Source organism: Pseudomonas sp. FG29 (assembly GCF_057809355.1).
Map to the genome: position 1 here is coordinate 1 of NZ_JBMDJU010000024.1, position 57,671 is coordinate 57,671.

44 protein-coding genes and 1 pseudogene (1 of these 45 running past the window's edge) are annotated in these 57,671 nt (G+C 63.8%); 22 read left to right on the forward strand and 23 right to left on the reverse strand.

From position 1 onward, the window contains the following. Positions 1 to 238 precede the first annotated feature (238 nt). Positions 239 to 916 (forward strand): DUF4197 domain-containing protein, encoded by a 678-nt coding sequence (locus ACODS1_RS19875; RefSeq protein ID WP_489087019.1) that lies wholly within the window; start codon positions 239 to 241, stop codon positions 914 to 916. Between the two features lie 55 nt (positions 917 to 971). Here the strand turns inward: ACODS1_RS19875 and ACODS1_RS19880 are convergent, their stop codons facing one another. The 6 genes and pseudogenes from ACODS1_RS19880 to ACODS1_RS19905 form a co-directional block, all read right to left on the reverse strand. Further along, positions 972 to 1,751, reverse strand: a complete 780-nt coding sequence (locus ACODS1_RS19880; protein ID WP_322978473.1) for an EAL domain-containing protein — start codon at positions 1,749 to 1,751, stop codon at positions 972 to 974. 51 nt (positions 1,752 to 1,802) lie between these two features. After that, positions 1,803 to 2,666, reverse strand: a complete 864-nt coding sequence (locus ACODS1_RS19885; RefSeq protein WP_489087055.1) for a methyl-accepting chemotaxis protein — start codon at positions 2,664 to 2,666, stop codon at positions 1,803 to 1,805. Next, positions 2,658 to 3,434 (reverse strand): annotated as a pseudogene (locus ACODS1_RS19890) (CHASE3 domain-containing protein); the annotation flags it as partial. The gene ACODS1_RS19885 and the pseudogene ACODS1_RS19890, both read right to left, overlap by 9 nt. A 296-nt stretch (positions 3,435 to 3,730) precedes the next feature. Beyond that, positions 3,731 to 5,692 (reverse strand): acetate--CoA ligase, encoded by a 1,962-nt coding sequence (gene acs / locus ACODS1_RS19895; RefSeq protein WP_322978475.1) that lies wholly within the window; start codon positions 5,690 to 5,692, stop codon positions 3,731 to 3,733. 243 nt (positions 5,693 to 5,935) lie between these two features. Beyond that, positions 5,936 to 6,955: a TRAP transporter substrate-binding protein gene (locus ACODS1_RS19900; RefSeq protein WP_489087020.1), complete on the reverse strand. Its 1,020-nt coding sequence runs from the start codon at positions 6,953 to 6,955 to the stop codon at positions 5,936 to 5,938. A 118-nt stretch (positions 6,956 to 7,073) separates the two neighbouring features. Further along, a complete protein-coding gene (locus ACODS1_RS19905) occupies positions 7,074 to 7,994 on the reverse strand; it encodes a LysR family transcriptional regulator (RefSeq protein ID WP_489087021.1) in 921 nt (306 codons plus the stop codon). 167 nt (positions 7,995 to 8,161) lie between these two features. On the opposite strand from ACODS1_RS19905, the gene ACODS1_RS19910 reads away from it, so the two are divergent. Together ACODS1_RS19910 and ACODS1_RS19915 are read left to right on the forward strand one after the other, a co-directional pair. Continuing rightward, entirely contained in the window at positions 8,162 to 9,364 is a 1,203-nt protein-coding gene (locus tag ACODS1_RS19910; RefSeq protein WP_489087022.1) for a CaiB/BaiF CoA transferase family protein, read from the forward strand. A 145-nt stretch (positions 9,365 to 9,509) separates the two neighbouring features. Further along, a complete protein-coding gene (locus ACODS1_RS19915) occupies positions 9,510 to 10,445 on the forward strand; it encodes a hydroxymethylglutaryl-CoA lyase (protein ID WP_489087023.1) in 936 nt (311 codons plus the stop codon). Positions 10,446 to 10,559: 114 nt separating this feature from the next. On the opposite strand, the gene ACODS1_RS19920 is transcribed toward ACODS1_RS19915, so the two are convergent. The 9 genes from ACODS1_RS19920 to ACODS1_RS19960 all read right to left on the reverse strand — a co-directional run bounded on the left by ACODS1_RS19920 (position 10,560) and on the right by ACODS1_RS19960 (position 23,529). After that, positions 10,560 to 12,086, reverse strand: a complete 1,527-nt coding sequence (locus ACODS1_RS19920; RefSeq protein WP_322978480.1) for a DHA2 family efflux MFS transporter permease subunit — start codon at positions 12,084 to 12,086, stop codon at positions 10,560 to 10,562. Between the two features lies 1 nt (position 12,087). After that, positions 12,088 to 13,275 carry an EmrA/EmrK family multidrug efflux transporter periplasmic adaptor subunit gene (locus ACODS1_RS19925; protein ID WP_489087024.1) on the reverse strand — a complete coding sequence of 396 codons (1,188 nt, stop codon included), beginning with the start codon at positions 13,273 to 13,275 and terminating at the stop codon, positions 12,088 to 12,090. Positions 13,276 to 13,284: 9 nt separating this feature from the next. Next, positions 13,285 to 14,730 (reverse strand): efflux transporter outer membrane subunit, encoded by a 1,446-nt coding sequence (locus tag ACODS1_RS19930; protein WP_489087025.1) that lies wholly within the window; start codon positions 14,728 to 14,730, stop codon positions 13,285 to 13,287. Continuing rightward, positions 14,730 to 15,197: a MarR family winged helix-turn-helix transcriptional regulator gene (locus ACODS1_RS19935; RefSeq protein WP_322978483.1), complete on the reverse strand. Its 468-nt coding sequence runs from the start codon at positions 15,195 to 15,197 to the stop codon at positions 14,730 to 14,732. Before ACODS1_RS19935 ends, ACODS1_RS19930 begins: the two co-directional genes overlap by 1 nt. Positions 15,198 to 15,665: 468 nt before the next feature. Further along, a complete protein-coding gene (locus tag ACODS1_RS19940; protein WP_489087026.1) occupies positions 15,666 to 17,219 on the reverse strand; it encodes a sigma-54-dependent transcriptional regulator in 1,554 nt (517 codons plus the stop codon). 152 nt (positions 17,220 to 17,371) lie between these two features. Continuing rightward, positions 17,372 to 20,446 carry an efflux RND transporter permease subunit gene (locus ACODS1_RS19945; RefSeq protein ID WP_489087027.1) on the reverse strand — a complete coding sequence of 1,025 codons (3,075 nt, stop codon included), beginning with the start codon at positions 20,444 to 20,446 and terminating at the stop codon, positions 17,372 to 17,374. Beyond that, entirely contained in the window at positions 20,443 to 21,504 is a 1,062-nt protein-coding gene (locus ACODS1_RS19950) for an efflux RND transporter periplasmic adaptor subunit (protein ID WP_489087028.1), read from the reverse strand. The genes ACODS1_RS19945 and ACODS1_RS19950 overlap by 4 nt, the downstream gene beginning before the upstream one ends. A gap of 17 nt (positions 21,505 to 21,521) precedes the next feature. Then, a complete protein-coding gene (locus ACODS1_RS19955) occupies positions 21,522 to 22,523 on the reverse strand; it encodes an efflux RND transporter periplasmic adaptor subunit (RefSeq protein ID WP_489087029.1) in 1,002 nt (333 codons plus the stop codon). 145 nt (positions 22,524 to 22,668) lie between these two features. Beyond that, positions 22,669 to 23,529: an alpha/beta fold hydrolase gene (locus ACODS1_RS19960; protein WP_489087030.1), complete on the reverse strand. Its 861-nt coding sequence runs from the start codon at positions 23,527 to 23,529 to the stop codon at positions 22,669 to 22,671. Between the two features lie 1,128 nt (positions 23,530 to 24,657). Here ACODS1_RS19960 and phhA point away from each other — a divergent pair. The 4 genes from phhA to ACODS1_RS19980 all read left to right on the forward strand — a co-directional run bounded on the left by phhA (position 24,658) and on the right by ACODS1_RS19980 (position 29,129). Next, positions 24,658 to 25,443 (forward strand): phenylalanine 4-monooxygenase, encoded by a 786-nt coding sequence (phhA, locus tag ACODS1_RS19965; RefSeq protein ID WP_489087031.1) that lies wholly within the window; start codon positions 24,658 to 24,660, stop codon positions 25,441 to 25,443. A 242-nt stretch (positions 25,444 to 25,685) separates the two neighbouring features. Further along, on the forward strand, positions 25,686 to 26,039 hold the full coding sequence (locus ACODS1_RS19970; protein ID WP_017674872.1) for a 4a-hydroxytetrahydrobiopterin dehydratase: 354 nt from the start codon (positions 25,686 to 25,688) through the stop codon (positions 26,037 to 26,039). After that, the gene (locus ACODS1_RS19975) at positions 26,036 to 27,232 is read left to right on the forward strand and encodes an amino acid aminotransferase (protein WP_489087032.1); all 1,197 of its coding nucleotides are present in this window, start codon (positions 26,036 to 26,038) and stop codon (positions 27,230 to 27,232) included. Before ACODS1_RS19970 ends, ACODS1_RS19975 begins: the two co-directional genes overlap by 4 nt. Before the next feature lie 637 nt (positions 27,233 to 27,869). Beyond that, positions 27,870 to 29,129 (forward strand): OprD family porin, encoded by a 1,260-nt coding sequence (locus ACODS1_RS19980; RefSeq protein ID WP_489087033.1) that lies wholly within the window; start codon positions 27,870 to 27,872, stop codon positions 29,127 to 29,129. A gap of 210 nt (positions 29,130 to 29,339) precedes the next feature. Here ACODS1_RS19980 and ACODS1_RS19985 read toward each other — a convergent pair whose 3' ends face one another. Next, complete coding sequence (locus ACODS1_RS19985; protein ID WP_489087034.1) at positions 29,340 to 30,716, reverse strand: GntP family permease; 1,377 nt, start codon at positions 30,714 to 30,716, stop codon at positions 29,340 to 29,342. 51 nt (positions 30,717 to 30,767) lie between these two features. Continuing rightward, entirely contained in the window at positions 30,768 to 31,301 is a 534-nt protein-coding gene (locus ACODS1_RS19990) for a gluconokinase (RefSeq protein WP_489087035.1), read from the reverse strand. A gap of 338 nt (positions 31,302 to 31,639) precedes the next feature. On the opposite strand from ACODS1_RS19990, the gene gntR reads away from it, so the two are divergent. The 4 genes from gntR to ACODS1_RS20010 all read left to right on the forward strand — a co-directional run bounded on the left by gntR (position 31,640) and on the right by ACODS1_RS20010 (position 37,080). Next, the gene (gntR, locus tag ACODS1_RS19995; protein ID WP_489087036.1) at positions 31,640 to 32,671 is read left to right on the forward strand and encodes an HTH-type transcriptional regulator GntR; all 1,032 of its coding nucleotides are present in this window, start codon (positions 31,640 to 31,642) and stop codon (positions 32,669 to 32,671) included. Between the two features lie 86 nt (positions 32,672 to 32,757). After that, entirely contained in the window at positions 32,758 to 34,584 is a 1,827-nt protein-coding gene (edd, locus tag ACODS1_RS20000; protein WP_489087037.1) for a phosphogluconate dehydratase, read from the forward strand. A gap of 102 nt (positions 34,585 to 34,686) precedes the next feature. After that, the gene (locus tag ACODS1_RS20005) at positions 34,687 to 35,373 is read left to right on the forward strand and encodes a bifunctional 4-hydroxy-2-oxoglutarate aldolase/2-dehydro-3-deoxy-phosphogluconate aldolase (RefSeq protein ID WP_489087038.1); all 687 of its coding nucleotides are present in this window, start codon (positions 34,687 to 34,689) and stop codon (positions 35,371 to 35,373) included. Between the two features lie 78 nt (positions 35,374 to 35,451). Next, positions 35,452 to 37,080, forward strand: coding sequence for an NADP-dependent glyceraldehyde-3-phosphate dehydrogenase (locus ACODS1_RS20010; RefSeq protein WP_489087039.1), 1,629 nt, complete (start codon positions 35,452 to 35,454; stop codon positions 37,078 to 37,080). A 24-nt stretch (positions 37,081 to 37,104) separates the two neighbouring features. On the opposite strand, the gene ACODS1_RS20015 is transcribed toward ACODS1_RS20010, so the two are convergent. Continuing rightward, a complete protein-coding gene (locus ACODS1_RS20015; RefSeq protein ID WP_489087040.1) occupies positions 37,105 to 38,229 on the reverse strand; it encodes a M14 family metallopeptidase in 1,125 nt (374 codons plus the stop codon). Positions 38,230 to 38,575: 346 nt separating this feature from the next. Here ACODS1_RS20015 and ACODS1_RS20020 point away from each other — a divergent pair, with 346 nt between their 5' ends. Beyond that, entirely contained in the window at positions 38,576 to 39,106 is a 531-nt protein-coding gene (locus ACODS1_RS20020) for a tetratricopeptide repeat protein (RefSeq protein WP_322978500.1), read from the forward strand. A gap of 91 nt (positions 39,107 to 39,197) precedes the next feature. Further along, positions 39,198 to 40,061: a DUF6279 family lipoprotein gene (locus ACODS1_RS20025; RefSeq protein WP_489087041.1), complete on the forward strand. Its 864-nt coding sequence runs from the start codon at positions 39,198 to 39,200 to the stop codon at positions 40,059 to 40,061. Positions 40,062 to 40,064: 3 nt separating this feature from the next. Here ACODS1_RS20025 and ung read toward each other — a convergent pair whose 3' ends face one another. Further along, positions 40,065 to 40,754: a uracil-DNA glycosylase gene (gene ung, locus ACODS1_RS20030; protein WP_489087042.1), complete on the reverse strand. Its 690-nt coding sequence runs from the start codon at positions 40,752 to 40,754 to the stop codon at positions 40,065 to 40,067. Positions 40,755 to 40,901: 147 nt separating this feature from the next. On the opposite strand from ung, the gene ACODS1_RS20035 reads away from it, so the two are divergent. Beyond that, on the forward strand, positions 40,902 to 41,717 hold the full coding sequence (locus tag ACODS1_RS20035) for an HDOD domain-containing protein (RefSeq protein WP_489087043.1): 816 nt from the start codon (positions 40,902 to 40,904) through the stop codon (positions 41,715 to 41,717). 66 nt (positions 41,718 to 41,783) lie between these two features. Here ACODS1_RS20035 and ACODS1_RS20040 read toward each other — a convergent pair whose 3' ends face one another. Continuing rightward, the gene (locus ACODS1_RS20040) at positions 41,784 to 42,665 is read right to left on the reverse strand and encodes an AraC family transcriptional regulator (RefSeq protein ID WP_489087044.1); all 882 of its coding nucleotides are present in this window, start codon (positions 42,663 to 42,665) and stop codon (positions 41,784 to 41,786) included. Positions 42,666 to 42,786: 121 nt separating this feature from the next. Between ACODS1_RS20040 and ACODS1_RS20045 the strand changes: the two genes are divergently transcribed. The 7 genes from ACODS1_RS20045 to mmsB all read left to right on the forward strand — a co-directional run bounded on the left by ACODS1_RS20045 (position 42,787) and on the right by mmsB (position 50,916). Further along, positions 42,787 to 44,283 (forward strand): CoA-acylating methylmalonate-semialdehyde dehydrogenase, encoded by a 1,497-nt coding sequence (locus ACODS1_RS20045; RefSeq protein WP_489087045.1) that lies wholly within the window; start codon positions 42,787 to 42,789, stop codon positions 44,281 to 44,283. A gap of 92 nt (positions 44,284 to 44,375) precedes the next feature. Next, the gene (locus ACODS1_RS20050) at positions 44,376 to 45,623 is read left to right on the forward strand and encodes a substrate-binding protein (RefSeq protein ID WP_489087046.1); all 1,248 of its coding nucleotides are present in this window, start codon (positions 44,376 to 44,378) and stop codon (positions 45,621 to 45,623) included. Between the two features lie 6 nt (positions 45,624 to 45,629). Beyond that, a complete protein-coding gene (locus ACODS1_RS20055; RefSeq protein WP_489087047.1) occupies positions 45,630 to 46,793 on the forward strand; it encodes an isobutyryl-CoA dehydrogenase in 1,164 nt (387 codons plus the stop codon). Positions 46,794 to 46,871: 78 nt separating this feature from the next. Continuing rightward, positions 46,872 to 47,690, forward strand: coding sequence for an enoyl-CoA hydratase (locus ACODS1_RS20060; protein WP_489087048.1), 819 nt, complete (start codon positions 46,872 to 46,874; stop codon positions 47,688 to 47,690). Positions 47,691 to 47,925: 235 nt separating this feature from the next. After that, complete coding sequence (locus ACODS1_RS20065) at positions 47,926 to 49,029, forward strand: enoyl-CoA hydratase/isomerase family protein (protein ID WP_489087049.1); 1,104 nt, start codon at positions 47,926 to 47,928, stop codon at positions 49,027 to 49,029. A gap of 153 nt (positions 49,030 to 49,182) precedes the next feature. Next, entirely contained in the window at positions 49,183 to 50,013 is an 831-nt protein-coding gene (locus ACODS1_RS20070; RefSeq protein ID WP_489087050.1) for an isocitrate lyase/PEP mutase family protein, read from the forward strand. A gap of 21 nt (positions 50,014 to 50,034) precedes the next feature. Further along, the gene (gene mmsB / locus ACODS1_RS20075; RefSeq protein ID WP_489087051.1) at positions 50,035 to 50,916 is read left to right on the forward strand and encodes a 3-hydroxyisobutyrate dehydrogenase; all 882 of its coding nucleotides are present in this window, start codon (positions 50,035 to 50,037) and stop codon (positions 50,914 to 50,916) included. A gap of 36 nt (positions 50,917 to 50,952) precedes the next feature. Here mmsB and ACODS1_RS20080 read toward each other — a convergent pair whose 3' ends face one another. From ACODS1_RS20080 to ACODS1_RS20090, 3 genes are all read right to left on the reverse strand, one after another. After that, positions 50,953 to 52,311, reverse strand: coding sequence for an HlyD family type I secretion periplasmic adaptor subunit (locus ACODS1_RS20080; protein ID WP_489087052.1), 1,359 nt, complete (start codon positions 52,309 to 52,311; stop codon positions 50,953 to 50,955). Continuing rightward, entirely contained in the window at positions 52,301 to 54,457 is a 2,157-nt protein-coding gene (locus tag ACODS1_RS20085) for a type I secretion system permease/ATPase (protein ID WP_322978513.1), read from the reverse strand. Before ACODS1_RS20085 ends, ACODS1_RS20080 begins: the two co-directional genes overlap by 11 nt. Positions 54,458 to 54,556: 99 nt before the next feature. Next, positions 54,557 to 55,909 carry a TolC family outer membrane protein gene (locus ACODS1_RS20090; protein WP_489087053.1) on the reverse strand — a complete coding sequence of 451 codons (1,353 nt, stop codon included), beginning with the start codon at positions 55,907 to 55,909 and terminating at the stop codon, positions 54,557 to 54,559. A 333-nt stretch (positions 55,910 to 56,242) separates the two neighbouring features. On the opposite strand from ACODS1_RS20090, the gene ACODS1_RS20095 reads away from it, so the two are divergent. Then, on the forward strand, positions 56,243 to 57,671 hold part of the coding region annotated (locus tag ACODS1_RS20095) for a retention module-containing protein (protein ID WP_489087054.1) (this coding region is incomplete at its 3' end). Its footprint extends 10,320 nt past the window's final position; 1,429 of 11,749 annotated nt are visible.

The following is a 57,671-nucleotide window of genomic DNA, read 5'->3' on the forward strand; positions in this document are numbered from 1 at the left end:
CTTACTTTTCTTTGCGCACTTCAAAGAAAAGTGAGTCGCCCGAGGGGGCGAAACCCGGAATTTCTGAACACACCGAAGCGGCGTCCAGAACACCAAAAACATAAACCTGCCAGTCCAATATCCCCCCAACTTCCCCACCCGTTCAAAAAGAACCCTGCAAGCCTGCCGCACCAACGCAGCCGATTTCCCACCAGCCTGTTAAGCTCGAAACATTCCCCCCGATGCAAGGAACACCACCATGCTGCGCCTCACCACCCTAGCCGCCGGTCTGCTGCTCTCGGCCAACGTCTTCGCCCTGTCCCTCTCCGACCTGAGCCAACAGGACGCCAGCGGCGGCCTCAAGGATGCGCTGATCCAGGGCGCGCAGGTGGCGGTCAAGCAACTGGGCACGCCAGGCGGCTTCAGCAACAACCCCGACGTGCGCATCGAACTACCCGGCAAGCTCGGCAAAGCCGCCAAGACCATGAAGATGATGGGCATGGGCGCACAGGTCGATCAGCTCGAAGAGAGCATGAACAAGGCCGCCGAAGCCGCCGTACCGCAGGCCCAGGCACTGCTGGTCGATGCAGTGAAGAAGATGACCGTGGCCGATGCCAAGGCCATCCTCAGCGGGGGTAACAACTCGGCCACGCAGTACCTGAACAAGAGCAGCCGCGAGCAGATCCGCGCCAAGTTCCTGCCCATCGTCAAGCAGGCCACCGACAAGGTCGGTCTGGCCCAGCAGTACAACGCCTTCGCCAGCCAGGCGGCCAGTTTCGGCGTGGTCGATGCGAAGAACGCCACGGCCGAAGGCTACGTCACCGAGCAGGCACTCAACGGCCTGTTCGAGATGATCGCCAAGCAGGAAACCAGCATCCGTGAAAACCCGGCCGCAGCCGCCACCAGCCTGGCGAAGAAGGTCTTCGGCGCGCTCTAAGTCCTCACGCGCACACTAAAACGCCCTGATGATCAGGGCGTTTTTCATTGCAGCATCAGGGCAAGCAGAGCCTGTCGGTCTGCGGTCTGGCGAAAAGGAAACCCTGCATGTAGCGGATGCCCAATTCGAGCAAGGCATCGCGCTCGCCAGCGGTTTCGATGCCTTCGGCGATGATGCGAATGCCCAGGCGCTGCGCCACCAGGACGATGCCGGCAACGATGGCCTGACGCACGTCGTCCTGGTCGATGCCCCGGGTCAGGGCCATGTCCAGCTTGAGGATGTGCGGCTGGAACTCAGCCAGCAGGTTGAGCCCGGAATAGCCGGCGCCGAAGTCGTCGATGGCCGTGGTAAAGCCCTGGCGGCCATACTCGGTGAAGATTTGCTTGAGGTGCTCGGCATCGTGGATACGCTCGCCCTCGGTGACCTCGAACATCAACCGCTCCTGCGGAAAGGCGAAGCGTCTGGCTGCCTCCAACGTCGCGCGAATACAGGTTTCGGCGCGATAGACCGCATTGGGCAGGAAGTTGATGCTCAGCAGGCAATCCGGGATATCGAGCAAGCCCAGCGTGGCGGCTTGCTCGATGGCCTTGACCCGGCAGGCCTGGTCGAAACGATAGCGATTGCTGTCATTGACCCAGCCCAACACCTCACCGGCAGACTCTCCGTTGCAGCCTCGCACCAGAGCCTCATAGGCGAACGGCCGCCGCTCCTCGATATCGACGATCAACTGAAACGCCATGGTGAAGTCGAAACCCAGGGCCTCAGCGTTTCGACACTCGGCGCATCCCACAGCCCGGAATGGCTGAGGAAAGATGCTCTGGCTGGCAATACCCATCTGCACTTCCTTATCGGGATCAAACTTGATGACTGGCTATTGTGAGCCTAGTCAAAAGCGGAAGAACGCGACATTTTTCTCCAGAGACACCGCCAACTGCTGCAGGTCGTGCGCCGTTCGCGAGGTATCGCTCACCGCTTCGCTGTTTTCCTGCGACATCTGCGCGATGCGCTCGACGTTGCGTGCCACGTCCTGGCTGGCGACGGTCTGTTCGCGCAGCGCCAGGGAGATCTGATCGACCACACCGACGACCCGCCCGGAGGCATTACGGATGCTGACGATCGCATCGCCTGCCCGGCCGGCCTGCACCAGGCCACCGTTGACCTGTTGCACGCCAACCTCCATGTTGCTCACGGCGTTGCGTGTGCCGGTCTGGATCTTCTTGATCATCTCGGTGATCTCCTGGGTGGAGTTGGCCGTGCGCTGCGCCAGCAGGCGCACCTCGTCGGCGACCACGGCGAAGCCGCGCCCCTGCTCGCCAGCCCGAGCCGCCTCGATGGCCGCGTTGAGGGCCAGCAGGTTGGTCTGGTCGGCGATCTCCTTGATCACGTTGACGATGGAAGAAATCTGATCCGAATGCTGACCCAGTTCGGCGATCTGCGTGGCCGCGCCCTGCACGGTATCGGCGATGCGCTGCATGCTGCCCAGCGTCTCCTGGATCACCGCACCGCCATCGGCTGACTGGCGCCCCGACTCGCTGGATAACTCATGCGCCTCGTTGGCGTTGTCGGCGACGTGGTTGATGCTCACGGTCAGTTCCTCGACCGTCGCCGCCATGCTCGATGCCGCGTGTGACTGCTCCTGGGCGGAAACCGACAGTTGGCTCGACGCACTGGAAATGTTCTGCGCCGAAGCCACCAATTGCCCCGCTCCCGCGCGAATCTGCCCGATCATCTCGCGCAGGCGCTCCTGCATGGTGGCGAAGGCATCGAGCAGCACACCGATCTCGTCGCGGCCAGCCCGCTCGATAGTGGAATCGAGCCGGCCTTCGGCGATTTTGCGCGCGATCTCGACCGCCTGCTGCAGACGCCCGGAAATGCTGCGCCACATCAGGAAGGCCACGCTCATGGCCAGCAACGTGGCGATCAGACCACCCACCAGCAGGACGGTCAGCGACAGCGACTTGGCCGCGTTCATGGAGGCAGTGCGTTGTTCCAGCAAGGCACGCTCCTCAGACTCCATCTCTTCGATGAGACGCCGCATACCGTCTACCTTGGCCTTGGCGCCGCCCGCCGCGATACGTTCGATCAACGCATCGAAACTCTGCTGACCGGTCACCACCTGACGACGCATTTCCAGGCTGCTGTTGACGTCCTCGCGCAGCCATTGGTCGTGCAACGCCTGAATTTCAGAGAGGCGACGCTGCTGCGCGGCATTGTCACGGGTCAGTTGGCGCAACTGGGCGAAATGGGCCTGAAAATCCTTCTCACCGCTCTCTAACGGGCCGAGAAACTGATCGCGCCCGGTGATGATGAAGCCCCGCGCGCCGGTCTCGATATTGATCAGGCTGGCCAGCAGGTCAGCCGACTCGTTGATCACGTTATAAGTGTGGATGTTGTGCTTGACCGCGCCATCGACCTGATCGAAGCCACGCCAGGTGCTGAGCACCAGCAGCAGAATGACCAGCAATACGACGCCGAATCCGCTGTACAACTTCTGCGACATGCTGAGATTGGCAAACATGGGCACCCCTGAGTCGAAAGTGAGTTGCAGGCGCACACCATCGCGCCCTGAGCCATTTCAGTGCCCAGAGGGGTAAGACGGGATGCGAACGGAATGAATACGGTGGATCGGCCAGGAATCTGGCACCCGGCCATTATGCACATCGATACAACAGTTGTACAAAATTTTATTTACGTATAACTAATTTTCGCCGAGAACGGATCAGGCGCTTGCTCGGTATCCGGGATACGGGTACCCGAGAATGAAAAACCCCGCCGGGCTTTTGGCCGGGCGGGGTTTTCGGGTGCCGTTGCCGATCAGGCGCAGGCGGTTTGCATCTGCTTATGCGTGTCGATGAGGTGCTGCACCACGCCAGGATCGGCCAGCGTGGAAATGTCGCCGAGTGCATCGTATTCGGCGGTGGCGATCTTGCGCAGGATACGGCGCATGATCTTGCCAGAGCGGGTCTTGGGCAGGCCGGGTGCCCACTGGATGACGTCAGGCGTGGCGATCGGGCCGATTTCCTTGCGTACCCAGTTGCGCAATTCCTGACGCAGTTGCTCGGAGGACTCCTCGCCAGCGTTCAGGGTGACGTAGACGTAGATGCCCTGTCCCTTGATGTCATGCGGCACACCGACCACCGCCGCCTCGGCGACTTTCGGGTGGGCGACCATGGCGCTCTCGATCTCGGCGGTACCCATGCGGTGGCCGGAAACGTTGAGCACATCGTCGACGCGCCCGGTGATCCACCAGTAGCCGTCTTCGTCGCGACGCGCGCCGTCACCGGTGAAGTACATGCCCTTGAAGGTCTTGAAGTAGGTATCGACGAAGCGGTCGTGGTCGCCGAACAGGGTGCGCGCCTGGCCCGGCCAGGAATCGATGATCACCAGGTTGCCTTCGGCCGGCCCATCGATGATGTTGCCCAGGTTGTCCACCAGCGCCGGCTGTACGCCGAAGAACGGCCGTGCGGCAGAGCCCGGCTTGAGGCCATGTGCGCCCGGCAGCGGGGTCATCAGGCAGGCACCGGTTTCGGTCTGCCACCAGGTGTCGACGATCGGGCAACGGCTCTGACCGACGTTCTCGTAGTACCACTGCCAGGCTTCCGGGTTGATCGGCTCACCGACCGAACCGAGCAGGCGCAAGCTGGAGCCGTCGGCGCCTTCGACCGCGGCCTTGCCCTCGGCCATCATGGCGCGAATGGCGGTCGGTGCGGTGTAAAGGATGTTGACCTTGTGCTTGTCGACGATCTTGGCAACGCGGGAAACGTTCGGATAGTTCGGCACGCCTTCGAACATCACGGTGGTCGCGCCGTTGGCCAGCGGGCCGTAGACCAGATAGGTATGGCCGGTGACCCAGCCGATGTCGGCGGTGCACCAGAAAACCTCGCCCGGGCGGTAGTCGAACACACGCTCATGGGTCAGCGAGGCGTATACCAGGTAGCCGCCGGTGGTGTGCAGCACGCCTTTCGGCTTACCGGTAGAGCCGGAGGTGTAGAGGATGAACAGGGCTTCTTCGGCGCCCATTTCCTTCGGCGCACAGACGCTGCCGGCAACCTTCATCAGGTCTTCGTACCAGATGTCGCGATGCTGGTTCCACTTGATCTGGCCACCGGTGCGGTTGACCACGATGATCTTCTGCACGCTGTTGGTTTCGGGGTTGGTCAGCGCGTCGTCGACGTTGGCTTTCAGCGGCACCTTCTTGCCACCGCGTACGCCTTCGTCGGCGGTGATCACCACCTTGGATTTGCAGTCGATGATGCGCCCGGCCAGGGCCTCGGGCGAGAAGCCGCCGAACACCACCGAGTGGATGGCACCGATACGCGCGCAGGCCAGCATGGCCACCACGGCTTCCGGAATCATCGGCATGTAGATGGTCACCACGTCGCCGCGGTGAATGTCCTGGCCGCGCAGGGCGTTGGCGAACTTGCACACTTGCTCGTGCAGCTCGCGGTAAGTGATTTCCCGGTGCTCGGAAGGATCGTCGCCTTCCCAGATGATCGCGACCTGGTCGCCACGCGTTTCCAGGTGACGGTCGAGGCAGTTGTAGGAGACGTTCAGGGTGCCGTCGGCGTACCACTTGATGTCGACGTGGTGGTCGTCGAAGGAGGTCTGCTTGACCTTGTCGTAGGGCTTGACCCAATCGATGCGCTTGCCCTGCTCACGCCAGAAACCCTCGGGGTTGACTACCGACTGTTGGTACATGGCCTTGTAGGTGGCCTCGTCGGTCAGTGTCCGCGCGGCCACTTCGGGACGCACAGGGTAAAGGGACGCAGCACTCATGGAATCACCTCGACGGGGAAGTTGTTTTTGTATGGTGCCTTTTGTATCCCCCGACCCTCCGTGAGGCCATTCGACCATGGTCTTACCAGGCTAAGACCATGGTCGTGAGGCTCTGCCGGGCGCATGCCGAGCCAACTCGGCAGCGCCATGAACACGTCGAAAATGCAGAGCGCACCGGGGCGTCGCTCAGCCAACGAGCAAAACGGCGCGATGTGCGCCGTCCTGATCTGCCCCCCCGCAGGCTTAGTGCTGGTTCGCGGCCTGGGCGGCCTCGATCACATCAGCGCCGATCTCGGCCTCGAACTTCTTCCAGGCCGGGCGCACGGCGTCACGCCACTTCGCGCGCTGCTCCGGTGTCAGAGTAATGATCTCGCTCTTGCCGGTGTCGAGGATCGCCTGACGGGCTTCGGCGTTCAGCGCCTCGGCCTGCTTGTTCACCTCGACGGTCACCTCGTCGACGATCTGTTCCAGCTCGCTGCGGATATCCCCCGGCAGGCCGTTCCAGAACTGGGTGTTGGTGATCAGCAGGTAGTTGCCGATGGCATGGTTGGACTCGGTCATGTACTTCTGCACCTCGAAGTACTTCTGCGAGTAGATGTTCGACCAGGGGTTGTCCTGGGCGTTGACCACCCCGGTCTGCAGGCCCTGATAGATCTCGGCGAAACTCATCTTGCGCGGTACGGCGCGCAAGGCGCTGTACTGCGCGGCCTGCAGATCGGACGGCTGCACGCGGAACTTCAGACCTCGGGCATCGGCCGGCTCACGCAGCGGCTTGTTGGCAGTGAACTGGCGCATGCCATTGAGCCAGTAGGCCAGGCCGGTGATGCCCTTGCTCTCCATCGACTTGAGCAGCGCCTTGCCTTTGTCTGAGGCCTGGAAGCGCTGCGCGGCGGCCACGTCATCGAACAGGAACATCATGTCGAACAGCTGCAGTTGCTTGGTGTATTGCTCCAGCTTGGACGGTGCCGGCGCCAGCATCTGCACTTCATTGAGCAGCAGCGCTTCCATTTCCTTGCCATCGCCATACAGCGAGGAGTTGGAGTAGACATCGACCTTGACCTTGCCGGCCAGGCGCTCCTCCACCAGCTTCTTGAACAGCAGTGCGCCCTGGCCCTTGGGCGTGCTGTCGGCGGTGATATGGGAAAACTTGATCAAGATCGGGGCGGTCGGCTGCGACTCGGCTGCGTATGCCGACACTGCACCAAGCAGCGCACAACCGGCGAGCACGCCGGCCAGGCCACGACGGACGAATGAGAACTTCATGGAGAGCTCCTGTTGTTTTTGTCTGAGCGTCGAGGGCGGATCGCCGTCGATTGCCCCGGACTCTACTGCGGTGCCCTCCATGCTGAAATTCACATTTGAACAACCGAGCCTTCGGCATTCACGAAGGCAGCGCTGAAATAGCCTCTGTCGACGAGCTACTGCGCAGGTGATCGAGCATCTGCTTCGCGGTCAGCGAAAGGTTGTCCTGATTGCGCACCGCCACCTTGAGTTCGCGCCGCGCCCAGGGGTCGTGCAGCGGGATCACCCGCACATCGAGCGCCGGCAAATAGGTACGCACCGCCAGATCCGGCAACACACCAACGCCCATACCGGTGTGGATCATCCGGCAGATGGCCTCGAAGCTGCGTACCTGGATGCGCAGGCGCAAGGCCACGCCCTGGCTGTGCGCCGAGTGCTGCAGCAGGCTGTGCAGGGAAGCGTCCTGCTGCAGGCCGATGAAATCGAAACCCACCGCCTCACGCAGGAACAGGCCGTCGCGTTCGGCCAGGGGATGTTCGCGCGGAGTGACCAGCACCAGTTGGTCGTGGCGGTAGGTGAACACCTGCAGATCCTCGGCCGGCACATGCCCGGCGAAGATGCCGATATCGGTCAGCCCCTCGCGCACGGCGCGGATGGTCTCGCTGCTGACCCGCTCCTCCAGATCGATCTTCACCTGCGGGTGCAGGCGACTGAAGCTGGCCAGATCCTCGGGCAGAAACTCGATCACCGCCGAGGTGTTGGCGTGGATGCGCACATGGCCTTTCACCCCTTCGCTGAACTCGCTGAGGTCGGCGTTGAGCTGCTCGAGGTTGTCCATCATGTTGCGCGCGTGGTGCAGCAGCGCGTGGCCGGCCGGAGTCAGTTCTACGCCCTTGGGCTGGCGATAGAGCAACGCGATACCCAGCTGGTTTTCCAGATCACTGACGCGCTTGCTCACCGCCGCCAGCGCCAGGTGCTCGCGCTCGGCGGCGCGGGTCAGGCTGCGCTCGTCGGCGATAGCCACGAACAACTTGAGGGTGACGAAATCGATACGGCGCATGGGGTCTCCATTTCGTGCCTGGCGAAGCGATGCTGCCAGGAAGCTGATTTACAGCATGCCACTTCGCGATACGCGAAGCCTAGCTTGGCCATTGGGCAATTGTCGGCACCGCGCCGCTGCGCCATCCTGCGCACCACGAGAAACGCACAGGCAAATCAGGTGCAGCCATGACTCAAAACAACACCAGCAACATGGCCCTGCAGGGGCTCAAGGTGATCGAGATGGGCCAGCTCATCGCCGGCCCCTTCGCCAGCAAGCTGCTTGGCGAATTCGGCGCCGACGTGATCAAGATCGAGCCGCCGGGCGTCGGCGACCCACTGCGCAAATGGCGCAAGATCAAGGACGGCACCTCGCTCTGGTGGCACGTGCAGTCGCGCAACAAGCGCTCGCTGACCCTCGACCTGAAACAGGCCGAAGCCCAGGACATCGTACGCAAGCTGGTGAGTGAAGCCGACGTGCTGGTGGAGAACTTCCGCCCCGGCACGCTGGAAGGCTGGGGCCTGGGGTATGACGCGCTGAAGGCGATCAACCCGCGGCTGATCATGCTGCGCATCTCCGGCTACGGGCAGACCGGCCCCTACCGCGACCTGCCTGGTTTCGGCGTGATCGGCGAAGCCATGGGCGGCCTGCGCCACCTTTCCGGCTACCCTGGCCAGGCGCCGGTGCGCGTGGGCATCAGCATCGGCGACTCGCTGTCCTCTCTATACGGCGTGATCGGCGTGCTGCTGGCCCTGCAGGAACGGGCGCGCAGCGGCGAAGGCCAGGAAATCGATGTGGCGCTGTACGAGTCGGTGTTCGCCATGATGGAAAGCCTGATCCCCGAATACGATGCCTTTGGCTATATCCGCGAGCCGGCCGGCAGCGCCCTGCCCGGCATCACGCCGTCCAACTCCTACCCGTGCAAGGACGGCAGCTATGTGCTGATCGCCGGTAATGGCGACAGCATCTACAAACGCCTGATGAGCCTGATCGGCCGCGACGACCTGGGCAACGACCCGCGCCTGGCGCAGAACGACGGGCGCAGCCAGCATGCCGAACTGATCGACGGTGCCATTGCCGAATGGAGCGTCCAGCGCAGCCGCGATGAAGTGATCGAAGCGCTCAAGGGCGCCCGCGTGCCGGCCGGCTACCCCTACACCGCCGCCGACATCGTGCAGGATCCGCACTACCTGGCGCGGCAGATGATCGAGCAGGTGCAGACCAGCGTCGGCCCGCTCAAGGTGCCGGGCGTACTGCCCAAACTCAGCCGCACACCGGGCCGCATCGGCACCGGCGGCCCGCAGCTGGGCGAGCACAACGACGACATTCTCGCCGGGCTTGGCCTGAGTGCTGAGCAGGTCACCGGCTTGCGCGAGCGCGGAATCATCTGAGCCGTGGCAAGCGGTGGATGGATAAAGCGTCATCCACCCTACGCAAATGAAACACATAGACCCGTGTAGGGTGGACCGGGGCGCGTAGCCAACGCGAAGCTTGTCCACCGCTCTTAGGGCCCGCAAGAACAACAGGACTCCCCTCATGAGCAAAAGCCTTTATATCCAGGACGTCGCCACCCGCGACGGCTTCCAGATCGAAGCCGCCTTCGTACCCACTGAAGACAAGATCGCCCTGATCGACCGCCTGTCCCAAACCGGCCTGGCGAAGATCGAGGTCACCTCCTTCACCTCGCCCAAGGCCATCCCCAACCTGCGCGATGCCGAAGAAGTGATGCGCGGCATCCAGCGTGTGCCGGGCGTGGAGTACACCGTGCTGGTGCCCAACGTGAAGGGCTGCGAACGCGCACTATCGTGCGAAGTGGACGAGATCAACCTGGTGATGTCCGCCAGCGACACCCACGGTCTGGCCAACCTGCGCATGACGCCAGAGCAATCGTTGGCGCAGTTCGCCGAGATCATCGAAGTGACACGCGGCAGCGGCGTATTTATCAACGCCTCGCTGTCGACCACCTTCGGCTGCCCCTTCGAGGGGGAGGTGCCCGAGGCCCGCGTATATGAGCTGACCGAGCGCCTGTTGGCCATCGGCGTGCAGGGCGTGACCCTATGCGACACCACCGGCATGGCCGACCCGGCGCAAGTCGAGCGCATCTGCCGCGAGTCACTGCAGCGCTGGCCGGAAGCGGTGTTCACCGCGCACTTTCACAACACCCGTGGCATGGGCCTGGCCAATGCCCTGGCGGCGCTGAATGCCGGCATCGACCGCTTTGACGCCTCGCTCGGTGGTCTTGGCGGCTGCCCCTATGCACCGGGGGCCAGCGGCAATATCTGCACCGAAGATCTGGTGCATATGTTCCAGCGCATGGGCCTGGACACCGGCGTGAACCTCGATGCCCTGCTCGAAGCAGCCGCCACCCTACCCGAGCTGATCGGCCATGACGTACCCGGCGCCATCCTCAAGGCCGGCAAGGCGGATCGTCGTTATCCCAAGCCCAAGTGGATGAGCGAAGGCGAAACCTGATTTTCGCGCCGGGGCGGCGCTCCTATACGGACGCCAGGCAGCTCGCGGTCGTGTAGGAGCCGCGACCTCGCGGCGAATCGTGAGTGCGGCGCCGTAATCGCAGGCAAGCCGCGATCAATGCCCGCCCCCCGCCTCCGCGCCCTTGGCCGAGAACGGCGGTTTGGCCAGGCAGATGATCAGGATCAGGCCGAAGAACAGCCAGCCCAGCAGGGTGAAGTAGTCCACCGTGGAGAGCATGTAGGCCTGGCTTTCCACCACCCGGTCGATCTGTGCATAAGCCGACTGCGAGGCACCGCCAAGCTGCTCCAGATAATGCTGGGTGGCCGGGTCATAGGCGGTGACGTGCTCGGTCAGTTGCGCGTGGTGATAGATCTCCCGGCGATGCCAGATCCAGGTGGTCAGCGACGAGGCGAAGCTGCCCCCCAGCACACGCAGGAAGGTAGCCAGGCCCGAGCCGTCGGCGATGTCCTTGGGCGGCAGGCTGGAGAGCAGGATGCTGGTAGTGGGCATGAAGAACAGCGCCACGCCCAGCCCCATGAACACCTGCACCTCGGCGATATGCCGGTAGTCCACCTCGGTGTTGAACGAGGCGCGCATGAAGCACGAGGCGCCGATCACCAGGAACGAAGCACCGGACAACAGGCGCAGGTCGACCTTGTGCGCGAACTTGCCCACCAGCGGCGACAGGAACAGCGGCAGGATGCCGATGGGCGCCGCCGCGAGCCCGGCCCAGATCGGCGTGTAGCCCAGTTGGGTCTGCAACCACTGCGGCAATAACAGGTTGATGCCGAAGAAGCCGGAGTAGCCCAGCACCAGCGCCAAGGTGCCGAAGGTGAAGTTGCGGTACATGAACAGGCGCAGGTTGATGATCGGGTGCTTGTCGGTCAGCTCCCAGATCACCAGCGCCACCAGCGACACCACCGAGATGGCGGTGCCGATCTGGATGAAGGTGGACTCGAACCAGTCCAGGTCGTTGCCCTTGTCGAGTACCACCTGCAGCACGCCGACGCCGAGCACCAGCAGCATCAGCCCGACGTAATCGATGGGCTGGTGCTGGGTGACTTCCGGGCGGCTGCGTAACTGCGCCCAGACCACCAGGGTGGCGAGAATGCCGATGGGCACGTTGATGAAGAAAATCCACGGCCAGCTATAGCTGTCGGTGATCCAGCCGCCGGCAATCGGCCCGATGATCGGCGCCACCACCGTGACCATCGCCAGCAGCGCCAGGGCCATGCCGCGCTTGGCACTGGGGAAGATAGCCAGCAGCAGCGTCTGCGCCATCGGATACAGCGGCCCGGCCACCAGCCCCTGCAGCGCGCGGAACGCCACCAGTTCGGGCATGGAACGGGCGATGCCGCACAAAAACGAGGTGATCACGAACAGCACCACCGCAGCGAGGAACAGCTTCACCTCACCGAAACGCCGCGCCAGCCAGCCGGTCAGCGGCAAGGCGATGGCGTTGCACACGGCAAACGAGGTGATCACCCAGGTGCCCTGCTCCGAGCTGACGCCCAGGTTGCCGGAAATGGTCGGCAGCGCGACGTTGGCAATGGTGGTGTCGAGCACCTGCATGAAGGTCGCCAGGGAGATGCCGATGGTGGCCAGCAGCATGCTGGCCGGGCGGAAATTGGCGTCGCTCATCTCAGCCCTGCTTCGTCGCAACGGCGTTCTGCGGGCCGTTGTCGTGAATGATGCGCTCGATCAGCGCGTCGGCCTCGCCCAGCGAGGCGTCGTACACCGCGGTGCTGAAGCGCGCCTGCTTGGGCATCTGGCTGGTCAGTTGGGCGCCGCTCTGGTCATGCAGGTCGACGGTCACCGTGGTCGACAGGCCGATACGCAGCGGATGCTTCTCCAGCGCCTCGTCGTCCAGGCGGATGCGTACCGGCAGGCGCTGGACGATCTTGATCCAGTTGCCGCTGGCGTTCTGCGCTGGCAGCAGCGAAAAGGCGCTACCGGTGCCCACACCGAGGCTTTCGACGTGGCCCTGGTAGGTCACGTCATCGCCGTACAGGTCGGCTTCGACGGTCACTGGCTGGCCAATGCGCATCTCGCGCAGCTGGGTTTCCTTGAAGTTGGCGTCGATCCACACCTCATGCAACGGCACCACGGCCATCAGCGCGGCGCCGGGCTGGATGCGGCTGCCGACCTGCACCGAACGCTGTGCCACGTAGCCGCTGACCGGCGCCACCAGCGTGCTACGGGCGTTGTTGAGGAAGGCCTGGCGCAACTGCGCGGCAGCACTCTTCACGTCCGGGTGCGAGGCGATCACGGTGTCGTCGACCAGCGCCTGGTTGGTGTCCAGTTGCTGCTGGGCAGACGTCAGGGCGCTCTGCGCGCTGTTCAGGGTATCGCGGGCATGCGCCAGCTCCTCGCGGGAAATCGCCCCCTTGCTGGCCAGCGCCACCCGGCGCTGGTAGTCGGCCTGCGCGCGTTGCACATCGATCTTGCGCGATGCCACCTGGGCCTTGTAGCTGTCGACGTTGCTGTACAGCCCGCGCACCTGGCGCACGGTGCGCGCCAGGTTGGCCTCGGCACTCTGCTGGGCCACCAGGGTGTCGGCCGGGTCGAGCCAGACCAGCGGCTGGCCAGCTTCGACGTAATCGCCGTCGTCCACGGCGATGCGGGTGACGGTGCCGGTGATCTGCGGGGTGATCTGCACCAGGTTACCGCCGACATAGGCATCGTCGGTTTCTTCGTAGAAACGCCCGTATAGCTCCTGATAGGCGAAGATCGCCGCGCTACACAGCACGACAAAGGCGCCCAGGCCCAGCAGCAGACGTTTGCGCGAGCCTGAGTTCTCGGTGGTGGGAGTAGTTTGAGAGTCGGTCATGGCGAGTGCTCAGCGTGCGAAAGTGGATGACGGGGTGGCGGCCTCGAAGCCGCCACCGAGGGCCTGCATCAGCAGCACCGAAGCGTCGATACGCTCGGCTTGCAGGCTGGCCAGTTGGCGTTCGCTCTGCAGCAGTTGCTGCTCGACGCTCAGGGCATCGAGGTAGTTGCCGATGCCATCGGCATAGCGCTGCATGGCGATGTCGTAGGAGCTGCGGGCGATGTCGCGGGCCCGTTGCTGTTGCTCGATCTGCCGCTGCAGGGAGTGGATACGCTGGATCACGTCACCGATATCCCCCAGCGCATTCACCAGCGTCTGGTTGTACTGCGCCACGGCCAGGTCATAGTCGGCATCGCGCCCGGCCAGCGCCGCACGGCGCGCGCCACCGTCGAAGATCGGCAGGCTCAGCGCCGGCGCGATACTGAAGAAGCGGCTGGCCCCGCCGAACATGGCATCGCCGAGCAGCGACTTGCTGCCAGCGGCCACGCTCAGGTTGAGATTGGGATAGAAGTCGGCCTTGCTGGCATCGATGTCACGGCTGGCTGCCTCGACGCGCCAGCGTGCCGCCACCAGGTCGGGACGCCGGCCGATGAGCTCGGCCGGCACGTTGGCCGGCAGGCTCACGGCGCTGGGCGCGATCAGTTGCGGGCGTGGCAAGCTGGCGCCACGATCCGGGCCCTGACCGAGCAATACTGCCAGACGAATGCGTGCACTCTGCACCTGCTGGGTGGCGGCGGTCAGGCTGGCTTCGGCGGCGGCCTCCAGGCTCTGGGTCTGCTGCAACTGGTATTCGCTGTCGAGGCCGGCTTCGACCCGGCTGCGGCCCAGTTGGAGCATGTCACGGCTGCGCTTGAGATCCTGCTCGGCCAGATCCTGGGTGGCATAGGCCAGGCCGAGATCGTTGTAGGCACGGGCAACCTCGGCGGCCAGGGTCAGGCGTGCGCCCTGGCGATCCACCTCGCTGGCACGGGCACGGCCGAGCGCCGCTTCCCAGGCAGCGCGCTCGCCGCCCCACAGATCGAAGTGGTAGCTCCCGTCCAGGGACAGACTGCGCAAGGTGCTGTAGCGATCGCCCTGCCCGGTGGGGTCGTCGACCCGCGCCAAGCGGGAACGGGTCACCCCGGCATTGCCAGTCAGGGTCGGCTGGCGCTGGGCATCGGCCGCCAGCACGGCGGCATTGGCCTGGCGGGCACGGGCATCGGCAACCTGCAGATCCGGGTTGCTGCGCAGAGCCTCATCGATCAGTGCATCGAGCTGTGGATCGCCCAGGCGATTCCACCAGTCACTGGCCGGCCAGGCCGCTGGCGACAGCTTGCCACTGAAGGTCGGCCCCTGAAGGCTCGCAGCATCCAGGGCCTGCCCCTGAGTGTGCAGACCATGAGGGGAAGCACAGGCGGCCAGCAACAGCGCGCTGAAAAGCAGGGACAAGGGGGTACGCAACGGCATGGTGTTCATCATTCTCCTGGCTGCTGCGGCAAGGCATCGGCAGCCATCAGCATCTTTTTCATCAGGCGTTGGAATTCATCGAGTTCGGCGCGTGTCAGGCAGCCGGTCAGCTCATTGGTGGCGTCCGCCGCGATCTGCGGCACCTGTACGCCGAGTGCCTCGCCGGCCTCGGTCAGGCGCAGGTACACCTGGCGGCGGTCTGCCTGGCTGCGCTCACGGGTCAGCAGGCCCTTCTGCTCCAGGCGATCGAGCATGCGGGTCATGGCCCCACTGTCGAGATTGAGCAGGCGCACCAGCTCGGCCGGGGTGCTGGCGCGCTGCTGGCTGACCAGCAGCACCACCTTGAATTGCGCGGCGGTGACCTGGTGATCCACCAGGTGACGCTCGATCATTCGATCCTTGAGCTGGTTGATCAGGGCGATCAGGTGCCCGGGAGAATGCTGCAGCGAGAAACGTTCACGATCGAAATGTGGCATTGGCTATTACCTGCCCAGGCAGTGATTGCCAGGCACAATACTGCCTAGGCAGAGATATGCCCAATCACAGTTGGTAATATTCGACATCGATGCCTGACATATTTAGAAATATCCAGGGGACAAGAGACTGACTCTCGGAAGCTGGACGAGTTCAGTGCGCGCCCTCTGGATGCACAGGTGTGACGGGCTTTACCTGGCGCCCCTCCTGGCTGCCCAGAGACTCCAAAGCAGTCAGGCATGCGTGAGCACAACGGGCAGGGCGCAACGCAGATTAAGCGGCCTGAGCGAGATGCCCAGGCAAACCAAAGGGCAAAAAAAAGGGCGACCAACTGGTCGCCCGCCCATTCAAGGCATTCCTCAAGAGGAATGCGGAAACGCTTGCACCCAAATCACGCAGGATCATTGGGACGGCCTCAGTGTCGCTGCAGGTGCCTACCCTGCCTATTGCACCAAGGTCGTAGGTCGCGACTATTCCTTGCCCAGGCCGTGCTGGCGCAGCTTGTTGGCGATGGTGGTGTGGGAAACCCCGAGTCGCTTGCCCAGTTGGCGGCTGCTTGGATGCTCATGATACAGGCGCTCCAGCACCGCCTTCTCGAAGCGACCGAGAATATCGTCGAGGCTGCCGTCGACCGAGAACTCGCCCAGCGGCTGCGGCGCGCCGTAATCCGGCAGACGGATGTGCTCGGCCTTCACCGTACCGCCGTCGCACAGCGATACCGCCTGGAACAGCACGTTCTCCAGTTGCCGCACGTTGCCTGGCCAGTGGTAATGGGCCATGCGCTCGAACGCCTGCGGCGCCAGCTTGGGTAAGGCGCAACCAATCTGTCGGCTGGCCGAATCGAGAAAGTGCTCGACCAGCGGCGCCAGCCCGTCGAGGCATTCGCGCAGTGGCGGAATGTGCAGGCTGAGCACGTTGAGGCGATGGTAGAGATCCTGGCGGAACTCGCCACGGGCGCACAGCTCGGACAGATCCACCTGGGTGGCGCAGAACACCCGTACGTCCAGATAGACCTCCTCGTCGCTGCCCACGCGACGGAAGCAGCCATCCTGCAGAAAGCGCAGCAGCTTGGCCTGCAGCCGTGGGCTCATCTCGCCGACGCCATCGAGGAACAGCGTGCCGCCGGCGGTCAGCTCCAGCAGGCCGAGCTTGCCTTCCGGACGCGCGCCCTCGAAAGCCCCAGGGCCATAACCGAACAGCTCGGTCTCGGCCATGGATTCGGGCAAGCCGGCGCAGTTGAGCGCCATGAACGGTGACTGCCCACGCGGGCTGGCCAGGTGGCAGGCACGCGCCAGCAGTTCCTTGCCGGTACCGGTTTCGCCCTCGATCAGCAAGGGCGCATCCAGCGGCGCCATGCGCCGCGCCTCGCGCACCACAGCCGCCATGACCTTGGAGCTTTGAAAGATCGAGTCGAAGCCACGCAGCTCCTGCTTGCGCACGTGGTAGATGCGCTCACCGACCCGGTCGGCGCGGTGCAGGGTCAGCACCGCGCCGGCCAGCGCCTCGCTGTCGTCATGCTCGTTCTGCAGCGGTGCAATATCGGCGAGGTACACATCGCCCTTGATCTTCACCCGCAGACCGTTGATCCGCGCCTTGTTGGCACGCACCAGTTCGGGCAGGTCGAAATCCTCGGCATAACGCGACAGCGCCATGCCCGGCACCTCGTCCACACGCACGCCGAGCAACTGCGCGGCGCTGCGGTTGGCCGCGACGATGGAGCCGCCCATGTCGATCGACAGCACCGGAAAGTCCAACGCACCGAGCAAGGCATTGAGTTCCAGATGACGGCGCTCGCTGGGCATCAGGCCGACCCGTTTGACGCCGAACACACCGGGAATGGCTTCGAATTTCGGCCGCAGCGACTGGAACTGCAGATTGATCAGGTTCGGGCAATGCAGGTAGATGGCATTGCCCTGCTCGCCCCCCACTTCGCCACGGGCCACGTTGATGCCGTAGTCGACCAGCAGGTTGAGCATGTCGCGCAGGATGCCGACCCGGTTCTGGCAGTGAACCTTAATGCGCATGGCAATCCTCCGGGCGATGCCCCACCGACATTGGGCGGGAAGAAACTTGGAAATCAACAACGATCAATGGTCTTTATCCTTGTGTGAGAGGACGTCACGCCCGAAGGCGCAACGCCCGTGACCATCTTGTGCACGCTCATGCATTACTTGGCTCAGAGCACCTCTTGTATCGCACTCGCCTCCTGCGTCTCGGCAGCCTGCGCATGGCAGAGCAGGTACAACGCCGGCAGGAAGAACAGGGTGAGCACCGTCGCCACTGCAATGCCACCGATCATGGCATAGGCCATCGGCCCCCAGAATGCCTCACGGGCGATGGGAATCATCGCCAGGCCGGAGGCTGCTGCCGTCAGCAGAATCGGCCGGCAGCGGTGTTCGGTGGCGCTGACCACGGCTTGCTGCAGGGCCAGCCCCTGCTGGCGGAAGAGTTCGACCTGAGTGACCAGAATCACCGAGTTGCGCACGATGATGCCGATCAGCGCCAGCACGCCGAGGATGGCGACAAAACCCAGGGGCGAGCCCGTTATCAGCAAGGCCCCGACCACACCGATCAGCCCCAGCGGCGCCACGCTCAGTACCAGCAAGACCTGTTTCACGTTCTGCAACTGGATCATCAGCAAGGTCACCATCAGAAACAGCATCCAGGGGACGACACGCAGGATCGGCGCCTGTGACCGCGCACTGGCTTCTACCGCGCCGCCGACCGTCACCTTGTAGCGCCCTGGCAACTGCGCGGCAAAGTCCTCAACCGCCGGGCGCAGTTGTTCTACCAGCGCATCGGGCTGCAACTTCCCGACGATGTTCGCTTTCAGGGTGATGGTCGGCTGGCGGTCACGTCGCCACACCAGTGGCTGCGCCTGCTCGTAACGGATACTAGCGAATGCCAGTAGCGGAATCGATTCACCTGTACGAGCCGAAGGGATCTGCAAGCTGCCGAGCAGCTCCGGCGACTGCCGCTCATCGGCCTGCGCCCGAGCCACCACGTCGACCAGATGGATGCCGTCACGAATCTGCGTGACACTCGACCCGGACACCACGCTGTTGAGAATCTGCGCAGTGTCCTGCGAGGACAGGCCGAACTGCCGCGCCTTGTCCTGATCGATGTCGATGCGCAGCACCTTGGCCGGCTCGTTCCAGTCGTACACCACCTGACCGATGTTCGGATTGCTGTCGATGACAGCCGCCAGGCGCATGGCCTCACGCCGTACCTGCTCGATATCCGGGCCACTGACCCGGTACTGGATCGGCCAGCCCACCGGCGGCCCCATGTTCAAGGGTTGCACGTTGAAACCGATCCCCACGAAATCCTGACGCAAGCGCTCGCGCAAGCGGGCGAGCAAGCGATCACGCGCCTCGCCGCCCTGGCTGACGATCACCACCTGACCATAGAACGGATTGCTCAGTTGCTGATCCAGCGGCAGGTAGAAACGCACGGCGCCCTTGCCGACGTAGGAACTCCAGCGCAGCACGTCCGGATCATCGGCCAGGGCTTGCTCGAAGCGATCCATCGTGGCGTGCGTGGCATTGATCGAGCCCTGCTGGGGCAGATGAAAGTCCACCAGAATCTCCGGTCGATCCGAGTCGGGGAAAAACTGCCGCTGTAGCAGCGGCGTCGCCGCCAACGAGAGGACGAAGGCCAGCAAGGTCAGGCCCACCGTCCAGTTGCGATGACGCAACGCCAACGCCAGCCAGCCGGAGAACCATTGCTCCCAACGACGCTGGCCATGCACCTCGGGCCGCTCCGGACGACGCAGCAAGTACACGCCAAGCAGGGGCGCAAAGACCACTGCCACCAGCCAGGACAGCAGCAGCGCAATCGCGATCACTGCGAACATGGTGAACACGTACTCCCCGGCGGAGCTGGCATTGAGGCCGATAGGCACGAAACCGGCGACCGTCACCAGGGTGCCCGTGAGCATGGGAAAAGCCGTCGAGGTGTAGGCATGGGTGGCGGCCTGCGGCAGCGAATCGCCGGCTTCGATGCGCTTGATCATCATCTCCACGGTGATCATGGCGTCATCCACCAGCAGCCCGAGGGCGATGATCAGCGCCCCCAGGGAAATACGCTGCAGGGTGATGCCGCTGTAGGACATGAACAGAAAGACCATGGCCAACACCAGCGGGATGGAGCACGCCACCACCAGCCCGGCGCGCAGGCCGAGGCTGATGAAACTGACCACCAGCACGATCAGCACGGCCTCAAACAGCGCCTTGGTGAAAGTACCGATGGCCTTGTCCACCACCTGCGCCTGACTGGAGACCAGATGGACATCCAGCCCGAGCGGCAGATCGCTGATCAGCTCATCGATGCGCTGCTGCAGGGCCGCACCGAAATCCTGAATATTGCCGCCGGCCTGCATGGCCACGGCCAGGCCGATGGCCGCCTGGCCGTTGTAGCGGAACAGCGAAGACGGAGGTTGTGCGTAACCACGCTCGATACGGGCCAGATCACTCAGGCGCAGCAAGCGGTCACCGAAACGCAGGCTGATGGCTTCGAGATCCGCCTCGCTGGCGAAGGCACCGCTGGCCTGCACGGCGATACGCTCCTGCTCGCCATCGATGAGCCCCGCCGGAGTCACCGCGTTCTGCGCCTGCAGGCTCTGGATCACCTGGCGCAGGTCGATACCCAGAGCCGCCAGGCGGCGAATGGAAAAGTCCAGGTAGATGACCTCGGGCTGATTGCCGAGCAGCTCGACCTTGCCCAACCCCGGTACACCCTTGAGGCCCAGGCGCAGTTGCTCGGCGTAATCGCGCAACTGACGCAGAGAAAACCCTTCCCCGCTCAAGGCATAGATGTTGCCGAAGACATCGCCGAATTCATCATTGAAAGCCGGCCCCTGCACGCCGCTCGGCAACTCGCCACGCAGATCCTGCATTTTCTTGCGCACCGCGTACCAGGCATCGGGAATCGCATGGGCGGGCGTCTCACTTTTGAGAAAGACGAACAGGGTGGCTTCACCGGCCAGGGTGTAACTGCGCACGTAATCCAGCGCGTCGATTTCCTCGAGCTTCTTCTCCAGGCGATCGGTGACCTGTTGCAGGGTTTCGTCCAGCGTCGCGCCGGGCCAGCGTGCCTGGATGACCATGGTCTTGATGGCGAACGCGGGATCCTCCTCGCGCCCCAGTTGCAGATAGGCGAAGCTGCCCATGAGCAACGTCACCAGCATGGCGTACCAGACCAGTGTGCGATGACGCAGCGCCCAGCCGGACAGATTGAATCCTTCCCTCATGACCCACCACGCTCCTCGAGCCTGACCCGCTGCCCCTCCTGCAGCCTTGCGACACCGGCACTGACCACCCGGTCGCCGGGCTGCAGAACACTGCGTACACGCGCCTGCGCACCGTCGCGCTCGAGCACCTCGACTTCGATGGCCTGCACCTGCGAATGTTGCCTGTCGATCCGCCAGACGTACTGCTGCCCGGCGTGCGCCCACACGGCCGAAACCGGCACGAAGGGTTCAGCACTGGCGGGCGCCGGAACCAGTTCCACACTGACCAATGAGCCCAGATGAATGCCCGCTGGCAGTTGCTCCACGGCCAGCCTGACGCGTTGCACGCGAGTCCCGGCATCCAGTTGCGGATCGATCTGCCGCACCTGCGCCCAACTGCCCATGACCGGCTCGCTCATCGAGGCGACCCAGATACGCGGCGCCTTGTCCTGAGCCAGCTCGTTCACGCGCTGAGCGGGCAGATCGAACCAAACCTCCAGGTTGTCCAGCCGCGCCAGACTGACCACCGGCGCACCACTGGCCAGCACCTGGCCAACCTCGGCATGCCAGGTCGTGACCACGCCATCGAAATCAGCCCTGACCTGGGTCTGCTGCAGATGCTCTTCGGCGCGATGCAAGGCGATGCGCGCCTGACGCAAAGTAGCCGCACGCACCTCGACCTCACTATTCAGTTGTTCGAGCCTGGCGACGCTACCGACACCCTGTTGGTGCAGCCCTTGATAACGCACCTGCTCATCACGGGCATTGCGCCACAGCACCTCGGCGCGGGCGACCTCCCCCTGCGCGCTGCGCACTTCGCTCCGCTGGTCGCTGCTTTCCAGCGTCGCCAGCAGTTGTCCACTGCGCACTCGCTCACCGACTTCGACCCGCCTGCTGAGCAGATGGCCACTCTGACGGAAGGCTGCGACCAAGTGATGACGCGGCTGCACGGTGCCAGTGAAACGCGCACTCAGCGGACGCGCAGCAGCGACCACTTCATGGAACAGAACCGGGCGCGCACCCTGCGTCGAAGGCGCCTGCTCACGGCAGGCCGCCAGCAAGACACACAGAAGCGCCAAGCAACCGCACGCCTGCTTCATGGCCCAGACACCTGGTCAGACGCAGCGAGCACGCTGGCGATCTCGACACGCTGCCCGGGATAGAGCAGTTGCCCGCCGCGAGCCACGACCAGATCACCCTCCTGCAGACCGGCTGCGACCAGCACCTGCCCGGCGTCGTAGCGCGCAACCTGCACCGGAACCAGGCTGACGCGTTGCTGAGCATCTATCAGCCAGACCGCTGGCTGGCCCCGGTCACGACTCAAGGCAGCCCACGGCAACGCGACAACCCTGCCCAAGGGTTCGCCCAGACTCGCCGACACCACGGAGCCCAGCGGCCAGGCTCTGGCCTGCGCAGGCAGGCTGACACGCAGACGCACGGTGCCCGAGCGGCTGGATACGCTGGGGGCAATTTCCCGCAGGTGACCGACGACCGTTCCGGCCGGATCGCCCAACGCATGCACGGAGAGCGGTGCTCCGATCTGCAGCCCCGCAGGCAGGGCTTCGTACCAGTCGAATACCGCCTCAGGTGCATCGTCATGCGCCAACGACAGCACCACCTGACCAGCCTGCACCACCTCGCCAGCCGATACCGCACGCGCAACCACCACAGCATCGGCCACCGCCAGCAGTTCGGCATCCGCCACGGCATCCGTGGCGACCTGACGCCGCGCCATGGCCGTCATCAACTCGGCCTCAGCGCCTTTCAAGGCGGCCTGGGATCGCTCGTACTCGCTGCGATTGGTGTAGCCCTTGGGCAACAGCCGTGCCTGCCGCGCATGATCGGCACGGGCCAGTGCGAGCTGTGCCTGCAGGGCCTGCACCTGCGCCTCGCTGGTCTCCAGAGTGGTGCGCAGCTCCAGAGGATCCAGCCGCCCCAAGAGCTGCCCAGCGACCACCCTATCGCCGACATCGACCGGCAACAGCGTCACCTTCCCCGCGCTGGGGAAGGCAAGTTCACTGACGAAGCGGGCCTGAACGTCACCCGTCAAGACGGTTTGCACCACGGCGGGCAGCATCTCGACCCGTTGCGCCGTCACCCGCAGCACATTCTTTTGCGGCGGCGAATCTGCGGAACACCCTGCCAGCAGAGCGCCCCACATGCAGAGCAACGAAAAAGAGCACAGCCTCAAGCGCGTTACAGCTTCCAATCCACCCATCATTCCCTATCGCGCCCTCTGCGAATCACACCAGCGAAGGCGACAGTTCCAGGTGTCTGGGCGCCGCAACCTCGGCCCCGAAAAAAGACAGCGCAGTCTTTCGCGAAGCCAACCAGGCCGCCTTGCTTTCCAAATCGAGAAAATGTCCCGCCTCCGGCACCACGACGAAATGGCTGTTGGCCACGTAGTTGGCGAATTGCCGCGCGTCCGCTGCCGTCGTGTAATCGTCCCGCTCACCGTTGACGAACAATACCGGGATTTTTATCTGGGCAAAGCGCTCCACATAGTTTTTGGCACTGAGTTCACGAACCTGAGCGATATGAAACTCGATCTGCTGGTATTCGTGTTCCGCCAGGCTGATCAAATGCTTGAAGTTGTACAACTTGAACAACCTCGGCAAATATTTGCCCACCGTATCATTGAGCAGGCTGCCGATCTTCTTCTTGTCGCGTGTGGCCAGGTAGGCCTGACCCTTGTCGAGATAATCGCGCATCGCGTCATTGATCACTGGCGAAAACGAACTGATGATCGCGCGCTCGACACTGGGCGGTGATTCGGCCAGCGCCAACATGGCCGATACGCCACCCCAAGACACCGAGAGCAGGCAATTAACCTGAAAACGCTCGATCAGATCGAGAATGATCCTGACTTCATCCTCCTTGCTAACTACATATCCAGGTGTGTTGTGTTCACGAGACTTACCCGCAAAGGGAAGATCGAAAAGAACCAAGTTGAAGTAAGGCTGCAAGTATTTAACCGTCTGCCCAAACGATCCTGTCGTCGATAAAGCACCATTGATCAGCAAGACCGTCTTGGCCTCTTCGCCCCGCCAATACAGCTCGGTGTAAACATTGAAACCCGCCGCCTGCAGTACCTTCGTTTCCATGCCCTAGACTCCATAAACACAAACAATAAGCACGACTATTCTCATCCATGAACGCAGCGAATACGTCAAAAAAACGTCACAATCCAGAATGAAAGCTTCGTGAAAGGATTCATCTCCTGCCCCACCCCAACAGGAACGGAAATTTTTATAGCCCAGAGCAATCATGACCGACAAGTCACTGACGCCATGTTTTAGACGACCACCCAGACAGGTACAGCCCGCAAAGACAACCTTTCACCCCCTCTCTTCACCCACCTGCTGCCACCCTGACCAGCAGCCATCGGATGTTGTCTGACGGTGTAGCAATTTACTTACAGCTTGATGCCCGACATCTCAGAAATATTTTGTTACACACACTCGATATCACAAAGCCATTTTCAAGAGCTCGAGAACTCACATATATCCACACAGGCAGGCTGTAAAATTTTCATGACGTAAAAATAAACTTACAAAAAGCGCCGTTCTTTCCTGAGAGCCCGAGCCAGTCTTTAACAGGTTTCATATATAAAAATATGAATGCATAACTCTCATGAGCCATTGCTGAGATATGAAAAACAAATGATCCCAATCGGCAAAACCACGCAATACACAACCACCCCGCTTTTTTAACTCTCGCCTCGGATTCTGAAATCTGATTGGCGCTTACCCCATCATCTAACAGTAACGACAAGACAATCGACGCAGATTTCTCATGCAACCCGATGAGGACAGCCTTGCTGCGCGCTATTCGAAGATATGAAGTTCAAGCGCTTGCAAATTGCAGAGTATCCAGCACATGAGAAAGATATCGGATCAATCTGCACGCATCGTTTGCCGGGTATGAACCCTATCGCCCTCTCGATACTCCGCATCGTTGCACACCGTTACCACCGCCAACCCAAGGCAGACGCAAGGCACCGACCAGAACGGTGTGGCTATTTTCGATGCTCACGCAAAAATCGTAACGATTAATTTACACACTGCACCTTAAAACGCCTTGATCGGCGCGAACCACCCAAAAAAGTAAATAAAACGTTACGAAAAGAGCGCCTTAGCTGCCCATACCAGCATTGCCCTGACCTGGCCGCAGGGCCTCCCCCACGCCATGCTCGGCCATGACAAGAACAACAGCCTCAGAAGGAGGCCGCGATGAAGAGTACGCAGTACCTGGCCCGCGAACCGGACGCGAGTGGCTTTATCCATTACCCGGATTGTGAGCATCAGGTGTGGAATACCTTGATCACCCGCCAATTGGAGGTGATCCAAAATCGCGCCTGCCAGGAATACCTGGACGGTATCGAGCAGCTTGACCTGTCTCTGGAGCGCATCCCACAGCTCGGCGAGATCAACCGTGTACTCGAATCCACCACTGGCTGGCGCGTGGCACGAGTACCGGCACTGATTCCCTTCCAGACCTTCTTCGAGCTGCTGGCCAGCAAGCAGTTTCCTGTTGCCACCTTCATCCGTACGCCCGAGGAGCTGGACTATCTGCAGGAGCCGGACATCTTTCACGAAATCTTCGGCCACTGCCCGTTGCTGACCAATCCCTGGTTCGCCGAATTCACTCACACCTACGGCAAGCTCGGTCTCCAGGCCAGCAAAGAGCAGCGTGTCTACCTGGCGCGGCTGTATTGGCTGACCATCGAGTTCGGCCTGCTCGACACGCCGGCCGGCCGGCGTATCTATGGTGGCGGCATTCTGTCCTCGCCGAAGGAAACCCTCTACGCGCTGTCCGATCCCCCCGAGCACCAAGCCTTCGATGCGCTGGAAGCGATGCGCACGCCCTACCGCATCGATATCCTACAGCCGGTGTACTTCGTCCTGCCCGAACTCAAGCGGCTTTTCGAGCTGGCCCAAGAAGACATCATGGCGCTGGTGCATCAGGCCATGGCGCTGGGCCTGCACGCGCCGAAGTTTCCGCCGAAAGCGGCGTAGACCGTGATGTCCCCTTACGCACGAATGGTGCTGCCCTCTCGATTCGCCGCGAGGGCGCGGCTCCTACACGATGGTGCAATCCGCCGACCTGCAGGAGCGCCGCCCCGGCGCGAAACGATTGCAGCCTTACGCCATCATCGACCCCGCCCTCTCGATTCGCTGGGGGCGCGACTCCTACACTCGATGGTTAACTGATAGGCAGCAGCCTGATTCACCCAAGTTTCTTACCCAGGAGAACCCCCATGAGCCTTGCCCAAGCCCAATGCGAAGCCTGCCGCGCCGATGCGCCCAAAGTAACCGATGAAGAGCTGGCCGAGCTGATCCGCGAGATCCCCGACTGGAACATCGAGGTACGCGGCGACCACATGGAGCTGGAGCGCGTGTACCTGTTCAAGAACTTCCGTCACGCCCTGGCCTTCACCAACGCCGTGGGCGCCATCGCCGAGGAGGTCGGCCACCACCCCGCCCTGCTCACCGAGTGGGGCAAGGTCACCGTCACCTGGTGGAGCCACGAAATGCGCGGCCTGCACCGCAACGACTTCATCATGGCCGCACGCACCGATGTACTGGCAGCCAGCGCCGAGGGTCGCAAGTGAGCCACTTCGCCCAGGTCGCCCGCGTACCGGGTGATCCCATCCTCAGCCTGATGGAAGCCTATCGCCTCGACAGCAACCCGGCGCGCCTGGATCTGGGCGTGGGTGTCTACAAGGACGCCCACGGCCTGACGCCGATCCTCCGTGCGGTGAAGCTGGCCGAGCAGCGCCTGATCGACGCCGAACAAACCAAGACCTATATCGGCGGCCATGGCGACATGGCGTTTGGCACGCTGCTCAGCCAACTGGTACTGGGGGCTGACTCCGCACTGCTCGCCGAGCAGCGCGCCGGCGCAACGCAAACACCAGGCGGCACCGGCGCCCTGCGCCTGGCGGGTGATTTCATCCGTCACTGCCTGCCAGGGCGCGGTATCTGGCTGAGCGACCCGACCTGGCCGATCCATGAGACGCTGTTCGCCGAGGCGGGGCTCAAAGTTGGTCATTATCCCTATGTCGGTACTGATAACCGTCTCGACGTGGAAGCCATGATCGCCGCCCTGACCCACCTGCCCAAGGGCGACGTGGTACTGCTGCACGCCTGCTGCCACAACCCCACGGGTTTCGACCTCACCCCGCGCGACTGGAAACGCGTGCTGGAGGTGGTCAGGGCGCGCGAACTGTTGCCGCTGATCGACTTTGCCTACCAGGGCTTCGGTGATGGCCTGGAGCAAGACGCCTGGGCCGTGCGCCTGTTCGCAGCCGAACTGCCGGAACTGCTGATCACCAGCTCGTGCTCGAAGAACTTCGGCCTCTACCGCGAACGCACGGGCGCGCTGATCGTCTGCGCTGGCGACACCGAAAAGCTCCTCGATATCCGCAGCCAGCTGGCATCCATCGCGCGCAACCTGTGGTCGACACCGCCCGCGCATGGCGCTGCCGTGGTGGCACAAATCCTCGGTGACGCGGCACTAAAAGCGCAGTGGCTGGATGAACTGGACGGCATGCGCCTGCGCGTTGCCAGCCTGCGCCGTGGCATGGTCGAAGCGCTGGCACCCCACGGCCTGAGCGAACGCTTCGCGCACATTGCCGAACAACGCGGCATGTTTTCCTATACCGGTCTGTCGCCACTGCAGGTGCAACGCCTGCGCGAGGACTTCAGCGTGTACATGGTCGGCAGCGGCCGCGCCAACGTCGCCGGCCTGGACGCGAATCAGCTGGAATACCTGGCGGCTGCCATCGCGCGCGTCTGCAACTGACGCCCCAGGCCTGACGGCATAACGGATCAGGGGCTCGAAGAGCCCCGGCCCGACGACCACCGGGACGTGCCTGCGTGGCGCCCCGCCGCACCTTGATTTCCGCACTGACGGCACCTAGCCCTGCCCCACGCGCAACAGCGCCTCCTGATAGATGAACTCGACTGTGGCCTTGTTCATAGGGTCAGGCATGCCTCGCTCCGCTCAGCCAAACCCGCAAGTCATCACACAACAAAATCATAAATTTTAAGTCACCGAACGCCGTCAACGGCGCTGACTTCGCGCGAAACATCGCAAAAACCGCGATTATTCGGGCACACGCCATTGAACTTTGGTCTAAACGGCGATTGACAAAAAGAAAAGGTGCTGCCGATAATCCATCAAGTTGTATGACAACGTATAACAAAAAGAACAGGATCACAGCATGAACATCCCCACCTCACGCATCGCATCTCGGCGCCCAGCCTCGCGCCATTACACGCCATTCAACGGATTCGCCGGAGGCTGAACTCAGCCGCCGGCAATGCTGGCATCGCCAGCCTGTCACCCCCACCGGGGTCATCCTGACCTCTCCGCCATGCAGAGCCGTTCCTGGCATCGGCAGGGGATGGTTCGTTCTGAAACTGGGAGCACAACAACAATGACTGCACGCACTACCCTACCTCTGGCCCTGCTGGGCAGCACTGCCCTGGCACTGATCATGCCGATGAGCGTCCAGGCCGGCGGCTTCGTCGACGATGCCAAGGTCTCGCTGAACCTGCGCAACTACTACTTCAACCGCAACTACATCAACCACTCCGGGCCGCGCCTGAACGGTGACGACCAGTCCCAGGCCGAAGGCTGGACACAGAGCTTCATCCTCGATGCCCGCTCCGGCTTCACCGAAGGCACCGTCGGCTTCGGCCTCGATGTGCTGGGTCTGTACAGCATCAAACTGGACGGTAGCGACACCGTCGCCAACAGCCAGTTGCTGCCGATCCATGACGATGGCAAGCCGGCGGATCAGTTTGGCCGCACCGCCGTCGCCGCCAAGGCGAAGATCTCCAAGACCGAGCTGAAGGTTGGCGAGTGGTTCGCCGTGCTGCCGATCCTGCGCGCCGACGATGGCCGCTCGCTGCCACAGACCTTCCAGGGCGCCCAGATCACCTCCAACGAGATTGCCGGCCTGAGCCTGTATGGCGGCCAGTTCTGGAAGAACAGCCAGCGTAACGATGCCAGCCGCGAAGACATGAGCTTCAATGGCTTCGATGGCGACGACTTCAACTTCGGCGGCGCCGAGTATCGCTTCAATGGCAACGCCACCATGGTCGGCGCCTGGCATGCTCGCCTGGAAGACGTCTACCAGCAGAGCTTCGTGCAACTGACTCACAGCCAGCCGGTCGGTGACTGGGTGCTCGGCGCCAACCTCGGCTATTTCACCGGCAAGGAAGAAGGCGCGGCCAAGGCCGGTGACCTCGACAACAAGGTGTACCAGGCCAGCTTCTCGGCCAAGACCGGCAACAACACCTTCACCGCCTCCTACCAGCGCCTGACAGGTGACACCAAGTTCCTGCGCATCGATGGCGCCAGCGGCGGCAGCCTGGTCAACGACGGCTTCACCGCCAGCTTCGACAACCCCGAAGAGCGCTCCTGGCAGTTGCGTCACGACTACAACTTCGCCGGCCTCGGCATCCCTGGCCTGACCCTGATGAACCGCTATACCAGCGGCGACAACATCGAAACGACCAGCCGCAGCAACGCCGAAGAGTGGGCCCGCGAATCCGAGCTGGCCTACACCATCCAGGACGGCACCCTGAAAAACCTCAGCGTGCGCTGGCGCAACTCGAACATCCGTCGTGACGTCGGCCAGGACTTCCACGAGAACCGCCTGATCATCAACTACCCGCTGTCGATTCTGTAATCCCGAGCGAGCACTTCGCTTCGATTGACTCCAATGTGTTACGGCACCTTAGGCCCGTCCTCGTGACGGGCTTTTTTTCGACCGGCCAAAGGCAGAGAGCCAATCGAAGCCCGAAAAGCCTGGAATCTCATACAGCCAGAGCCCAAATAAAAATGCCTGGCTGCAGCAGCCAGGCATTCAACGCATCTCCCTCAGGTTCCTGCGACAGAATCAGAGTAACAGGCTGCCGATCAGCGCCAGCAGGAAGGCGATGCCGCCGAGCAGCGTCTCCATCACCGTCCAGGTCTTGAGGGTGGTTTTCTCGTCCATCTGCAGGAAGCGGCTGACCAGCCAGAAACCCGAGTCGTTGACGTGCGAAAGCACGGTCGCGCCGCCAGCGATGGCGACCACGATGAAGCACAGGTCGAACTGGCTGAGCCCGGGTGTGGCTGCCACGGTAGGTGCCATCAGTGCGGCGGCGGTGGTCAGCGCCACGGTTGCAGAGCCCTGCGCCACGCGCAGTGCCGCAGAGATGACGAACGCGGCGACGATCACCGGCAAGCCGGTATCGGCCAGCAACGACGACAGCGCATCACCAATTCCACTGGTGCGCAGCACATTGCCAAACATGCCACCCGCGCCGGTCACCAGCACGATGGAGCAGATCGGCCCGAGCGCCCCTTCGCAGGCTTTCTCCAGATGCTTGCCGCTGTAGCGCCCGCTGAACAGCAGCAGCGCCAGGAAGGTGGTGATCAGCAGCGCCACGGGCGTCTTGCCGAGCATGCGCAGAAACTGCACCCAGGTATCGCCCGCCTGGACATGGCCGGTCACGGTGAGCGTGTTCAACCCGGTATCGAGGAAGATCAGCACTAAAGGCAGCAACAGGATCGACAGCACCAGAGCGAAGCTTGGCGGCGCCACCGACGCATCACGCTCGGCGTCGGTGAGAAAGGTGCTCGGCAGCTTCACGTCGAAGCGCTTGCCGGCCCACTGCCCAAACAGGTATGCGCCGAAGTACCAGGTCGGCAGCGCAATGATCGCGCCAACGATCACCAGCAGACCGATGTTCGCGCCCAGCAGATCGGCCGCCGCCACCGGACCGGGATGCGGCGGCACCAGCGCATGCATGGCGGCGAACGCCCCCGCTGCCGGCAGGGCGTAGAGCAAGGTCGAGCCACCAAAGCGCTTGGCCACGCTGAAGATGATCGGCAGCATCACCACCAGCCCGGCATCGAAGAAGATCGGGAAGCCGAACAGCAGCGAGGTGACACCCAGCGCCAGCGGCGCGCGCTTCTCACCGAAGGCGCCGATCAGGGTATCGGCCAGCACCTGGGCACCGCCGGTCATCTCCAACAGTCGCCCGATCATGGCACCAAGCCCGACCAGCAGGGCTACGGAAGCCAGGGTATTGCCGAAGCCGGTCAAGAGAGTCGGCACGATCTGCTCGAAGGGGATCTGCGTCACCAGCGCCGTGACGACGCTGACCAGCACCAGGGCCAGAAAGGCATGCACCCGCAGGCGCATGATCAGCAGCAATAACAACGCGACAGCAGCCGCCGCCGTGAGCAGCAAGCCCGTGGCATCAGGCGTGGAAGCCAGTTGGTTCATGGTCTACCTCATTATTTTTGTCGTAGAACAGCAGCTAGGAAGCGAGGTCGGTCAGGCAGGCCTCGCGATGACATCCGCCGACTTCCACCAGGTCTCTGCCGCAAGGCTGAGCTGATCGACGGGCAGGGTTGCGTCGAGCGCCAGCGTCAGCGGCTCGACGTGAGGGGGTTCCAGCGCAGCGAACTGACTGTCGATCAGGCTGGCCGGCATGAAATGGTCGGGACGACTGGCAACGCGCTGGCCAGCCGTCTCCCGGCTCAGCTCGAGATAGACGAAACCCAGCCCAGGCACTGACTGGCGCAATTGCTGACGGTAAGCGAGACGCAAGGCCGAGCAGGTCAAGACTGCCCGCTGCCCCTGGCGAGTGGCCTGGCGCAACTCCTCGCCGAGGCGCGCCAGCCAGCCGGCACGGTCGTCGTCATTCAGGGGAATGCCCGCACTCATCTTGGCGATGTTGGCGGCTGGGTGGAATGCGTCACCTTCGATGAACAGTGCATCGCAGCGGCGCGCGATGGCCTGCCCGACACTGCTCTTGCCACAACCGGCGACACCCATGACGACCAGTGCATTGATACGGCGATGCATAGGCACCTCATTGAAGTAGCGCTACCTCTGCTTTAGTCACAGAAAAAGCGTCGTGATTCATTATATTTTTATCGTGATCACTGCATTAATTCGCACGATAGCGCCATTAAAGCTGTTTAAAGGCCTTCACTTATTTGCCAGCCTCAAAAGACAGCGCTATCCTAGACAGCAGTTTCTAGCTTGGCAAGCACCGCAAGTCTGCCGATGCGATCCCCGGAAAGCGTCCACGAGCGCCCCAGAGGCTGCGCCACGGCATTTCACTGATTGCCATGCAGGGCTCGCGATCAAGGCGTCGAGTGCAGCAAAATACAAGAAACACAACAGGCGACATGCCCCAGATGAGCACTGCAAAGACAGGTAAAAGCACCCGCACCACCGGCCGGCCGACTCTCAATGAAGTCGCCCGCCAGGCTGGCGTCAGCCCGATCACCGCTTCGCGTGCCCTGCGCGGCATCCCCACGGTCGCCGAAGATCTCGTACAGAAGGTGCGCGAGGCTGCCAGCAAGCTGGGCTACGTGGCCAACCCCGCGGCACGCGCCCTCGCCTCCTCGCACAGCCAGACCATCGCCGTGATCGTGCCGTCGCTGACCAACCAGCTGTTCGTCGAAACACTGGAAGCCATCCACGGCGTGATGCGCCCGCGCGGCCTCGAAGTGCTGATCGGCAACTCGCACTACTCGCGCGACGAAGAAGAAGACCTGATACGCAACTACCTGGCCTACCAGCCACGCGGCATGCTGCTGACCGGTTTCGAGCGCACCGAAAGCGCCCGTCGCCTGCTCGATTCCAGCGGCATCCCGTGCGTTTACATGATGGACATCGACCCCGGTGCCGGCCTGCACTGCGTCGGCTTCTCGCAGATTCAGGCTGGCACCTGTGCCGCTGAACACCTGATCGCGCGCGGTCGCCGTCGCCTGGCCTTCGTCGGCGCCCAACTGGACCAGCGCACCCTGCTGCGGGGCGAAGGCTTTCGCCGCGTGCTGCAACGTGCCGGCCTCTACGATCCGACCCTGGAAGTGCTGACACCCCGGCAATCCACCGTGGGCCTGGGCTGTGAACTGTTCGCCCGGCTGGTGACCGAGCACCCGGATCTGGACGGCATCTTCTTCGGTAACGACGACCTGGCCCAGGGCGCCCTGCTCGAAGCCATGCGCCTGGGCATCCGCATTCCGGAACGCATGTCGGTGCTGGGCTTCAACGACCTGCAGGCCTCGGCATTCAGCGTGCCGCGCCTGAGCAGCATCCGCACCCCGCGCGAGGCCATCGGCCGGCGCTCGGCCGAAATGCTGCTGACCCTGATGGCCGGCCAGACACCGGCCGAACAGGTGCATGACCTGGGGTTCGAGCTGATGCTGCGCGAGAGCACCTGAAGGATGCCTTGCGCCCAACCACCAACCACAGTGAGCGAATGCCCTTCGCGCCTGTCGAGATGAATACCTGATTCGGAGTCCGCCACATGCATCCACGCATCCTTGAGGTCACCGAGCGCCTGACCGAGCGCAGCCGCGCCACGCGTGCGCGCTACCTCGCCATGCTCGATGCCGCGGCCGCCGATGGCCCGCAGCGCGGTAAGCTGCAGTGCGCCAACTTCGCCCACGGCGTGGCAGCCTGCAGCGGCAGCGACAAACAGCGTCTGCGCCTGATGGACTCGGCCAATGTGGCCATCGTCACCGCCTACAACGACATGCTTTCGGCGCACCAGCCCTATGCCGACTACCCGCAGCGGATCAAACAGGCGCTGCAGGCGATCGGCTCGGTCGGCCAGGTGGCCGGCGGCGTACCGGCCATGTGCGACGGGGTCACCCAGGGCGAGCCCGGCATGGAGCTGTCTTTGGCTAGCCGCGAGGTGATAGCGCTGTCTACCGCTGTCGCCCTGTCCCACAACATGTTCGATGCCGCGCTCTACCTGGGCATCTGCGACAAGATCGTGCCCGGCCTGCTGATCGGTGCCCTGCGCTTTGGCCATCTGCCGGCGCTGTTCATGCCCAGCGGGCCGATGACCTCCGGTCTGTCCAACAAGGAAAAGGCCGACGTGCGCCAGCGCTTCGCCGAAGGCCGTGCCAGCCGCGAGGAACTGCTCGAAGCGGAGATGCAGGCTTACCACAACCCGGGCACCTGCACCTTCTACGGCACCGCCAATACCAACCAGATGCTCATGGAAGTGATGGGCCTGCACCTGCCGGGCGCGTCCTTCGTCAACCCGGACGCCGAACTGCGCCAGTGGCTGACCGACGAAGCCGCACGCCGCGTGGTGCGCCTGACTCGCCAGGGCGGCAGCTTCACCCCGCTCGGCCGCTTGGTCGACGAGCGCGTACTGGTCAACGCCGTGGTGGCCCTGCATGCCACCGGCGGCTCCACCAACCACACCCTGCACCTGCCGGCCATCGCCCAGGCGGCCGGCATCCAACTGACCTGGCAGGACATGGCGGACCTCTCCGAGGTGGTGCCAACCCTGGCGCGCGTCTATCCCAACGGCAAGGCCGACATCAACCACTTCCAGGCCGCTGGCGGCGTGGCCTTCCTCGTCCGCGAACTGCTCGACGCCGGCCTGCTGCACGAAGACGTGGACACCATCATGGGTCGCGGCCTGCGTCGCTACACCCAGGAGCCCTTCATCGACGGCGAGCGCCTGGTCTGGCGTGACGGCACGGCGCAGAGCCTCGACGAGAACATCCTGCGCCCGGTCGCCCGGCCCTTCTCCGCCGAGGGCGGCCTGCGCGTGATGAGCGGCAACCTTGGCCAGGGAGTGATGAAAGTCTCAGCCGTCGCCCCCGAACATCAGGTCGTGGAAGCGCCGGCGCGAATCTTCCATGACCAGCAGCAACTGGTCGACGCCTTCAAGGCCGGTGAACTGGAGCGCGACCTGGTCGCGGTGATGCTGTTCCAGGGGCCACGCAGCAACGGCATGCCCGAACTGCACAAGATGACGCCCTATCTCGGCGTGCTGCAGGATCGCGGCTTCAAGGTCGCACTGGTCACCGACGGACGCATGTCCGGCGCTTCGGGCAAGGTACCGGCGGCCATCCACGTTTACCCGGAGGCCATCGATGGCGGCCCACTGGCCCGCCTGCGCGATGGCGATACGATCCGCGTCGACGGCCGCCTTGGCGAACTGCAAGTGCTGGTCGACGCCGCCGAACTGGCCGCGCGCCAGCCAATGCAAACCCCGACAGGCGGCGGTGAGGGTTGTGGCCGCGAATTGTTCGCCTTCATGCGCAATGCCTTCAGCTCCGCCGAGCAAGGCGCCAGCGTATTCACCCAGGCCCTGAACGAACTGAAATAACCCATACATCGCGACGCTCCAGCAGCGTCGTGATGACAGAAACAAAGACAGCGCTATCTTAAGTGCAACACCGAGGCCAAGGCCTGAGCGAGGATAAAACCGATGAACACCCTGCAACGCCGCAAGGCCCACAGCCCGGAGCTACCCGACATGGCCAGCCATACCGCGCGCATCGATGAGCTGTGCGCCGCAGCGCGCATCCTGCCGGTGATAAAGATCGAACGCGAAGCCGATATCCTGCCGCTGGCCGACGCGCTCGCCGCAGGGGGGCTGCACACACTGGAAATCACCCTGCGCTCGGATCTGGGCCTGGAAGCCATCGCCCAACTGCGCAAGCTGCGCCCGGATCTGCGCATCGGCGCAGGCACCGTGCTCGACGAATCGATGCTGATCGAAGCGGTGGCCGCTGGCGCCGAGTTCATCGTCACCCCCGGCGGCACCCAGGCACTGTTGGAGGCTGGCCGGGAGTCGCCGGTTCCCCTGCTTCCAGGCGTCAGCAGCGCCTCGGAAATCATGCTCGGCTACAACCTGGGCTATCGCCGCTTCAAGCTGTTCCCGGCCGAACTGGCCGGCGGCGTCGCCGCGCTCAAGGCCTTTCGCGGCCCGTTCGGCAACGTGCGCTTCTGCCCCACTGGCGGACTCAACCCGGGCAACCTGCAGCAATACATGCAGCAACCCAACGTGATGTGCGTCGGCGGCTCATGGATGCTCGACGACGCCTGGATTCGCGGCGGCGACTGGCAGCGCGTCACCCAGGCCAGCCGCGAGGCGCTGCAACTGTTGGCATGAGCCTGACGTTGCAGGCACAGTCAGGCCTGGCACCGCTGGCATTTTTCTCGTAGGGCACTTCTAAAAAGGACTGGAACCATGAGCACAGAGAACCGCTTGGACACCCTCTTCCCCAGCGCCGCGCAGATTCCCGAGCAGTACCGCCTGGACACGCCGATCGAGCAACGCGAATACCTGCTCGATGGCGCACTGCATACCTGGGAAGGGCCTCTGGCCAGCGTGCGCAGCCCGATCTGCCTGAGCCGGGACGACGGCAGCGTCGAGCAGGTGGTGCTCGGCAGCGCCCCGCTGATGGACGCCGACGCGGCACTGGCTGCTCTGGACGCCGCCGTGCGCGCCTACGACAACGGCCAGGGCCTGTGGCCCAACCTGCGTGTGGCCGAGCGTATCCGCCACGTGCAGAACTTCCTCGCACGCATGCGCCAACAGCGCGATGCCGTGGTGCGCCTGCTGATGTGGGAAATCGGCAAGAGCCTGAAGGACGCCGAGAAGGAATTCGACCGCACCTGCGACTACATCGTCGACACCATCGACGAGCTGAAGAAGCTCGACCGCCGCTCCAGCCGCTTCGAGCTGGAACAGGGCACCCTCGGCCAGATCCGCCGCGCGCCGCTGGGCGTGGCGCTGTGCATGGGGCCCTACAACTACCCGCTGAACGAAACCTTCACCACCCTGATCCCGGCGCTGATCATGGGCAACACCGTGGTGTTCAAGCCGGCCAAGTTCGGCGTGCTGCTGATCCGCCCGCTGCTCGAAGCCTTCCGCGACAGCTTCCCGCCGGGCGTGATCAACGTCATCTACGGCAAGGGCCGCGACACCGTCAGCGCGCTGATGGCCAGTGGCAAGGTCGACGTATTCGCCTTCATCGGCACCAACAAGGGCGCCAGCGACCTGAAAAAACTGCACCCGCGCCCGCATCGCCTGCGCGCCGTGCTCGGCCTGGACGCGAAGAACCCGGGCATCGTTCTGCCGCAGGTGGATCTGGACAATGCCGTGGAAGAAGCCGTGACAGGCGCCCTGTCGTTCAATGGCCAGCGCTGCACCGCCCTGAAGATCCTCTTCGTCCACCGCGACGTGCTGCAGCCTTTCCTCGAACGCTTCAGCGCCAAGCTCGCCGCACTCAAGCCGGGCATGCCCTGGGAGCCAGGCGTGGCCCTGACGCCGCTGCCCGAGCCGGGCAAGGTCGACTACCTGAACGGCCTGCTGCAGGACACGCTGAGCAAGGGCGCCCAGGTGATCAACCAAGGCGGCGGCAGCCAGCGCGAGACCTTCTTCTACCCGGCCCTGCTCAGCCCGGTCAGCGCCGACATGCGCCTGTACCACGAAGAGCAGTTCGGCCCGCTGATTCCGGTGGTGCCGTACGACGAGATCAAGGAAGTGATCGACTACGTACTGCACTCCGACTACGGCCAGCAGCTCAGTCTGTTCGGCAACGACCCGGTGCAGGTCGGCCAGTTGATCGACGCCTTCGCCAATCAGGTCGGCCGCATCAACGTCAACGCCCAGTGCCAGCGCGGCCCGGACAGCTACCCGTTCAATGGGCGCAAGAACTCGGCCGAGGGCACCCTGTCGGTGTACGACGCGCTACGCGTGTTCTCCATCCGCACCCTGGTGGCCACCCGTGACCAGGAGGCCAACAAGGCGCTGTTCAGCGGCATCATCCAGGGGCGGCATTCCAGCTTCCTGACCACCGACTACATCTTCTAGACGTCCCGCCCCCGCCTGCGCTGCTCAGCGCAGGCGGGTCACCATCTGCGCCAGCACCGTCAACACATCGCGGCCCAGGCGAGCGGAGCGCGCCCCGTTCCAACCGGTGCGTGGCTGTGGGCTGTCGTCATGATCCTTGAACGGCATCTCCAGGGTGAAAGACAGACAGTCGAACGCCTGGCCCACGGCATTGCAGGCCAGCGCCAGGTTGGCCTGACCCGGCTCGGCACGCGGGTAGCCGAAGCGCGTCTGGAACTCGCCGACTGCCACCAGACGTGTACGGAATTCCTCTTCCAGCGCGGCCAGGCGCGGCGTGTAACCTGGATTGCCTTCGCAACCGGCGGTGAAGACGTGGGGAATCTCCTCGTCGCCATGGATGTCGAGGAACAGGTCGACGCCAATCCGCCGCATCTGCTCCAGCACGAACAACACCTCGGGGCTGCGCTCGGCGCTGGCCGACTGCCAGGCGCGGTTGAGATCCTGCCCAGCGAAGTTGGTACGCAGATGGCCACGAATGGCGCCATCCGGGTTCATGTTCGGCACCAGATACAGATCGGCCTGCGCCAGCAGCTCGGCCATCTGCGCATCCTGAGGATCGAGCAGACGCTCGATCAGCCCCTCCATGAACCATTCGGCCATGTGCTCGCCGGGGTGCTGCTGGGCGATGATCCATAGCTTGCGCGGCTGGGCAGCTCGCCCGCCGATGCGCAGCAACTCGATATTGCGGCCTTCCAGGCTCTTGCCGCAGGCGACCGGCTCGGCACCGGCGGCCAGGCTGCGCGCGATCAACTGATCATGCCGCGCGCGGCTGTAGGGTTCGAAATAGGCAAAACGAACCTGCGGCTGCTCGGCCACCAGCTCGAAGCGGAGTTGCCCGTCGACGAACTGCGTGGGCACGCGGAACCAGTGTTCGCCGTCATAGCTGGCGGCGGTCTGGTAGCCCGTCCAGGCATGGTTGTAGGCCGACTGTCCGGCGTTGGTCAGCACGAATCCATAGCGCTGCCCGACTGCAAGTTCGGCGACCTGAAAGTGAAACCATTGAAAGTGCGAGCTGTTCAGATCCGGGCGGATCGCCAGCAGCACGCGCTGCTCGTCGCTGCCGTCGATGACCTGGATATTGCCGCTGTCGAAATCCGCGCTGATCTTCATGCACGCCTCACTGAGTAGAACGAAGGCGGCAGCATTGCAGGTGATCGATCCCCTGTGAAGGATTCGAGAGAACTATGGTGTATGCCTGAGGCCTAACAGGTCGTTGAAAAACGTAGGCGAGGCAGGCAAGACAAGGCAAAAACGGCCGAGAAACGCTCGGAGTCGCGCTCGACTTTACGTGCTGTAAATGAGCATTTTGACTGGGCTCGCACGCGAGGCCGTTTTTAACGCAGTATTGCCAACGTACGACTGCATGGATGCAGGAGGTAGAGCGACGCAGGAAGCCAAAGCCGAGGTAGTTTTTCAACGGCCTGATAATGCCCCACATCTGCCAACCGGAGCCCCAATGAATAACCCACTTCGCTACCCAGCCCTCGCGCTGTTCACCCTGGCGCTGCTGGCCGGCTGTGCCAGCCAGAAACCCGAGGAAAAACCCAAGGAGCAAGCGCCTGCCAGCGAGATGACGCAGGAGCAACAGGTGCAGCAGAAGCTGCTCCAGCAAGCGCAGCGCGGCGATCTGGAGAGCCAGTTCCAGCTGGGCAGCAGTTACTTCGTCGGCCAGCCGGTGAAAGACCTCAAGCAGGCTGAGTACTGGTGGAAGCAGGCCGCCGACAAGGGCCATGCCATGGCAGCCGTCAGCCTCGCCTACCTCTACACCGGCCGCGACGCCCCGGAGCTGGCCAACCAGAGCGAGATGCTGCGCTATCTCAACCAGTCCGCCGCCGCCGGTAATCCGATGGCGCAACACGTACTGGGCAACCTCTATCGCCGTGGCGAAGGCGGCCTGCCGCGTGACCCGGATCAGGCACGGCGCCTGTACGAAAGCGCCTGCAAGCAGAACTACGATGTGTCCTGCGCCGCGCTGCAGCGTGAGTGATCCGGCAACTCTTTAGCGGATATTTCCGCCCCCTTGCCCTGCGTGGCCAAGGCGGTAGGCTCGGGGGCTCCCGCCTTGCGAGATACCGCCCATGCACAAGTTCTGGCTGACGCTGCTGGGCCTGCCCGTGCTGCTGGTTGCCTGCAGCCGGGTCGACCTGGCCTACCGCAACCTCGACTGGCTGATCCCCTGGAAGCTGAATGACTACCTGGCGCTCGACGACCAGCAGCGCGCCTGGCTCAAACCACGCCTGCAGCAGCATCTGAGCTGGCACTGCAGCCTGGAGCTGCCGCGCTACCTGATCTGGCTGCGCGACAACCAGGCGCTGCTGAACGATCCGGATCCGCAGCGCCTGAACGAACAGCTGGATGAATTCGAACAGGCCCTGCAACGGATCGCCGTGCAGGTCACACCCCATACCACCGAACTGCTGCGCGGCCTCAACCCGCGCCAGGTCGAGCAACTGTTCGCCGAACTGGACGAGCAGAATGCCGAGCTGCGCGACACCTTCCTGACACCGCCGCCAGCCGAGCAGATCAGGCTGCGCGTAGAACGCATGAATGAACGCCTGGAGCCCTGGCTTGGCACTTTGAATGCGCCACAACGGCAAAGCATCGAGGCCTGGGCCAACCGGCTGGGCGCGCAGAACGCCGTCTGGCTGGACAATCGCCTGGCCTGGCAACAGGCGCTGCGCGAGACGCTGGACGCGCGGCGCAGCGACAGCTTCGCGCCGCGCCTGGAAGCCTTGCTGCAGGCGCGCGAGCGCTTCTATACCGAAGCCTATCGAGCCAGCCATGCAGCCAACCGCGAGGCGTTGGTGCAGTTGTTCGTGGCACTTATCCGCCAGGCCGACTCCGATCAGATAGCCCGTGCCGACAGCCGTCTGAATGCCCTGCACGATGACCTCGCAGCGCAGCGCTGCCAGGCCGACGAGTCGGTGGCCAGCGCGGATTGACGATCAGAGCGGCGGCAGTTGCCAGTCGATGGGCGTCAGACCGTTCTGGCTGAGGAACTGGTTGCAGCGGCTGAAGTGGCCGTTGCCGATGAAGCCGCGATGCGCCGACAGCGGCGATGGATGCGGCGAGCGCAGCACCAAGTGCTTGGTCGGGTCGATCAGGCGCTGCTTGCTCTGCGCATGGCTACCCCAGAGCATGAATACCAGCTTGTCCTGATGCGCGCTGACCACCTCGATCACCCGGTCGGTGAAGAACTGCCAGCCCATCTTGGCATGCGAGCCGGCGTTGGCGCGCTCCACCGTCAGCGAGGTGTTGAGCAGCAGCACGCCCTGGTCGGCCCAGCTTTGCAGATAGCCGTGCGCGGGGATGTCGATGTTCAGGTCGCGCTTGAGTTCCTTGTAGATGTTGACCAGCGACGGCGGCGTCTGCACGCCCGGCTGAACCGAGAAGCACAGGCCATGGGCCTGGCCCGGGCCGTGGTAGGGATCCTGACCGATGATCACCACCTTCACCTTGTCCAGCGGCGTGGAGTTGAGCGCATTGAAGATCAGCGGGCCCGGTGGGTAGATCTCCTTGCCGGCCGCTTTCTCTGCCCGCAGGAACTCACCCAGTTCCTTCATGTAGGGCTTATCGAACTCCTCGCGCAGCGCGTCCTTCCAGCTGGCGTCGAGTTTGATGCGGTCGTCGGTCATGCGGTTTTCCTGCTGGCTCAAAACAAGTGCAGGCACGCTAGAGAAGGGTGCCGGGCAAGTCAAGGCGACAGCTCTGCATCCGCTTTCGGCAAAGGCTCTGCTAGCATTTCAGTACGCCGCTGCGGTTCCACGGAAGTCCTCGCCATCATGTCGCTGTCCCCCGAAGCCATTCGCTTCGCCCTGCTCACCCGTTTTCTCAAAGGACAGGCCAAGGTGCCGCAAATGCCGGAAGCGGCCATGCGCATCCGCAGGTTGCTGGAGGATCCGCACACCTCGCTGGAACAGCTGGCGCGCGTGATCAACAGCGACCCGCCTCTGGCCGCCTATCTCATGCAGTTCGCCGAAAGCCCGCTGATTCGCGGCACCAGGCCGTGCGTCTCGATGCGCGACCTGCTCGCCCGCATCGGTACCCGCCAGCTCGGCACGCTGGTGCTGGGTTTTACCGCGCGCAATCTGTTCATCAGCAAGGAGAAGGCCTTGCAGCAGGTGTTTCGTCAGCGCTGGCGCAAGGCGCGCGAACGGGCAGCGTTCTGCGCCGCACTGGCGCAACGCTGCAATCAATCGCTCGACGATGCCATGCTCGCCGGCCTGCTGCAGGACATCGGCAGCCTGCCGCTGCTGGCGGAGCTGGAACACTGGCCGGACGTTCCGCGTGACGCGCAATCGCTGGATGACCTCTGTGACTACCTGTCCGGGGATATTGGCGCCCTGGTGCTGACCCGCTGGCAGGTGCCAACCACGCTGATCGAGTGCGCCCGGCAACGTCACAAATGGCTGCACGATCACGATGGCGAAGCCGACCTGACCGATCTGGTGCTGCTGGCCAGCGCCTTGCAGACACAACCGGCAAACCTCCCGGAGCCCCTGCCCGCGCAACGCCGCCTGGGTCTTGAACAACCATTGGCCAACCTGAGCGAAACGCTGCATGACGAGCAGCAACTGTGGCTGCGCATGCTGGCCTGAAAGCCTCTGGGTAAAGCTGTCCTGCGTGCGCTCTTGCATCGGCGCAAACCATGTACCTAGCGCACCCTACCCCTGGTGCAGCGCCCGGTAATGACTGGGCGCCATGCCCACCATCTTGCGAAACAGCCGCGAGAAGTAATACGGGTCGTCGTAACCCAGTTGCTCGGCCACCTGACGCACCTCGATATCACCACGGTCGAACAGGCGACAGGCCAGGGCCATCTTCAACTGGATAAAGTCCTGGATCGGCGCATGGCCGGTCAGCGCGCGGTAGGTCTTGGCGAAGTGAAAGCGCGACAGTTTGAACTGCGCGGCCAGGTCGTCGAGGTTGAGGCTGCCGTGCAGGTGCTCGCGCATCACCGCCTGCACGGCCTCGATATCCAGCACCCGCCCGGACTTGAGGTTGACCCGCGCCGGCAGCACCGCCAATGAACTAAGCATCGCCTGCAGACGGTGCGCGGCATGAATGAAGGGCACGGCATTGAGACCCTGGCGCTGTACGGCCAGCAGCGCTTCGAAATCGCCCAGCAGACGCGGCTGCACACCGATGCGGCGCAACACCTGCTTACCCAGCAGACGCAGGAAGTCCTCGCTGAGGCTGCCGTCGAAGTGCACCCAGTAAATCGTCCAGGGGCTGTGCGCGTCGGCACCATAGGCATGTGCGATGTCCCTGGGCAGCACCAGCAAATCGCCAGCCATTATCTCGAATCGTCCATCCCCTACCTCCAACCATCCGCCACCCGATCGGCAATAGATCAGCAGATGATCCTCCGGCCGCTCACGCCGCATCTGATGCCCGGCAGCCTCCGGGTAGAAGCCCATGGCCAATGGATAGCAGCCTGCACTCAGGGCATGGCGTGCCAGCAGGCGACGCAGGCGCGGTGGCGTGATGAAGCGCTGCCCGCCAACCGGCAATGGCCAGTTGGAGGTTTCCACACGCACCGCCATACACACCTCACACTCGCAGATCGAATGCCAAGATCGTCCATCCAATGACCAAGATCGTCAATCCACAAGCACGTCGCCAAGGGCTATAACGGAGCACAGACAAGAACAACAGGAGGCCACGATGCCCCATACCCTGCCGCAACTGATCGACGGCCAATGGCAGCAAAGCCAGGCCACGGATCTGATCGAAGTCACCGACCCGGCCACCCAGGAGGTGATTGCCCTGGCGCCCAAGGCCACTGCCGAGGAAATCGAGGCGGCAGTCACCAGTGCGCAGAAGGCCTTCCTCGCCTGGCGCGAAGTGCCGGTGTCGGAGCGTGCCCGCCTGATGCTGCGCTACCAGCACCTGCTCAAGGAGCATCACGACGAGCTGGCGGAGATTCTCGCCCAGGAAACCGGCAAGACTTTTGCCGACGCCAAGGGCGATGTCTGGCGTGGCATCGAAGTGGCCGAACACGCGGCCAACATCGCCAGCCTGATGATGGGCGAGACAGTGGAGAACGTCGCCCGCGAAATCGACACCGCCAGCTGGATCCAGCCGCTGGGAGTGTGCGTCGGCATAACCCCGTTCAACTTCCCGGCGATGATTCCGCTGTGGATGTTCCCGCTGGCCATCGCCTGCGGTAATACCTTCATCCTCAAACCGTCCGAACAGGATCCGCTGACGCCCAATCGCCTGGCCGAGCTGTTCATCGAAGCCGGCGCGCCCGCTGGGGTGCTGCAAGTGCTGCATGGCGGCCGCGAACAGGTCGATGCACTACTGGTACATCCGGCCGTGCGCGCGATCTCCTTCGTCGGCTCGGTCAACGTGGGCCAACATGTCTACCGCACCGGCACCCAGCACCTGAAGCGCGTGCAGGCCTTCGCCGGGGCCAAGAACCATATGGTGATCATGCCGGACGCGCCCAAGGATCAGGTGCTCAGCAACCTGCTCGGCGCCAGTTGCGGCGCCGCCGGGCAGCGCTGCATGGCGATCAGTGTGGCAGTGTTCGTCGGCGAGTCGAAACAGTGGATCGGCGAGCTGGCCGAGCAGATGGCCGCCCTGCGCCCCGGCCACTGGCAGGACAACGGCGCGGCCTACGGCCCGTTGATCAGCCCGCAGGCACGTCAGCGCGTGCTGCACCTGATCGACCAGGGCAAGACGGAAGGCGCCGAGTGCCTGCTCGATGGTTCGCAGTGCGCGGTGGAGGGTTACCCGAACGGTAACTGGGTCGGGCCAACGCTGTTCCGTGGCGTCACGACGGAGATGAGCCTGTACCGCGAGGAAATCTTCGGCCCGGTGCTGGTGTGCATGGAGGTCGATACCCTCGAAGCCGCCATCGCGCTGGTCAACGCCAGTCCCTACGGCAACGGCACCAGCCTGTTCACCCGCTCCGGCGGCGCCGCCCGGCACTTCCAGCATGCGATTGAGGTCGGCCAGGTCGGCATCAACGTGCCGATTCCGGTGCCGCTGCCGTTCTTCTCCTTCACCGGCTGGAAAGGCTCGTTCTACGGCGACCTGCACGCCTACGGCAAACAGGCGGTGCGCTTCTACACCGAGACCAAGACGGTCACCAGCCGCTGGTTCGACGACACACCGCTGGAGGCCGGGCCGAACATGACCATCCAATTGAAATGAGAACGACGTAGCCGTTATACGAAAAGACAATCACCCAGGCCGGACAAGCGGCGTAAAAGGTACCTTGCAGAACAAAAACAAGGAGAACTGCAATGCGCCGACTGTCCGCCATCCTGGCCTTGTGGGCCACGATCACCGCCTGTGCGCAGGCTGCCGAGCCCATCACCCTCGGGCTCAACTACCCGCGCACCGGCCCGTATAAAGAGGAGGGATTGGCGCAGATGCGTGGAGCCCTGCTGGCCATCGATGAAATCAACGCCGCCGGCGGTGTGCTGGGCAGACCCTTGCGTCTGTCCAGCAAGGACACTGCCTCGCGCCCGGCCAAAGCGTTGAAGAACGTCGACAAGCTGGCCGCCGAAGGCGCGGCGATGCTCTTTGGCGGCTCTTCCAGTGCGGTGGCCATCGCCGCTGGCAAGCGCGCCAAGGAACACGGCCTGCTGTATTTCGGCACCCTCACCTACTCCAACGACACCACCGGCAAGGACGGCCACCGCTACATGTTCCGCGAGTGCAACAACGCCTGGATGAGCGCCCAGGTGCTTGGCCAGTACCTGAGCAAGACGCTGCCGAACAAACGCTACTTCTACGTCACCGCTGACTACACCTGGGGCCATACCACCGAAGCTTCGCTGCGCAACGCCACCGCCAGCAACGACCCTGGCCAGCATGCCGGCGTACGCGTGCCCTTCCCTGGCGCACGCCTGGCCGACTACACCGATGCGCTGACCCAGGCCGCGTCCAGCAAGGCCGACATTCTCGCCCTGGTGCTGTTCGGCGAGGATCTGGTGCGCGCCATGCGCATCGCCAAGGACATGGGCCTGACCGAACGCATGCAGATCATCGCCCCCAACCTGACCCAGAGCATCGTCGAACAGGCCGGTCCCAGCCTGATGCAGGGCGTGATCGGTACCGAGCCCTGGACCTGGCGCGTGCCGGCGCTGGAGAAATCCGCGCGCGGTGAAGCCTTCGTCGAGGCCTTCAAGACCCGCTATCAGATGTACCCCTCCAGCTCAGCCGCCTCAGCCTACAGCATCGTCCAGCAATGGGCCGATGCCGCCAAGCGCGCCAACAGCCTCGACAGCGAAGCGCTGATCAAGGCGCTGGAAGGCCACCGCTACAGCCTGCTGAAAGACGAGCAGCAATGGCGCACCTTCGATCACCAGAACCTGCAGACCGTCTACGCAGTGAAGGTCAAGTCACGTGACGAGGTGCTCAAGGATCCGCTCAAGCAAGACTACTTCGAAATCGTCGACCGCCTCGACGCCAGCACGGCGCTGCCCAGCCTCGCCGACTGGCAGGCCGAGCGCGAGGCCGGCGGCCAACCCCTGACCTTGCAATGAGATGCCATGGACTTCGAACTCAGTGATGAACAACGCCTGCTCACCGACAGCGCCCGCGCCTTTGCCACGCGGGAGCTGGCGCCCCACGCCGCCGACTGGGATCGCGACCACCACTTCCCCGTCGAGGTGATTCGCCGCGCCGCCGAACAGGGCTACCTGGCCCTGTACATCGCCGAAGAGGATGGCGGCCTCGGCCTGTCACGGCTGTCCAGCGCGCTGATCTTCGAGCAACTGGCGGCCGGCTGCGTCGCCACCACCGCTTACCTGACCATCCACAATATGGCCACCTGGATGCTCGCCAGCTTCGCCGCCCCGGCGCTCAAGGACGCCTGGCTGCCTGGGCTGATCAGCGGCCAGGCGCTGGCTTCCTACTGCCTGACCGAACCGGACGCAGGCTCCGACGCGGCCAACCTGCGCACCCGCGCCCGCCGCGATGGCGACGAGTACGTGATCGACGGCAGCAAGTGCTTCATCTCCGGTGCCGGCAGCACCGATGTGCTGATCGTCATGGCGCGCAGCGGCGAAGACGGCGCCAAGGGCATCTCCTGCTTCCTGGTGCCGGCCGATGCCCCCGGCGTGCGCTACGGGCGCAACGAGGACAAGATGGGCTGGAAGGCGCAGCCGACCCGCACCATCACCTTCGAGGGCGTGCGCATTCCCGCCAGTCACCGTATCGGCCCGGAAGGCGAAGGCTTCGTCTACGCGATGAAGGGCCTCGATGGTGGCCGTCTGAATATTGCCAGTTGCTCGCTCGGTGCCGCTCAGGCGGCGCTGGAACAGAGCCTGCGCTACGTCGAGGAACGCAAGCAGTTCGGCAAGCCGCTCAGCCAGTTCCAGGCGCTGCAATTCAAACTCGCCGACATGCTCACCGATCTCACCGCCAGCCGGCAGATGGTGCGCCTGGCCGCACACAAGCTCGACCATGGGCATGGCGAAGCCAGCCTGTATTGCGCCATGGCCAAGCGTTTCGCCACCGACCACTGCTTCACCGTCTGCAACGAAGCCCTGCAACTGCATGGCGGCTATGGCTATCTGAACGACTACCCGCTGGAGCGCTGGGTGCGCGACGCCCGCGTGCACCAGATCCTGGAAGGCACCAACGAAATCATGCGGGTGATCGTCGCCCGCCGCCTGCTCCTGCAGGGCGGCATGCTCGATCGCCTGCTGTAGTAGTAACCCCAGTTAGGTGCGAGCGATGTTCGCGAGCAGAGCTCGCTCCTACGGCAATGATGAATATCGAGGACGACCATGAGCACTGCACTGGAAACCTACAAATCCGGCATCTTCGACCTGACCCACAAACTCACCGTGGAGAAGCACGGTCACACCGCGCTGATCACCATCAACCACCCGCCGGCCAATACCTGGGACCGTGACTCGCTGATCGGCCTCAAGCAGGTGATCGAGCACCTCAACCGGGACGACGAGGTCTACGCCCTGGTGGTGACTGGCCAGGGGCCGAAGTTCTTTTCCGCCGGTGCTGACCTGAACATGTTCGCCGATGGCGACAAGGCCCGTGCCCGCGAGATGGCGCGACGCTTCGGCGAAGCCTTCGAGACCCTGCGCGACTTCCGTGGCGTGTCCATCGCCGCGATCAACGGCTACGCGATGGGCGGCGGCCTCGAATGCGCCCTGGCCTGCGACCTGCGCATCGCCGAACGCCAGGCGCAGATGGCCCTGCCAGAAGCCGCCGTAGGCCTGTTGCCCTGCGCCGGTGGCACCCAGGCACTGCCCTGGCTGGTGGGTGAAGGCTGGGCCAAGCGTATGATCCTCTGCGGCGAACGCATCGACGCCGACACTGCCCTGCGTATAGGCCTGGTCGAGCAGGTGGTGGACACCGGAGAGGCACGCGGCACCGCCCTGCTCCTGGCATCCAAGGTGGCGCGGCAGAGCCCGGTGGCAGTGCGCACCATCAAGCCGCTGATCCAGGGCGCCCGCCAGCGCGGCCCGAATACCTGGCTGCCGGAGGAACGCGAGCGCTTCGTCGACCTGTTCGACGCCGACGACACCCGCGAAGGCGTCAACGCCTTCTTGGAAAAACGCGATCCGCAGTGGCGCAACAAGTAAGCACGCTCGTAGGGTGGACGTCGCCTTTCACGTCCACCACAACAGGGCGCCTCTAAAAACGTAGGCGAGGCAGCCAGCGCAAGGCAAAAACAGTCGAAAAAGCGGAGTTTACGAGCTGTAAATGAGCATTTTGAGCCTGTTTTTAACGCAGCGATGGCAACGCAGGTAGTTTTTAGAGGTGCCCAACACACGCGGTGGATGGACAAAGCGCCATCCCCCTACGCGGGAAACACGCATGAACCTGCAATTCGAAGAACGCCCCAGCCTGCATGGCTACCGCATCGGCATCGCCAGCCTGGATGCCGAGAAGAGCCTCAACGCCCTCTCCCTGCCGATGATCGAGGCGCTCGGTGCACGCCTGCAGGCCTGGGCCGATGACCCCGAGATCGCCTGCGTCGTGCTGCGTGGCAACGGCGCCAAGGCCTTCTGCGCCGGTGGCGATGTGGTGCAACTGGTCAATCAGTGCCGCGAGCATCCGGGCGAAGTGCCGCCGCTGGCGCGGCGCTTCTTCGCCGACGAATACCGCCTCGATTACCGCATTCACACCTACCCCAAACCCTTCATCTGCTGGGCGCATGGTCACGTGCTGGGCGGCGGCATGGGTCTGATGCAGGGCGCTGGCATCCGCATCGTCACCCCGAGCAGCCGCCTGGGCATGCCGGAGATCAATATCGGCCTGTACCCGGATGTTGGCGGCAGTTGGTTCCTCGCCCGCCTGCCGGGTCGCCTGGGCCTGTTCCTCGGTCTCACCGCCGCCGGTATCAATGCCCGCGACGCGCTGGATCTGAACCTGGCCGACCGTTTCCTGCGCGACGACCAGCAAGGCGCCCTGCTCGACGGCCTGGTGCAACTGAACTGGCGCGAGCAACCCGATGCCCAGCTACACAGCCTGCTGCGCGCGCTGGAAAGCGAGGCCCGCAGCGAACTGCCCGGCGCGCAATGGCTGCCACGCCGCGAGCGTATCGACGCGCTACTCGATGTCGCCGACCTGCCGGCTGCCGTGCAGGCGCTCAGCGCCCTGCAAGAGGACGACGACGCCCCGCTCGCCCGCGCGGCCAAGACCTTGGCCGACGGCTGCCCGCTGACCGCGCACCTGGTCTGGGAGCAGATCAAACTTGCCCGCCACCTGTCGCTGGCCGAGGTGTTCCGCATGGAATACGCCATGAGCCTGAACTGCTGCCGCCACTCGGAATTCCCCGAAGGCGTACGCGCACGCCTGATCGACAAGGATCAGACGCCACACTGGCATTGGCCGGACGTGGCTGCAATCCCGGCAGCCGTGATCGACGCGCACTTCGCCCCGGCCTGGGACGGTGAGCATCCATTGGCGGATTTGTAGAAGGCCGTGCGCCCCATGCGTAGCCCGGATGCAATCCGGGAATCGGGTTGCACGAAACGCCCCGGATTGCATCCGAGCTACGCGCTTTTGTGGGAGGGGCTTTAGCCGCGACCTGAGGATCTGCAGTCACGAAACCTATCAAGGAGCAACGGCATGGCCAACACGCAGCAGCAAAAAGCCCTGGCCTTCCAGGCCCTGCACCAACGTGACGAGCTGCTGGTACTACCCAACCCCTGGGATGCCGGCTCGGCGAAGATCCTCGCGGCGCTCGGTTTCGAAGCGCTGGCCACCACCAGCGCCGGCCTGGCCTTCAGCCTCGGGCGCGTCGATGGCGAAGGCCTGATCAGTCGCGAAGACACCCTGACCAATGCCCGCGCCATCGTCGAGGCCACGCCACTTCCGGTGGCAGCCGATCTGGAAAACGGTTTTTCCGATGATCCGCAGGGCTGCGCCGATACCCTGCTGCAGGCCGCTGCCTGCGGGCTGGTCGGCGGTTCCATCGAGGATGCCAGCGGCAACCCGCAGGCCCCCATATATCCGCTGGAACTGGCGGTCGAACGTATCCGCGCCTCGGTGACCGCCGTGCGCAGCCTGCCCTTCCCTTTCACCCTCTGCGCCCGTGCGGAAAACTTCCTGCACGGGCGCGAAGACCTGACCGATACCTTGCGCCGCCTGGAAGCCTATGCCGAAGCCGGCGCCGAGGTGCTCTATGCCCCCGGCCTGACTACTCGCGCACAGATCGACGCCGTGGTGCGCGCCGTGGCACCGCGCCCGGTCAACGTGCTGCTGGGGCTGTCCAGCAGCGCACTGACACTGGATGACCTGGCCGAGCTGGGCGTGCGCCGCGTCAGCGTCGGCTCCAGCCTGGCGCGCGCGGCCTTCGGCGGTTTCCTGCAGGCCGCACGCGCGCTGCGCCAGGGCGATGCCGACTTCGCCAGGGAGGCGGCGCCCTTCGCCGAGCTCAACGAGCTGTTCAAGCGCTGACAACAAGAAAGGAGAACCAACATGACCCAGATCGCCTTTATCGGCCTCGGCCACATGGGCCTACCCATGGCCCGCAACCTGCTCAAAGCGGGCTACCCGCTGAAAGTCTTCGATCTGCTGCGCAGCGCCGTCGACACCCTGGCAGGCGAAGGCGCGGTGGCCGCTGACAGCGCCGCCGACGCCATCGACCAGGCACAGGTGGTGATCAGCATGCTGCCGGCCAGCCGCCATGTGGAAAGCCTGTACCTGGGCGACGACGGCCTGCTCGATCGGCTCAAGGCCGGCACGCTGGTGATCGAGTGTTCGACCATCGCCCCGGAGTCCGCGCGCAAGGTGCACGCCGCTGCCCGCGAACGCGGCATCGCCCTGCTCGATGCGCCCGTGTCCGGCGGCACCGGCGGCGCGGCGGCCGGCACCCTGACCTTCATGGTTGGCGGCGAAGCCCAGGCGCTGGAAAGAGCCCAGCCGATCCTCGCCAGCATGGGCCGCAACATCTTCCATGCCGGGCCGGAAGGTGCCGGCCAGGTGGCCAAGGTGTGCAACAACCAGGTGCTTGCGGTGCAGATGATCGCCACCGCCGAAGCCATGGCCATGGGCGTGGCCAACGGCCTGGATCCGGCGGTGCTGGCCGAGATCATGCGGCAGAGTTCCGGCGGCAACTGGACGCTGGAGAAATACAACCCCTGGCCCGGGGTGATGGAACACGCGCCGGCCTCGAACGGCTACAGCGGCGGCTTCATGGCCGAGCTGATGGCCAAGGATCTTGGCCTGGCCCAGGAAACCGCCAGCCATAACGGCAACAGCGCGCCAATGGGCGCCCTGGCGCTGCAGCTCTATCGCCTGCTGCTCAAACAGGGCAAGGGCAGGCAGGACTTTTCGGTCATTCAACAGTTGTTCGTCTGAGCGAGCTGGCGGGCAAGGCGCCCGCCACGCCTTCGATCAACGCTCGCGCAAAGCCTCGGCGCGGGCGCGGATGATGGGCTTGAGCAAGTAGCTGAGGATGCTCTTCTTGCCGGTCATGATGTCGACCGAAGCCACCATGCCGGGGATGATCAGCAGCGGTTTTTCGTCGCTGCCCAGGTGGCTTTTGCGCGTGCGCAGCTTGATCAGGTAGAAGCTGTTGCCGTCCTCGTCGGTGACGGTGTCGGCGCCGATCTGCTCCAGCTCGGCCTCCAGCCCACCATAGATGGTGAAGTCGTAGGCAGTGAACTTGACCATGGCGCGCTGCCCGGGATGGAGGAAGGCGATGTCCTGTGGGCGGATGCGTGCCTCCACCAGCAGGGTGTCGTCCAGCGGCACGATTTCCACCAAGTCGCTGCCGGGCTGGATCACGCCGCCGATGGTGTTGACCAGCAGTTGCTTGACGATGCCCCTCACCGGCGAAGTGACCAGGGTGCGCTTGACCCGATCTTCCAGCGCCTTGCCGGTCGCCTCGGCCTTGTTCAGGTCGGTGCGCGCCTCGTTGAGCTGGGCCAGCGCCTCGCTGCGAAAACGCGAACGGGTTTCGGCGATCTTCTGCTCGACTTCCTTGATTGCCGATTCCGCGCGCGGAATGGCCAGCGTCGTGGCATCCAGTTGCCCGCGCGTTTCCACCTCGGCGCGGCGCAGGCGCAACACCTCGACGCGGGAGATGGCGCCTTCGGCCACCAGCGGCTCGGAAATGCCGATCTCCTGACGCAGCAACTGCAAACTGTTGCGGAATTGCGCCTGCTTGGAGATGAACTCCTGCAGTTCCTGACGCCGCTGCACCAGTTGCTGCTCCAGGCCGCCAACCTCATTATTGAGCTGCTGGCGACGGCTGAGGTACAGCGCCTCTTCGCTGGCCGCCTGCGCTGGCGCCGCAGCGCGCAGGGCATCGGCGACAACCAGCGGGCGATCATCCACCTCGGCGCTCAGGCGCTCGACACGCAACTGCATGGCGTTGCGATCGGCATCGGTCTCGCCGACGTTGGACTCGAAGCGCGTAGGATCCAGACGCAGCAACGGCGCACCGATTTCCACCACCTGGCCTTCGCGCACGAACAGCTCGGATACGATGCCGCCCTCGAGGTTCTGCACCTTCTGCAACTTGGAGGACGGTATCGCCTTGCCCTCGCCGCGGGTGACCTCGTCGATCTCGGCGTAATTCGCCCAGATGCCGAGGAAGGCGACGAAGCCGAGCAAGACCCAGATGGTCAGGCGCACCACCCGTGGGGCGTCCTCCACCAGGGCCTTGTCCACCTCGGGCAAGGGCTCGCCGGACAACGACTCACCGCCCTTGAAGTACTGACGCAACGTCGAGAATGGGTTAAGCGACACTGATCTGCCCCTTCTTCAGTGCTTCCATGACCGATGCCTTGGGCCCGTCGGCGATGATGCGACCACGGTCGACGATCAGCAGGCGGTCGACCAGCGACAGCATCGAGGCCCGGTGCGTGACCAGCAACAGGGTCTTGTTGGCGATTACCGGAGCAAGACGCTCCTTGAGGCGCTCCTCACCCGGGTTGTCCATGGAGCTGGTCGGTTCGTCGAGCAGCAGGATCGGTGGGTCAAGCAACAGCGCGCGCGCCAGGGCGACGTTCTGCCGCTGGCCACCGGAAAGGTTCTGCCCGCGCTCGCCAACCTGCAGCTCATAGCCCTGCGGGTGCAGCCGGGCGAACTCGTGCACGCCAGACAGCTCCGCCGCCTGCAGCACCAGCTCATCCTCGACGTAGCGCGCGCCTGCCATCAGGTTGTCGCGCAGGCTGCCGCTGAACAGTTGGATGTCCTGCGGCACGTAACCGACGTTGTGGCGCAGCTCGCTGACATCCAGCTGGCGGATGTCGGTGCCATCGACCAGCAGGCTGCCGGCATCGGCCTGGTACAGGCCGACGATCAGCTTGGCCAGCGAACTCTTGCCCGAGCCGCTGCGGCCAATGATGCCGATCCTCTCGCCCGGACGGACGATCAGGTTGATCTCGCTGAGCGCCGGAGTCTGCTGGTGCGGGTAGGTGAAGCTGACCTGGCGCAGTTCCAGGCTGCCCTGCAGCTTGGCACGCACCAGCGGCTGCTCGCCCTCTTGCCGTTCCTGCGGCAAGTCCATCATCTGGTCGACGTTGAGCATGGTCAGGCGCGCCTGCTGATAACGGGTGAACAACCCCGACAACTGGCTCAGTGGGCCGAGTGCGCGGCCGTTGAGCATGTAGCAGGCGATCAGCCCGCCCATGCTGAGGTCGCCGGCCATGATCAGGTAGACGCCGGCGACGATCATCACCACGCCAGCCAGTTGCTGGATCAGCAGGGTCAGGTTCATCGCCAGGCTGGAGAGCATCTTCACCCGCAGTTCCAGGCGCCCGAGGGTGCCAATGGTCTGCTCCCAGAGGTACTGGCGGTCGCTCTCGGCGTTGTTGACCTTCACTGCGTCGAGGCCGGCGAGGGTCTCGATCAGGCTCGACTGACGCTCGGCGGCCAGGGCCATGGTGCGATCCATGGTCGCCACCAGCGGTTTCTGCAGCAGCCAGCTGATGCCCATGGCCAGCGGGAAGGCCAGCAGCGGCACCCAGACCAGATGCCCGCCGAGCAGGCCAATCACCAGGAGGATCAGCAGGGTGAACGGCAGATCGATGACACTGGTCAGCGTCAGCGAGGCGAGGAAGTCGCGCAGCGTCTGGAACTCGTGGATGTTCTGAGCGAAGCTGCCGACCCGCTGCGGACGGTGCTTCATGGCCATGCCGACGATGCGCTCGAACAGCGTGGCGGAGATGATCAGGTCGGTCTTCTTGCCGGCCAGATCGAGGCACAACCCGCGCATGGTCTTGAGCAGCAGGTCGAAGATGTAGGCGCCGCAGATGCCGATGGCCAGCACCCAGAGGGTTGCAGCGGCCTGGTTGGGCACCACGCGGTCGTAGACGTTCATCACGAACAACGGCGCGCCGAGGCCGATCAGGTTGATCAGCAGGCTGGCGGCGACGGCATCCATGTACAGCCAGCGCGAGCGCTTGAGGGTGTCGCGGAACCAGGACTTCGTACGCGGGATCAGGCTGCCCTGATCCAGATCGTACTTGTGCTGCGGCTGGGCGAAGAACACCTGGCCGCTGTAATCGTCATTGAGCAGATCGCGAGCGACCACCACCTCGCCACCGTCGCTCTCGCTGAGCAGCAGACGCGCCTGGCCCTTCTCGTTCCAGCCCAGCAGCACCGCACAGCGCCCTTCCTTTAATAGCAACAGGGCGGGCAAGGCGATCTTCGGGATCTGCTCGAGGCTTCTGCGCAGCAGGCGCCCCTGCAGGCCGGCACGCGCGGCCGCTCGCGGCAGCAGCTCGGCGGTCAGGCGCTGCTTGGGCAGCGGCAGGCCGCTGGTGAGCATGGCCCGGTTGGCAGGCTTGCGATGCAGGACGCAGAGAGAAAGAAGCGAGTCCAGCAGTGGATCATCATGCTGGCCACGGGGATCGGAATGGCTTTCGACGCGACTGGCTTGTGGATCCACACCAGGACTCTCTAATTGGGGATTCTTCGGAGCTGCACAGGCCACAAACTCGAACGCCCGCCGGGAGCCAGGCGGCTCCCGACGGGCGAAACGGGTCGATCAGTTGAGGCCGGGCAGTGTTGCCTGAGGCTTGAGCTCGGACTGAACCACGGTTGCCATCGGCGCTACAACCCCCTGGCTCTTGAGCAACTCGCCCATGGTGGCCTTGATGCGGTACTGAGTAAACAGTTCGGTGTAACGCAGGTCGCTCAGGCGACGCGAGGCGGTGAACAGTTCGTTCTCGCTGTCGAGCAGATCGAGCAGCGTACGCTCGCCGATGCTGAACTGCTTCTGGTACGACTCACGCACACGGGTGCTGTACTCGACGTAGTTGCGAGCGATCGGCAACTGTTCGCGGGCGTTGTTCAGGGCATTCCAGGACAGACCGAGGTCTTCGTTGAGCACACGCAGGGCGTTGTTGCGGATATCCAGCGCCTGGTTGGCCTGGTAAGACTTGGCCTCCAGATCAGCCTTGTTGCTGCCACCGGCGAACAGGTTGTAGCGCATGCGCAGCATGGCCTGCCATTCGTTGGAGTGGCCATTCACACCATCGATGTCGTTGTCGGCATTACGCGACAGCTCGGCGTCGAAACGCGGGTAGAACAGCGATTTGGCTGCTTCGTACTGTTTCTCGGCCGCCACCACGTCGGACTCGGCCGAACGCAGGATCGGGCTATTGGCCATCAGCGCCTGACGCGCGTCCTGCAGAGTGCCCGGCAACTGGCCTGGCAGACCGGCCGGCTCGACCAGTTCAGCCGGATCCATACCCACGACACTGAAGAAGTTGGTGCGGGCATCGGCCAGGTTGGTCTGCTCGGTGAGCAGGTTGTTGCGCGCCTGAGCCAGACGGGCCTCGGCCTGATCCTGGTCGGCCAGACGACCGACACCGCGCTGGCTGCGCAGGGTGATCTGATCGTAGATACGTTCGTGGCTGCGCAGGTTGTCTTCAGCCAGACGCACCATTTCCTGGCGACGCAGCACATCGATGTAGACCTGTGCGACGTCCAGCGCGGTGCGTTCGGAGGTGCCGAGCAACGCATAGGCGCGCGAGTTGACGGTGGCCTGCTGGCGACCGACCTCGCTCTGCGTGGCGAAACCGTCGAACACCATCTGAGTCAGGCGCAGGCTCGATTCACCGCGATTCAGGGTCTCGAACCCGCCTTTTCCGGCGGCACGCGTGGAGGTGTTGTCGGTGCCTTCGCGGCCGTATCCGGCCAGCAAGTCAACCGAAGGCAGGTAGCCGCCGCGGGCAGCATCGAGTTGCTTGTCAGCGGCCAGGCGACCATTCACACCAGCCTGGATTTCCGGGTGCACAGCCATCGCATATTGCATGGCTTCGGAGAGGGTCTGGGCATGCACAGGCAGGTTGAAGGCCAAGGCAAGCGGCAGAGCGTGGAACAGTCGCAGACGCATAATTCTGAGCTTCCTGAAGAAGAGAAGTGAACATCCGAGGCCACCCGGACGGTGCTTTTAGTCCGGGTGTCGCGATGTGATCCAAGTCACATTGAAAAACTCCAGACGAAAAGCAAATATCAATGTGACATCAGCGCGGTGATTGTTTAGGATGCGAGGCAATAGGTCAATACTCTGACGCAAAACCAGGCGTCAAAAGTTTAAAAGTCAAAAAATCGTCAAACCTGTTTCATAACCTTTACACCGTAATAGCCAGTTAAGTGTCAGCCTCGCTCACCAGGCCGTCGCAACGCCCGTGAGCCCGCTGAGAACCGCCTCCAGGAGAGTCACACGATGAGCAGCGTCATTGCGACCGTCAAAAGCATTGTTGGCCAGGTATTCGCCATTTCCGCAGAGGGCGCACGACGCGTTCTGGTAGAGGGTGATCGACTCTTCAGCGGTGATCAGGTGCTGACCAGCGCCAACGGCGCAGTCACCCTCGAACTGGCCGACGGCCGTATGCTCGACCTGGGGCGTGAGAGCCAATGGAGCGAAGGCGACAGCCGCGCCGCTGCGCAGAACGCCGAGACGGCTCAGCAGGTCGAAAGCCCGGGCGATGACGTCGCGCAACTGCAACAGGCGATCGAGGCCGGCCTCGACCCGACGCAAGCCTTCGAAGCAACTGCGGCGGGCCCGGCTGCTGCCGGTGGTAGCAACGCCGCCAGCGGTGGCCACAGTTTCGTGGTGCTCGACGCTACTGCCGAGGTGCTGCAAGCCTCCATCGGTTTCGAAACCAGCGGCCTGGGTAATTTCGGCCCGGCACTCGGTGACACACAGGAACCCCTGCAGAACCAGGCCCCGCAATTTCTCGATGGCAATGGCGGCGCCCAGGGCCCGCTGAACCTGCAGACCAACGAAGACACGCCGATCAGCGGTGTCTTCAACGTCCGTGACGTGAACGGCGACCTGATCACCCTGACCATCACCCGCGCGCCGACCAACGGCACCCTGGTGATCAATGCCAATGGCACCTGGACCTATACCCCGGCGCAGGACTACAACGGCAACGACAGCTTCCAGGTAACCGCCAGCGACGGCCGTGGTGCCTCCACGCCACTGAACGTCAACCTCGGCATCATCCCGGTAAACGATGCGCCGGTAGCCAGCGGTACCTACGAGAGCACGGTCACCGACAGCGAAGCCGCCGACACCTTCGCCGACATCAAAGGCCAACTCACCGCCAGCGACGTCGACGACACCCAACTGACCTGGAGCGGCAGCGCCAAGGGCGCCTATGGCGAACTGACCGTCAACGCCGATGGCACCTACAGCTATGTCATCGACGCTGCCAAGGTCAACGCCCTGGCCGAAGGCGAGAACGCCAGCGAGAACTTCACGGTGACGGTGCGCGACCCTTCGGGCGCCAGCGACACCCGCGTCATCAGCATCAATTTCACCGGTAGCAACGACACCCCCATCGCCGAGGCCAGCGTCGCCGAAGTCAGCGAAGATGACAGCATCAAGGGCACGCTGCCAGGCAGCGATGCCGATGCAGGCGCCACCCTGAGCTATGGCCTGGACAGCCCGGCACCGGCCGGCTTCAACCTGAAGGACGACGGCAGCTGGACGTTCGACGCCAGCCACGAAGCCTATCAGTCGCTGGCCGAGGGCCAGACGCTCACGCTGACCATCCCGTACGTGGTCGTAGACGAATTTGGCGCCGCCAGTGGCAACACCCTGACCATCACCGTCACCGGGGTCAACGATGCGCCAGTAGCCAGCG

What these genes read in the sequence shown, in the direction of transcription:
- ACODS1_RS19875 (WP_489087019.1), top strand. Translation starts at nt 239, where the DNA reads ATGCTGCGCCTCACCACCCTAGCCGCCGGTCTGCTGCTCTCGGCCAAC.
- ACODS1_RS19880 (WP_322978473.1), bottom strand. Translation starts at nt 1,751, where the DNA reads ATGGGTATTGCCAGCCAGAGCATCTTTCCTCAGCCATTCCGGGCTGTG.
- ACODS1_RS19885 (WP_489087055.1), bottom strand. Translation starts at nt 2,666, where the DNA reads ATGCAGGAGCGCCTGCGCGAGATGATCGGGCAGATTCGCGCGGGAGCG.
- acs (WP_322978475.1), bottom strand. Translation starts at nt 5,692, where the DNA reads ATGAGTGCTGCGTCCCTTTACCCTGTGCGTCCCGAAGTGGCCGCGCGG.
- ACODS1_RS19900 (WP_489087020.1), bottom strand. Translation starts at nt 6,955, where the DNA reads ATGAAGTTCTCATTCGTCCGTCGTGGCCTGGCCGGCGTGCTCGCCGGT.
- ACODS1_RS19905 (WP_489087021.1), bottom strand. Translation starts at nt 7,994, where the DNA reads ATGCGCCGTATCGATTTCGTCACCCTCAAGTTGTTCGTGGCTATCGCC.
- ACODS1_RS19910 (WP_489087022.1), top strand. Translation starts at nt 8,162, where the DNA reads ATGACTCAAAACAACACCAGCAACATGGCCCTGCAGGGGCTCAAGGTG.
- ACODS1_RS19915 (WP_489087023.1), top strand. Translation starts at nt 9,510, where the DNA reads ATGAGCAAAAGCCTTTATATCCAGGACGTCGCCACCCGCGACGGCTTC.
- ACODS1_RS19920 (WP_322978480.1), bottom strand. Translation starts at nt 12,086, where the DNA reads ATGAGCGACGCCAATTTCCGCCCGGCCAGCATGCTGCTGGCCACCATC.
- ACODS1_RS19925 (WP_489087024.1), bottom strand. Translation starts at nt 13,275, where the DNA reads ATGACCGACTCTCAAACTACTCCCACCACCGAGAACTCAGGCTCGCGC.
- ACODS1_RS19930 (WP_489087025.1), bottom strand. Translation starts at nt 14,730, where the DNA reads ATGAACACCATGCCGTTGCGTACCCCCTTGTCCCTGCTTTTCAGCGCG.
- ACODS1_RS19935 (WP_322978483.1), bottom strand. Translation starts at nt 15,197, where the DNA reads ATGCCACATTTCGATCGTGAACGTTTCTCGCTGCAGCATTCTCCCGGG.
- ACODS1_RS19940 (WP_489087026.1), bottom strand. Translation starts at nt 17,219, where the DNA reads ATGCGCATTAAGGTTCACTGCCAGAACCGGGTCGGCATCCTGCGCGAC.
- ACODS1_RS19945 (WP_489087027.1), bottom strand. Translation starts at nt 20,446, where the DNA reads ATGAGGGAAGGATTCAATCTGTCCGGCTGGGCGCTGCGTCATCGCACA.
- ACODS1_RS19960 (WP_489087030.1), bottom strand. Translation starts at nt 23,529, where the DNA reads ATGGAAACGAAGGTACTGCAGGCGGCGGGTTTCAATGTTTACACCGAG.
- phhA (WP_489087031.1), top strand. Translation starts at nt 24,658, where the DNA reads ATGAAGAGTACGCAGTACCTGGCCCGCGAACCGGACGCGAGTGGCTTT.
- ACODS1_RS19970 (WP_017674872.1), top strand. Translation starts at nt 25,686, where the DNA reads ATGAGCCTTGCCCAAGCCCAATGCGAAGCCTGCCGCGCCGATGCGCCC.
- ACODS1_RS19980 (WP_489087033.1), top strand. Translation starts at nt 27,870, where the DNA reads ATGACTGCACGCACTACCCTACCTCTGGCCCTGCTGGGCAGCACTGCC.
- ACODS1_RS19985 (WP_489087034.1), bottom strand. Translation starts at nt 30,716, where the DNA reads ATGAACCAACTGGCTTCCACGCCTGATGCCACGGGCTTGCTGCTCACG.
- ACODS1_RS19990 (WP_489087035.1), bottom strand. Translation starts at nt 31,301, where the DNA reads ATGCATCGCCGTATCAATGCACTGGTCGTCATGGGTGTCGCCGGTTGT.
- gntR (WP_489087036.1), top strand. Translation starts at nt 31,640, where the DNA reads ATGAGCACTGCAAAGACAGGTAAAAGCACCCGCACCACCGGCCGGCCG.
- edd (WP_489087037.1), top strand. Translation starts at nt 32,758, where the DNA reads ATGCATCCACGCATCCTTGAGGTCACCGAGCGCCTGACCGAGCGCAGC.
- ACODS1_RS20005 (WP_489087038.1), top strand. Translation starts at nt 34,687, where the DNA reads ATGAACACCCTGCAACGCCGCAAGGCCCACAGCCCGGAGCTACCCGAC.
- ACODS1_RS20010 (WP_489087039.1), top strand. Translation starts at nt 35,452, where the DNA reads ATGAGCACAGAGAACCGCTTGGACACCCTCTTCCCCAGCGCCGCGCAG.
- ACODS1_RS20015 (WP_489087040.1), bottom strand. Translation starts at nt 38,229, where the DNA reads ATGAAGATCAGCGCGGATTTCGACAGCGGCAATATCCAGGTCATCGAC.
- ACODS1_RS20020 (WP_322978500.1), top strand. Translation starts at nt 38,576, where the DNA reads ATGAATAACCCACTTCGCTACCCAGCCCTCGCGCTGTTCACCCTGGCG.
- ACODS1_RS20025 (WP_489087041.1), top strand. Translation starts at nt 39,198, where the DNA reads ATGCACAAGTTCTGGCTGACGCTGCTGGGCCTGCCCGTGCTGCTGGTT.
- ung (WP_489087042.1), bottom strand. Translation starts at nt 40,754, where the DNA reads ATGACCGACGACCGCATCAAACTCGACGCCAGCTGGAAGGACGCGCTG.
- ACODS1_RS20035 (WP_489087043.1), top strand. Translation starts at nt 40,902, where the DNA reads ATGTCGCTGTCCCCCGAAGCCATTCGCTTCGCCCTGCTCACCCGTTTT.
- ACODS1_RS20040 (WP_489087044.1), bottom strand. Translation starts at nt 42,665, where the DNA reads ATGGCGGTGCGTGTGGAAACCTCCAACTGGCCATTGCCGGTTGGCGGG.
- ACODS1_RS20045 (WP_489087045.1), top strand. Translation starts at nt 42,787, where the DNA reads ATGCCCCATACCCTGCCGCAACTGATCGACGGCCAATGGCAGCAAAGC.
- ACODS1_RS20050 (WP_489087046.1), top strand. Translation starts at nt 44,376, where the DNA reads ATGCGCCGACTGTCCGCCATCCTGGCCTTGTGGGCCACGATCACCGCC.
- ACODS1_RS20055 (WP_489087047.1), top strand. Translation starts at nt 45,630, where the DNA reads ATGGACTTCGAACTCAGTGATGAACAACGCCTGCTCACCGACAGCGCC.
- ACODS1_RS20060 (WP_489087048.1), top strand. Translation starts at nt 46,872, where the DNA reads ATGAGCACTGCACTGGAAACCTACAAATCCGGCATCTTCGACCTGACC.
- ACODS1_RS20065 (WP_489087049.1), top strand. Translation starts at nt 47,926, where the DNA reads ATGAACCTGCAATTCGAAGAACGCCCCAGCCTGCATGGCTACCGCATC.
- ACODS1_RS20070 (WP_489087050.1), top strand. Translation starts at nt 49,183, where the DNA reads ATGGCCAACACGCAGCAGCAAAAAGCCCTGGCCTTCCAGGCCCTGCAC.
- mmsB (WP_489087051.1), top strand. Translation starts at nt 50,035, where the DNA reads ATGACCCAGATCGCCTTTATCGGCCTCGGCCACATGGGCCTACCCATG.
- ACODS1_RS20090 (WP_489087053.1), bottom strand. Translation starts at nt 55,909, where the DNA reads ATGCGTCTGCGACTGTTCCACGCTCTGCCGCTTGCCTTGGCCTTCAAC.